Here is a 57,144-nt window from a genome sequence, read left to right on the forward strand (position 1 = left end):
TTCTTAATTTAGGATAGAATATTGTATTTTTTATATTAAAGATTTCCGATATAGTTCTAAATTAGCGTTTGGATAGATGAAATAATTAACACTATATAATAGATTATTTCTCTATATCACGCCTTTTCACTTGGTTAAATGGATTTGCTTTCTTTAGACATATGCGTTAGCAATAGATTTCGATTCACATTAAATTATGTGCATGGAATAAAGGCTTTTCTGTTTACAGTTGCATCGAAAACACAACTAAACTTACTGATTCATCAGCAGCTTGATTTTTTAAATGATTTCATATATTTGTAAATCAATATAATTAATTGTATTATATTACAAATAAGTGGAGCACAAATGAATAATAAATAGTTCATTTATGCTCCACTTTTAGCTAACCCATCTTAGTTTAAATGTTATTATTTTTTATCTCCTCAAACCACTCATCCGCTATATCATCTGCTGTTTTAATATCGTCATGTGTATAAACTAAGTCATACTTGTACTCCGCTTTAAAATTACCAGTTTTAACATCGTATATTAACTTCATCTCAGTTGGCATATCCCTCTCATATTCTTCGCACAATTTCGCCGCTTTTTCTATATCTTCATTTATTATGCGTAATACCCTCAGCATTCGTTGAGGGGAAACATCATATTTTTCATTCCCGTCAGCCAAAGCGTCATTCACTTTATGACATTCTACATACTTATTATTAATTAAGTAAAAATAACTACTCGAAGTAACTCCTTCTTCACGTGAAGCGTAAACGTATACTTTTTCAGCTCTATCTTCCACATATTCCATACATATTGCTATCATATCTGCTTGTAATTCACTAAATCTCTCTTCAAATTTTTTCAAACTGCTATTTCACTCCTTTGATTAGTTTTGAAGCTCTTTGGAACCCGGCTTACCATCAATAAAGTAATTCACTATAAATTTGTCTGGTCGCATATCCTTCCCAGAATAAATTATTTCAACATCAACCGTTACTTTTTTAGGTGGTGTTTCTTTTAATGCTGCAGCCCATTTGTCTTCAATTTTTTTATATTGCTTTAGATTAACATCAGATAATTGAGAAACCAAATTATCAATTTTAGGTAATCCTCCAAATCGGTCACCTACTAAATGCCCTGCATGATCTTTACCTTTTATTTTACCTGGAGTATTTCTACTATGTGACAATCTTTCTTCTCTTTTAGTTAATTGTAAACTATCTGTTTCGAATTTAGAAATTCCACCTAAATTATCTGTTTCATAAAAATAATCATATTCGCCTGTTTTATATCTCACATTGGGCTTTAATCTATTTTTTCTACCATTTTTAAATTGTTGTCCTACATCTACAAATGTTTTAACTTCATTCAGCCTAGAATTATCTTTATTCTGCGCAGTTGAAGTCTTCTGTTTCTTATTACCTGCCGGCTCCTGCGTTGTATTAGGCTTTGGCTTATTTTCTTGTTTCTTCTAGCTCGGAGTGGTCGTGTCTTTCGGTTTTGAAGTCGCTGTTGTTTTTTTAGTAGACTTGCCGCTATTTTTAATGATGCCTGCCGCTGCTTTTCCGCCATGCTTGATGCCTTTGACGATTGGGCCGCCCAATATACTTGCGGCTGAGGCACCTCGTTCCCAGGCCTCTAATTTCCTGCCTGTAAACGGATCTTTTCCGACGGTGGCTTCATAGATCGCTTTGGCGTTGCTGACAACCAGTATAAAGACGGCCCCGATTTAATGTAATTAAAGTAAAAAAACCTTAAAAGGCGAATAGCCAATCAAGGTTTAATAATACAGGTAACTAAAAGAGCTACTACCTTTTATAATATGTCTCTACAAAAATAAAAGACGGTGACAACTTTCTAATGCCGCTCGACAAGAATACTCTATTTAATCCAAAGTTGAAGAAGAAAAGTTTCACCTATTTTCAAAATTATTATTCGAGGTCTAGGTAAATATTTTCGAATCTTATTTTTTTCTTTCCAGCCCATTCCTTTTTAATCTGTATCCGATAGTTACATTTTGGATAAGAATGACTACCATCTATTACTTCTTCATAAATACAAATATCATTTACACCTATAAAGCAATTTATAAAATCAACAAACAACATAAGTATTTCTTTATGTGTCAATGTCCTAAGAATACCTTCATACACAACATTATATTTTGTATCACTTGTTGTATAATTACCTTTTGCTTTTTCATCGATGAACATTATTTCTTCGTTTTTAATAAATATTGAAGTTTGGCAACCCATAAAACTAATATATAGTTCTTCTTTATCTCCATCCAGACAAACTATCTCAATTTTTTCGTCTTCAAATTCTGAAATTTCCTTGTCTTCCGATAAAATCTTAATCAGTACATTTGGGTTATCCTTTAGTGGTTGGATAAAATAATCCAAAATTTCCTGGTTACTGAATTCCATGCAACATTCTGACTCTTTATATAACTCTTCTATATTCATTAATCACACTCCGTCCCCTCAATAAATTATTTTTCCGGAAGTTTGGTTTGCCATCTTTTACATACTGGAATACTGCTTCCCTTTCTCGGTCTAATAGCATCTGTCATAATAATATTTTGATGGTTCCCTCCTAATTGCTCAACAACTAAATCCTCAGCATAAATAGGTTTTCCAGAATATTGCTTACTACTTTTTGTACCCACTGCAACTTTCCCTGTATTGAGGTCAACCCCTCCTACTACAGTGGTGATATCATTCTTTTTAGTATTACTCCAAGTCCCAATTTCCGCCAATTTAGCATCTCTTGCCTTTGTCGCTTTATCTACACCCAAATTATACCAATATTTATCGTATCGTGTAGTTTCTTCTAAGGACATTAAATCTCTAAAACTAGAGTAAGAGCCTTTAGTTATATCATTACCCTTACCCTGCTGTTTCGCCGCTGCAGGCTTATTACCATTCTGCGGAGTTGAAGTTGTCTGTTTCTTATTACCAGCCGGCCCCGGCGTTGTATTAGGCTTTGGCTTATTCTCTTGTTTCTTCTGGCTCGGAGTGGTCGTGTCTTTTGGTTTTGTAGCCGCTGTTGTTTTTTTAGTAGACTTGCTGCCATTTTTAACGATGCCCACTACAGCTTTTCCGCCATGCTTGATGCCTTTGACGATTGGGCCGCCCAATATACTTGCGGCTGAGGCGCCTCGTTCCCAGGCCTCTAATTTCCTGCCTGTAAACGGATTTTTTCCGACGGTGGCTTCGTAGATTGCTTTGACGTTGCTGACGACTGGTATAAAGTCGGCGACGGTGTAGACAGCTTGCTTGATATCCATATTCTTGGCAGCAATGACCGCTTTCTTCGTGGCTTTTCTGACCGTTTTAGATACCAATATTGTCCAAAGGATTTTTGTTTAATCGCATTTTGTACGTTACGTGTTATGACAATTCAACAAAAATAAAACCCTAGATAAGCATGGGTACTCACCTAGGGAATTTACAAAATCGTTTTACTATCAGTCTTCATTTACAATAGCTAAAACCTCTAAAACATTCGCTTGTAGCTGTTTCTTTTCTTTACTTTCATACTGTTGATAACCATTTAATCCTCTGCGAATAATTGAAAACATTACTGGATGATAGCTTTCATCTGTCGAATTTATCAACTCCTGTGTAAAATCCTCGGCTTGCTCTTCACTATAATGGAACACAGTAGTCAATAAGGTAGAAGCAATAGAATGTGTCTGTAAATGATTGAGCTCTTTTTTAAATACAATAGCATTGATCATCCCAAAGCAAAACGTTGCTAATACTTGGCGTTCAAGCTCAGTAGTGTCCTCAAATTTCTTATCAATGAGCGTAAATATCTTGTTAGAGATAAAAATTACCTCATCTTTTGCTTCTTCGATTTTTAATTTGTCTGAATTACTTAATTCAAAAAATCCCGGCATAGCAATTCTCCATTCGTTCTATTATTCATATCAATTTATTTCAATAAACAATTAGTTTACCATTTGGCCAGCTTCCTCTCCATCCACACGGAAAGTTACCGGCTTCGTATACTTTAAGTAATTCTAAGAAAAAGAATGGCTCTTTCTCCATCCTATAAGTATGTTCCATTATAGCACTTATAATATCCCATTTTACATTATCTAAAATTGTATGAGATAACCCTTGCCGGTTAAGATATTCGGTTATTTCAGGAACTACAGATTTTTCTATTATTCCTTTACCTTCTCTAACTATTTTATTCCACTCTTTATATTTCGCGGGTGCATTTACAGCTAAAAATTCAGTTAGTTCATTGCTTGCTTCCAAGGTAATCTCTTCCCAATATCTACTTTGAGAATGCTTCATGGCTTTTTTCCAATTAACTTCCTCAACAATAGTAAGCTGAGTACTAATACCACATGAATTCCCGCAATTTGAAAACCAATCAATACTACAAATTCTATCAATAATTTCTTTTTCAATAATCATTAGTTTTCATCCTAACTATGGTATATTTTTAAATAAAAACTTCTTCAAACTATTCATAGGGCCAGGGATTCTAGGGACAGGCGTATCATATGTTAATCCATACTGCCGGCGTTGTTTGATTGCTTCTTTTGTTGCATAAAATGCATCCTCTTTTGATAAGCCAGCATCTTGTAACGACTTATATAATGCTTTTGTATATTCTCCACATGTCGGTGTTTCTCGGTACTTTTCTCCACCCTTCCTATATTGCGACCAAAATTCCTCCATTGTTTTATGAGCGTTAAAATGAGGAGTACCAACATCTTTAAGTGCGTTACCCTCTAATTTTACCGACATACCTTCTTTTTTCGGTATGACAGTTCTAAATGCAGCATCTTGATTTAGATGATGTGCTTGTCCTGATGTCGATTTATCATTTTTAAGTTTACCATATTTTTCAACTTCAATATTACTAGGCTTTGCCTTAGGTGGTACCGCATTACCCGCGCCTGTGTTCTGCTGTTTCGTAGTTACTGGCTTATTACCATTCTGTGAAGTTGAATTCGTCTGTTTCTTATTAACAACCGGCAACTGCAGTGTATCGGACTTTTTCTTTTCCTCTTGCTTCTTCTGCTTTGGAGTGTCTTTTGGTTTTGAAGCCGCTGTTGTTTTTTTAGTAGACTTGCTGCCATTTTTAACGATGCCCACTACAGCTTTTCCGCCATGCTTGATGCCTTTGACGATTGGGCCGCCCAATATACTTGCGGCCGAGGCGCCTCGTTCCCAGGCCTCTAATTTCCTGCCTGTAAACGGATCTTTTCCGACGGTGGCTTCGTAGATCGCTTTGGCGTTGCTGACGACCGGTATAGGGTCGGCTACCGATTTAATGTAATTAAAGGAAAAAACCCTGAAAAGCATTTAGCCAATCAGGGGAATTTTTTAGTTACTATGATGCAAACCTATCTATCTGATAACATACCGTCTTCTTTTGCTAGGCAAATTGCTAATCTTCAGGCAACCTTGTCATAATAAAAATTAGTTGGAAGTTATTATTTGAGATAATTTCTAATCCAGGAAATTTTCTAATAAATTTATCAAATTCAATTTTCCTCACATTATCTTTAGGAGATTCTAATCTCTATTAGTTTTTAATAATTATTTTATCGTTTAAGAGTACTAATTATAAGACTAATAATCGAGTTTTAATATTCGACATGTATGATAATGTCTAGAATTCCTCTTTTAAGCGTAAACTTCCTACCATAATATAAAGCTATTCTCTATTAGAGTAACCCCCATTAATTAACAATCATTTTAAAAAGTATAGTCACACAACTTTTATCCTCTGACAAATTCAGAGGTAATATTAATCTGATCTGAAAGGAAACTACTGAAACTATCCCAGGCTAACTTAGGTTCTCCCTCACCCTCTATATATTGATATACTGGAGGGTTATCTCCTTCACTAAATCTAAAATAATTAAATTCATAACCTTGATGCATAGAAAATACAAAAGCATCCTCTGGTAAATTGAAGGATTCTTGGTTTTCTTCTAGCAACCCCTTTGCTTCTTTCGTTAATTCCTTTATACTTCCTAAGAAGATATCTGTGCCTTGAAATAACAAACCTGCACGATGACCTATTTCTAACAAAAAGTTACGATACATGTTCGGAAAACGGTGTCCTATTTCTTTCTCGAATTCATTGATTTCATTTTCACTACATCTTTACCACAAATTTCATTCAGTTCTTCAGCTATTCGATCTATCAAGAAGAAAGGCTCTTCTTCAAATAGTAACTCTACATTATAAATTGTAGCGAAAACATTATTAAATTCTTCTTTTTCATTGCTTCTCAGGTCATCCCTAACCATAAATACCTCCTAGGATTTTTACCTACTTTCCATAATTGATAATTATACATATCCACTCATTACCTCATCTATTCCTATATTGTTTACTAATAAATCCCTAAGTGAAGGTGCGATTTTCACTGCATCAACCATATCTAAATTTCCAAATCCAACCATATAAAGGCCGAAGCCGCCTTTACCTTCCAAATATATCAAAACGTTCCCACCCTCGTCATCCCCAATTGCAAGTGAGTTTGGAATATATTTTTGAATATAATGAGCTTCATTCATTTCAATACAGTCTGATGGTCCCCAAATACGTATATACATTTCATTTTTCACATTAATTTCAATTTCCGTAGCAAGTTTTACAATTTCAATATAGTCAGCGGGAATCTCTATTGAAGAGAAATCAATAAGTTCCTTAATCTCCATCTCTGTTGCAGGTAACTCTTTAGCTTCTATTGAAAACAGGTTACTTATTTCATCAATAATACTCATTCAAATCAATCCTTTTATAAGGTACTTTAAGTTTATCTAGCATTTTATATTGCTGTTCCATTACTTTTTCTATCGTTTCTTTAGTGAATCCTGTAGCTTTAAAATCCTTCAAAGTGTTTTGAAGTTCTTCTTGTAGAGTCGAACTCCACTTGCCTTTCCCCTCAGAAACTCTACCATCTCTTCTAGCATTTTGTCGGTTAGTGATAATTGTATGTGGCAAGCCTTTTTTCGTCTCAATTGTTACTGTAGGTGCCTTTTTATAATCATATCCATACTGCTTTAAATTCTCTTTTGCCCATTCTCCTTGTAAACCGTGGTGTGATTCTAGTTTACCATCATTTGGACCTTTTCCTCGTGGCTTTGGTGCTGCATTTTTATGTGTTTTATTAAATATGATAAAATTCGTTTCTGTTGTTTCCTGAACAGCATTACCCGTACCCTATGTTGTAATCTTAAAATCCACTATTAAAAAACAATCTATCTTCAACCTTATTAAACTACTACTTTTTCCTCTTTTATTATCGGCAATTCATAGGCTGTTTTGTGTTTCATCATGCCGTATATAATGTTTACAAGCCGTCTCATTATACAAACCAATGCTTGTCCTTTTGTTTTGCCTTCTTTTAGTTTCCGTTGGTAGTATGCATGGAATACTGGATTCCTTGGCAGCTTACTTCCTTTTGCTACTTGTACTTGCTGTACGGCTAAGTTGTAAAATAAAGCGTGTAGCGCCCGATTTCCTTGCTTGCTTTTTTGTTCCCTTCCTTTCCCACCAGAACCAAAGTAAACAGGCGCAATGCCCGCAAATCGTGCTAATTTGTTGGCATTTGGAAAACGGCGTACATCACCTATTTCTGCAATTAAAGCCGAAGCTGTAACGAGATCTATGCCAGGCATTGTTTCTAGTTGAAAGTCTAGTAAACTCATTAACCCTTTTAATTCTCGCTCCACATAGCGCATTTCCTGTTTCTTTAATGAAATGTCTCGGACGATGCTCTTTACTAGAAAGTCTCGTGTTTCTTGGTGTTCTCTTATTGTGTTTCCATCCTCTTTCACCAATTTTAAAATTTCACTCGCTTTTTTCACCGAACATGTATTGCTTCTAGCTTCTAATAAAAATATGGTCAATTGCTTAACAGTTACTTCTTCTATACATGGTGGAGACGGGTATCGTTCCCAAAATGCCAATGCTGTTTTTCCATCTACCTCTGAAAAAAACTTTCTATAGCTCGGGTAATGGTGGCTCAATTGAATATGCAGTTGGTTCTTTAAAGCTCCTTGTGCCTTTACTAATGCATTTCTTCTAGTGACCAGTTGTTGTATCGACCAATATAAATCATGTGGTTTAGCGTCTGGTAACTGCTCTAGTTTGTTCACCAAAATTCTGGCTACACATTCTGCATCCCAACTATCGATTTTTTGTGTGGTCATATGGCTTTTTCGTTCAGCGTATGAAAGAGCTGGATTCACTTCTTTTACAATTTGTTCATGGTCTGCTAAATATTTAGCTAACGCTCTCCCATAACCTCCAACATCTTCTAAACCAAAAATGGGTGTCAAACCATCCTCCATATGTTTATAAATATCCAATAAAAAAGTTGAAAAAGCAGAAGGTTTATTTTCAAACTTTATTTCGTCTAGTTTTTCTTGCCAACAATTAATAATAACCGCCACATGGTGTTGCTTATGTAAATCTACCCCCACATAAAAATGCTTCTGTCTTTCGTGCATTAACTTATCCTCCTATTCAATGGAATGAAAATGCCGGCAACCTTAGTTCGAGCGTTCACCAACTGGTGCGCATTGGGACGAAAGCCTATCCATTTTCACCGTTATATGAAGATATATAAGTAAATGAGCACCTTTTTTAAGTAGCCCTTCAAATTATTGCAGGGTGTTGCCCATTTGCTTGAATTTGCCCATATGTATAAATTCCCCGATAAAAGCTTTCTCGGTCTAAAATGCGTTTCACTTGTACTTTTGTAAATCGTTTCCCTTTCTCTGTTCGATGGCCTTCCATGTTGAGCTGTTCTGCCAATTGAGATAGTGACCAATGTTTAAAAAAATGTCTTAATTCAAATAGCCTCCGTACAACGATCGCTTTCTCTGTATCCACTTCTAATACTTTTCGCCCTTTCTGTACTGTATAACCAAACATGACACCACCACCTGCATAGCCACCTTGTTCAGCTTTTTTCTTTCTGCCCCTACTTAGTTTCAATGCAATCTCTAATCGTTGACATTGGTCTAATAGCTCCAACATCCCATTCACTAAAAAATCATTTGGTTCATGTGTGTAGATGCTGTAATTTGGCTGCTCAATTGCTTTCACATCTGCGTTATATTTTTTCAACTCTCGTTGTATCAATACTTTTGCCATATCAGAGCGCCACAAACGAGACGTATTTAATACAATTACTTGACTTACTTGATGATATTCTATATCTGCCAATAGCTCTTGCAAGCCTTCTCGCTCCATAGTTAATCCATCTTCATCAACTGTCGCTCCGCTGAGTCCTCTATCTTCATATATGTGGAGCAATTGTAGCTTACTTTCGTCACAATACCTTTCAATCTCTTCTACTTGATACGCTAAACTATATCCTTCACGTACTTGCCCTTCTGTTGAAACTCGTACATAACCAACTACTTTCTCTTTCATAATGCCCCTCCCGTTACAGCAATTAAAGTCCCTGTAACGCTTACCCGTTTTTTGCGGATAACTTGTGTGTAACGTATATCCGTTACAACATACTGTACGACCTTACCCAAATTCTGCACAACCCTTTATTTTACAGTCGTTTTTTCTCTAGTATGGTCGTACACTATACATAACCTTACAATCTAACATAGAGGTGTTTTTATTATGTCTTCTACTATTCGTCTACGTCTCAATGAAATTTTAATTGAAAAACAAATGAGCCGTCGGCAACTGGCCAAGCAAACCTCATTGCGTCCTAATACCGTCAATGATTTATGTACACAACCCATACAACGTCTGCATATAAGTACCCTTTCAGCTTTGTGCGACACATTACATGTCTCGATCCAAGATCTACTTGTATTGGAGATAAACGATTAACTCACTCGCAGAACTATTGAACTTGGTTCTTCTATCAATCTTTTTCACTCCACCCTTGCTAATTCGTCGAAGTCCAATCGATACTAATTCGTAAGGGTCTTTTTTATTTCCCTTCGTATATACTGTGTATACATATCTCTTCCATCTCGCATGCTAGCTACCCGTTCTTGTTGTTTTTTCTTAAATTCTTCCCAATCTATGACCACCGCCGCAAAATAGTGTTCATTCTGTTTTGGTGGATGTTTCATGAGGTCTTTAAGCAGTACTTGCTCATTTACCTTGTACACCACTTCTATTCGGCTTAATTCATGTGCTAAATAAATTCCTTTATTCCTTGCTAGTTCTAGTCGTTTATCATAAATCCTACAGAAACCATTCCGTTTACGTTGGTCACTTCTACCAAAATACCGTGTTGTATCAAAGTGTGTCATATTCCTCCGTGCGTCTGTCGGTATCACCACTATATTTTCCAAGCCCGTTTGTATATCATACGCTACATCACAGCTTACAAATTCTACTCGGCTTGCTCGTATTCCTATCCTCTCTAGTATTTCTTTGAAATGTGAGTAATGCTCTGGCCTTGTCTCAATCCTTAGGGTATGTAAGTGACCTTCTGTTTCTCTAAAGTTTTTAAAATATAAATGAATGTATACATCGTCACTTTTCCGCATGTGCAGTTCATAGCTATATGTTCCACTATAAATCTTCATTTTCACTTTATATTTCTGCACCCCCACCATATAAACACGTAAAAATGCTGAATGTGGTACATCCTTATAATCTATAACAAACTTATCTATCGAAACCTCTATTTCCATTGCCTGCTCCTCCCCTTGTATGCTAGTACTTGTATAAAATTTAACACTTAGTACACTAATTAAATAATCATCATCTTCTCTATCTATGAATATAGAAATACGAAAAAGCACTTGTCGCCTGTTATAGACAATCAAGTGCTTTAAGTTTATAAATTTTCTAAATTTATTAATATATTTGAAAGTTTTATAAGTAATTTTATATCGACAGTATGACATCTTTTATACTACTTGGCAAGTGTAACGTTTAAACCCTTTAGCATGTTTAATCTCGTGTGTTGTTACTAATACCATCCATAAGTGGCCCTTGTAAGTAAAATGTCATCTCGCCTATTCTCGCTCTTATTGCTTTATTGTTAAAATAGGACTCCTTGATGGTCTAGCCTTCATGAGTTATTAATTCAAATTCAAGGAATCTTTAACCGTAAACAAGTTTTAAATGACTCTGTCATATTATACCTTGTATTTATCGCCACGAGCATTGGCAGTATCATTTGTTTGTTACTATTTCCTGGTCTTACTACCCTCACTGTGTAAAATGTCATATTGCTTACTTCTCACGCTTTTTATTGTTTAGTAATACTCACACTGCCTTCATGATATCATAATTTTAAACACCGCATTGTTTATTACCTCAACTAATTCTAATTTTTCCTTACTATAAAATTTTATTAACATCCTTAGATTTCTTTTTAAATATTTCGATGTCTAATAAAATTTGTTTTGTATTTTCAGAACCTACTTCCTCTTTAGTAGGTATTGATTCGAGTTCATTTATCATACTCATTAACTCAGCTTTAATATCTTCACGAAGATAATTTCTTTCAATACTCAAAAGTGCAATTCTTAAATATATAACTAATTTCTCAACCTTACTATTCACTATCCCCCTATAGTATTCTTCAAGAAGTTTTTCAGTTACTTGTGAAATAGATAAACCTTCATTTAAAAATTCATCAAAATCTTCTATGACATATTGATTAAGCTCTTCATAACTACTCAACATTGATTTTATACATTCCCTTCTAATCTTTAAATTCTCCCGAGTATACATTTAATTTGATATTCGGATATTCTTTTCTAAACTGCAAAATTATATCTGTACAACTTCCACAAGCAGGTAACTCCGTAAATAAATCAATTGTTCCCTTAACAGTCTTATCATCGCCTAATTGCCTTGATATATCTTCAAGGATTTTACATTCAGTATCATTAGCTCTTAAGAACGCATTTGGTGCATCTGTTTCTCCTTTATGGTTAACTGACTTAGCTGGAAATTTACCTTCACCAATGACATATGAAAAACCACCTTCATATTCTTTATGAATTCTACTATGCGCTTTAAATTCTGACTTAAGTCCAGAAATATTAACATCCGCTACTGCAACGTTACCATATTTCTTATATTTTGATGGTAAATTATCACGGATAGCCTGGGTCCTTTCTTGATATTTATCTACTTTTTGTGTATATGAAAGATTACCCGTACCCTTAATTGTATTTTTATCCGTACCCTGCTGTTTCGCCGCTGCAGGCTTATTACCATTCTGCGCAGTTGAATTCGTCTGTTTCTTATTACCAGCCGGCCCCGGCGTTGTATTCGGCTTTGGCTTATTCTCTTGTTTCTTCTGGCTCAGAGTGGTCGTGTCTTTTGGTTTTGTAGCCGCTGCTGGTTTTTTGGTCGATTTGCCGCTATTTTTAATGATGCCCACCACAGCTTTTCCGCCATGCTTGATGCCTTTGACGATTGGGCCGCCCAATATACTTGCGGCTGAGGCGCCTCGTTCCCAGGCCTCTAATTTCCTGCCTGTAAACGGATTTTTTCCGACGGTGGCTTCGTAGATTGCTTTGACGTTGCTGACGACTGGTATAAAGTCGGCGACGGTGGAGATAGCTTGTAATTTTACATATTTAAACAGGTAAAAAGCACTTGTCGTCTGTCAGAAACAATCAAGTGCTTTAAGGTTATTTATTTTCCTTTTTTAACGCTCGCTAGTTTTGTAAGTAATTTTTGATGTTGACAATGTGACATCATTTTTTATCACATGGCAAGTGTAACTTTTAAACTCTTTAGCTTGCTTAATCTTATTTATTTGTTATTTAAGCCTTCCCTAAAGTAGTCCTTGTAAGTAAAAAATCATCTCGCCTTTTCTCGATCTTATATCATTAGTATTGAAATAACATCTTTTGATGGCTTGCCTTCATGAGTTATTAATTCAATTTCAAGGATATCTTTAACTATACACAATTAAAAAACTATTTATATCCTTGTTTATGGCCACGAGCTTTGTTATGTTCGTTAGTTTGTTTGCCATTCAATGTAGTAAGTACCCCTGCCATGTACAATGTCATCTCACTTAATTATCGTACTTGTCACTCTATCCTACTTGAAAACCGAACTCTATAATGGTACTACCTTCATGAACTCTCGATTCTCAAACAAATCATTTGTTCTTGTTGTCTCACTCAAATATCAGCTGAATTAATATAAATTAAAGTAAGAAACCTTGAAAGGCATATAGCCAGTCAAGGTTTAACAACTCAATACTATCCTCGAAAAGATAATTAAATATTATAACTTCTTCCTCTTAAGAATCTTCATTCCTAATAGCCCAATTCTAAGGGGCCTTCCAAATTTAATTGTTTTGTCATGAGCAGCTCTGTCTGGAATAAAGTTACTACCTAGTGTAATTATATATTATTCTCATAGAGTATTATATTGTCTGTTTCAAATCTTAGATAACTTTGTACCTCCGAAGGAACTCCTTCAGTTTCAAGAAGTATGATACTGTCGCCTAAACGAACTACACAACAACTATCCTCTTCACTAAATGATTCAAGTTTCCCTTCAAAACAAACCCTGTTATCTAATATTTCTATTAAATAACAATGCGATTTTGTCTCCTGGATATCCTTATCCCATTTTAATAGGTTTGGAATTTCTAACTCAACATCGTAGGAGTTGCCCTCCTTTGGAATCGCGCCCTGCCACAAAGCTATACCCTCCCCAAAATTTGAGGAAAATGCCACCTTTATTTCCTCGTTACTTTCCTCGTAGCTTTTTATTACTACTTTCATTTCTTCACCTTCTTTGGACTTGGAACACGAACAACAGAATTGTCTACATTCATTACATCATCAATTGAGTCATACGTCCACGTTTCCTCATGATAATGGTGTTTTGTAGGACTACTGTTCATTTCATGGTTACCATATCGAATACTTCTTTTTCCATCTTCGGATACTATCCTTGTCAGGGTCAGGTTGACCAGTTCTAGAATGAATATTTGTATGTTCACCAGGCCCTAAGAACTCATCCCACTTACCCGTTGCATCTTGTGGTTTAACTGATCTTGGAGCATAAGTTTCATTATGATATCCTTGGCCAGGAGTGCTAGAATTACCCGTACCCTATGTTGTAATCTTAAAATCTAATAATAAAAATTCAGCCGTTTATTACCTTATTAAACTACTTCTTTCTCTTTTATTATCGGTAATTCATAGGCTGTTTTATGCTTCATCATGCCATAAATAATATTCATAAGCCTTCTCATAATGCAAACCAATGCTTGTCCCTTTGTTTTACCTTCTTTTAGTTTCTTTTGGTAGTAAGCATGAAACACCGGGTTTCTTGGAAGTTTACTCCCTTTTGCTACTTGCACTTGCTGTACGGCGAGGTTATAAAATAAAGCGTGCAGCGCCCGATTTCCCTGTTTGCTTTTATGTTCCTTGCCTTTCCCACCAGAGCCAAAGAAAACAGGCGCAATACCCGCAAATCGTGCTAATTTATTCGCATTAGGAAAGCGTCTTAAATGACCTATCTCTGCAATTAAAGCTGAAGCTGTTACGAGGTCAATGCCTGGCATGGAGTCTAGTTGAAAGTTTAATAAACTCATTAACTCTTTTAATTCTCTTTCCACCTTGCCTATTTCCTGCTTTCCAAATAAAATGTGGCGTACAATGCTTTCTACCAAAAAGTCTCGTGTTTCTTGATGTTCTTTTGTTGTATTCCCATCCTCTTTCACTAGCTTCAATATTTCATTCGCCTTTTTCACCGAACAAGTATTGTTGCTCACTTTTAATAAAAAGGTGGTCAACTGTTTTGCACTCACACCTTCTAAACAAGATGGTGAAGGGTATCGTTCCCAAAATGCCAATGCTGTTTTTCCATCTACTTCTGAAAAAAACTTTTTATAGCTTGGATAGTGGTGACTTAATTGAATATGCAGTTGGTTCTTTAAAGCACCTTGTGCCTTTACTAATGCATTTCTTCTAGTGACCAGTTGTTGTATCGACCAGTATATTATGGATGCTGTAAAATGGCTGTTCAATGCTTTTAATATCATAACCATATTTCTTCAACTCGCGTTGAATCAGTACCTTTACAATATCCGACCGCCATAATCGGCTTGTGTTGAGCACTACCACATAATCAACGTGGACAGACGAAAGGTGAGCCAACATTTCCTGTAAGCCCACCCTGTCTATCTCTAGTGCTTCTTCATTTAGTTTAGCGCCACTTATTCCTTCATATTTAAAAATATGAATCAAGTTCAAGTTATTTACTTCACAGTATGCTTTGATTTCATCTTCTTGATATTTCAAGCTGTATCCATCTCTTGCTTGTCCTTGAATCAAGACTCGTATATACCCAACAACATTCAACTTTTCACCCCCTTTTCCATAAATTGTAATTTTCGTAGAGCTTTTTAACGGATAGCGAGTATTATACGACCGTTCTAGTAAAAAACAACCCAAAACTTTAAGCCAAGGTAGCACAAGCAAACACTTTCACGTTATCCATTATTTATCGCCATGAGCTTTGTCAATCTCGTTAGTTTGTAAGCCGTTCCATATCATAACTATCCCTGTCATGCAAAATGTCATCTCGCCTAATTATCGAACTTGTCACACTATCCAAGTAATAAAACAATACTCATGATGGTACTACCATCATGAGCTATGAATTTCAGTAAAGCATCATTCTATATTTTCAACTTGTTACAAATAGTAAACAAGTTAACCAAAGTATACTTTATCAACAAATCAAGAGCATCAAGTATTAACAGACAAATTCCAAGGTATATTTATTTAAAAGCATTAATAAAATCTTCTCTTTTTTTTGGAGGTTCAGTATTTGTAATTCTATAATCATTAATAACTTTTTCCATTTTTTTGATTTCCTCTACTTTAACAAAGCTGGTTTCCACTGCACTATTTAAGAAAATAATAATACTATCGGTATTAATACTTTCTAATGACTGTGGCAAATATTTTACATTTTCATTTTTATAAGCTTCCCAAGAGGTATAAGCTACTGCATCAACTAATAGTGACCAAATTCTAGCAATGCTCAAGTTCTCTTCTTCCTCAGCATATTCTGAAATTCCTGTAAAATCCGCATTATCAATAAGTTCGTAAAGTTCATCCCCAGTAACAGCATGAGATTCAACCCATAACCAACATTTGTCCAAGGCTTCTCTTCCATCTGGATATCTTTCATCACCCTTACTAATTACAGAAAATACTCTTTCTGCTACTGTTAAAACAAGACCAACCCTAGCTTCTTTTTGTAAATTATCAATTAATATATTATGCATAATTACCTCCTTAAATTATTCAATAATTTTTCCATCTTTTAAACTGAAAGATAATAGTCCATTAGTTTTTACACTGTCATCAATCTCAGATGTTACTTCAATTGTTAGATTCGGATATTTTTTGCTAGCCTGATAAAATATACCACTATTTTCAATGGGATAAGGTTTTAGTAATCCCTTACTACACTTATTACATACACCTCTTGGATTAGATTGATGAACTTTAAGCACACCAGTTACTTTCAATGGCTCGATTCCTGCTTTCTTTACAGCAGAATCAAACTCATTTAACACTCCTTCTTCAGCATGTCTTGTGAACTGTGCTAACTTAGGATTTTTTATATGATCATACGGAGCCCTAATCTCCCTATTTGGTAAGATTTTATCCAATGAAGGTAATCCAGCTTCTTTTCTTACTTCTGGTGATCCACCTTCAAAAGTCAAATTTTCAAGTCCTTTTACATTGGATTTTCCAACTGCAATAGTATTAGTTTCCGGAACATTCCACTTATTCCGTAGTGCATCCAACTCTTCTTTACCTAATTGGATTTTTCCATTACCCGTACCCTTAATTGTATTTTTATCCGTACCATGCTGTTTCGCCGCTGCAGGCTTATTACCATTCTGCGGAGTTGAAGTCGTCTGTTTCTTATTACCAGCCGGCCCCGGCGTTGTATTAGGCTTTGGCTTATTTTCTTGTTTCTTCTGGCTCGGAGTGGTCGTGTCTTTTGGTTTTGTAGCCGCTGTTGTTTTTTTAGTAGACTTGCGGCCGAGGTGGCTTTGGTATTGCTGATTACTAGTTTAAAGTCAGCAGCCGATTTAAGGCAATTAAAGGAAAAACCTTAAAAAGCGAATAGCCAGTCGAGGTTAAATAAACAGGTAATTAAAAGAGCTACTACCTCCTATAAAATGTAGCTATAAGTATTCGTTTTCAATATCTATATATTTTTCATTATTCCACCACTTGATTTAGAATCACAATTTTAAATTCTTTCCCTTTCAATCCTTGTTAACAAGTCCCGTTGTTTAGATCGCAACATCCTGGTATCCTACCTCAAACACCTTTTCATCTAATAAACGAAGCCCCAGTCCATTTTCTTCATCCCATGTACAATTAAAAAGTATTCCGATATCACGCTCTTCGTAAATGTCTCCATATGAAACAACAATTCCACCCAACGTAATCATCTCAATAAGTCGGTCGATTGTTTCCACTAAAGGATAATCCTTATTAAATTCAATATCATAACCTACTTCATGTCGCTTTTGTTGATAGTAGTCTAAAATTGGTTTTAAAAAGCTTTGCTGCAATTGTTCCCAATCTTGCATTAATGATTGATATGCCGCATATTGTTCTTCATCAAATTTACCATCCTCATCGCCTTTAATCATAAGTGCTATCTCGAATTCTTTTTCTAATAAATTAATTGTAGTGTCTTTAGACCAAGCATAATCATATTCAAGTTCACCAAAAACTGGATCGTTAATTGTCATTTTTTAAAACCCCTTTTCTCTTTTTAGGAAAATAATCCATGTCCAAACGCCACTACGTTTATCTATGCTGGTACAAGGTATATTGTCTTAACATCATTTAATTCATGTCATGTTAATTTTTTCACTTTGAATCAGGGGGGCCTTAAGGGAAACTAGTGATTCAAACCCTTGTACCTCCAAAACGGACATTTAGGTTTACTCTTTCCTTTATTCATCATTTTCTAAAAAGTTTTGAAAGTTACTCCTCTTCAAACATACAATTTTATTTGATTTTCACTCTTCCAATTGCTCTTCTTCCTCATCTTCAACTAATTTGGTAAAAAAATCAAAAAATGTTTCCCATAGAGTAGGTGGTGAAATGAAAGTCATTGTGCTTATTCTTTTGGTATCTGTTGCATCACACCATATAATCGATGGAGGATTTTGAGTATCCATAATAATTAAACTATTGGGCGGTTCAGCCAATACTACAAAATTCGATGGCAAATTTATAGAAGTTCTAAGTCTAAGTGTTTCATCTACAATGTTTGGCGTAATATGTTCATGCGTAAACGCAAAGCAACTTATTCCTCCTAATAATCCCCCACTGTAAAATTTCGCTATATTTCGAAAATCTGTGGGAAGTTTTAGTTGAAGAATATCTTCAATTCTTTCCAGAGTATTCTCCATAACCCCATCTTCAGGATACAACTGATTATATCTCTCACGTATATCATCTACATTTAACATTGATAAAGCCTCCTGGAAATTAATTTATCTATTTTTTTACCCTATTTCTACAGTATTGGTATTTTCAGAATAAAGTTTGATTAAAAACAACCCGCTGACCTATATTTTTAGTTAAATTAAAAGACCCCGTTTTGAAAAAGTTTGTTCAAAACGGGTTAATTCTTTGTGAAACACTGTGCAATTTTCATAAAAAAGTTTGATCATTTCCTACTGTTGAATATCATTGTTGAAGTAAATACTTATTAATTTAGAGATGTTAAGCATCCATTTTTAAACCATTAAATTCTATTCAAGCACTTTGCCGGTTGTTAAGTCGAAGTTCATTGAAAATGATCTATTTTTTGATTCACCAGTATCATAATTTGTACTTTTATAATTGAATTCCATTATTAAACGATTGTCTCTATTCTCTAATACAACAATATTAATATCAGATACTTCTAATGTATTTGCAAATACGTGGAAAACCAATTTAATATGCTCATTTATTTTATTCTTCGCATCTTCGCTTACGATTCATCCCTTTTAAAATCATTTAATTCAATCGATTAAGTTGCCAGTAGTTAAATCATATTTTAACCGGAACGATTCAGTAACTGCCTCTGATTCCATTGGTGTGACTATATATTTCACTTCTAACAAGAATCGATTATTCTGATTTTCTAGTACAGTAATTTGATATCCAGATACATGTGTGTCACTTGTAAGTGAAACAAAAGCATTTTCTATACTCTGATTGATTTTATTCTTCACATCTTCGTTTCCAAGTTTATGAATCTTCGGTAGATCAAAGTAACCTGTAAAACTACCTTTTTTCTCCCATACAAGGAACGCTCCATTGTTGTTCTGCTTTACTTGCTTCGCAACCAAATCCTTTGGAGCTACTTCATACTTCGAAAGGTTTGACTGTTGTACTCGAACGCCTGCGCCTAGATCATAGATCTTTTTGCCACCTTCATTCGTGATTTTGTACACTCGCCACATAGAATCCTTTTTTGCATTCATATGGAACTGCGCTACACCCGTAGCATCTCTCTTATAAACCTTTACGTCTTTTGTAAAGATAAGTCGACCAATTTGATAGTCGTATAATTCGTTTGTGCCCCACATTACCTTTTCTTTTTGAGTCGAACCATTTGCCAAAGCAGATGCATCAACGAGGTTTCCTGCGATTGGTGAAAATAGCATCATTGCTGTTAGGATACCTGCGCCTATAATACGTTCCTTCATATTTATCTCTCCCTGGAGTTGAATTGAATATAAGTTCAGAAAATCTCTCTTATTGAAAATAGTAAAACCTTTAATAAATGGTTGTTTCCACTTTTTTCTACTATTATATAAAAAGCACATGTAAATGTATATTTCACAAGAAATCTCTTCACAATATGCCCCGTTTGTGGAATAGAAAATATCTTGCCTATCTACACATGAATTGGATCAAACTTTTTTATAAATGATCAGACTTTATTATAAATTAGCGAACTTTATTTCAAAGCCACAATATTCTCGAGTGTCTACACCAAATTTGGAACAATCAATTGGAAATTTAGGATTAGGTTTACTTCTATTATATTGACTGTGCAGTATATCTTGACCATATTGACCAACCCTATGATATCTTGTACTTGCTTCAACCAAAGGCTTCTTGAATCTTGTCCTAATAGATGAAGAGTTGCAAAACTTCCATTGTTTAATTGAGGAGCAAGTCCTTTTTCAGCTGCTTCGGCATTTGTTTTACCAATAAATCTGTTTATCACCAGTAACACGACTAAAATCCCAATCAATATCATTTCGTTCATATATAATATAAGTTTGTTTAGTTCATTTAGGTCTAATTTGAAATTAATTCAACTAACTCTGGATTTAATATAACTTTATGGTATCTCCAGCAATCAGAGTATTCGGTGCCAATTTCGTGGTCATGCAAGCAGACCCTGTTCATTCCATCACAGCCATCAAGACCGCAGCAACCATTTAATCTACTGCCATCTGAATGGTGTTTAGAATTGATTAAATCCTTGATGTTTATAATGATGGAACCTTTTAATATTTGGTAAGCTGTTTCCTGTTGAATTAAATAAAAGCCTCTCGGAATATAATCTTGGCCATCGTTTTTATTAATCAAACTCAGATTTTTTAACTCTGTTAATGGTTCTGAAATTTCTAAATTACATGCTTTACAAATTAGCTTCAACTTGTCGTTTCCTCCTTTTATATAAGTAGTGTTCTAGCCAATGCTGCTAATCTGTTTTCGTTCAACTAAAGCACCTGTCCCATGTTCCACCCCATCGCCCATGGGCCTCTATAAGACAGATTTCAGTAAATCTACGAAGTTCAATTTACTCTCCTTTTTCCATCTTTCAGAAAAAAGGAAAATGCTTTCTCGCTTCTATTATAAAATAAAAGGCAAAAATAAACATATTTCAGTTTACTTTCTCCTTTTTATTATGCGTCCGTGGAATATCACCCAGGTATATTTAAACCATTTATACAGCCGATGCATGTAGATTTATCCGAAGATCCGAATGAACGACCTACACCAATTCGGTTAGGTTACCGTACAGGACGGAATGCACTGATTGAATTGTTGGATTTATACCGAAGCATTGGTGTTAATCACTTATTTCTTGCTCTATTTGATGGCAAGCGTCCAGCCGACGAAGTATTAGATGAACTCGGAGAAGAGGTACTTCCTCATTTCCCAGCATTGTAAAAGAGGAAAATCCGGTACTGTCTGGACAGGCCCGTGCAGACAGCTGCCCTCCTCACATAGCTTGTAATTTTCATAGCAGGCACTCTGTTCATTTTTTATCTTCTTCAAGTCCCATATTTTAGTATACTAAAATAAAAGGAGGAGAAATCATGATTCCTAGAGATAAATTTGATGAACTGGCCATGCTCCGCCTCCAGATGTCCACAAGAGAGGAAATCATCCCGATACTTCCGGAGCTGCTTGTCTGGATTCAAGATATGAATTGGCCGATTGCTGCAAAGATGGCAGAGCTTTTACGGGCCTATCCAGAGGAAACGGTGCCGCATATTAAAGAAATTTTAAAAGGCACCGATTCCATATGGAAATACTGGTGCCTGCTAGAGTTAGTAAAGCCGATGAATCGAGATCATCAGCTAGTATTGAAAGAAGACCTGCTGCAGCTGATCCACCATCCAAGCGACGATGACCGGCTTGAAGAAGTGGATGTGTTAGCTGCAGAAATTCTTAAAATGGTAGTACTGTGAAATAATATAAAGCGGTATTAGAAGATCAGGATTTCAGTTTGACTTTCCTGGCCTTCTTCTACTTTATTCATATAAATAATCGTTTTGCCGTTTTCCTCTAATTTTCCAAATGAAAATTCGACAATTTTAGTTGGGTTTTGCTCTTCCTTCACGAAGGCATGTCCGTTCCATTTGCCTGTCACCTTTTGATCTTCGGAAGCAACGATCTTTGTATTATATGGCAGCTCCCCTGCATCGCTTTGAATTACGCTGCCATCTGCATTGATTGTCAGCTCTTTCATTAACTTGGAAGATGGAATTTCAATTTTCAGCCCCTCATCCGTTTTCGTAATCTTTACATCACTAGCGCCGACTTTGCCAAGCGTCATATGCTCATCTGCGCTAAGTAAAAGATCATATTGTTCTTTTGTAATGCCCAGTTTTTCATCGTAAGGAAGAGGCTCTCCATCCTCCAGGCCGGCAAGTGTTTCCATATACCATTCCTGGTTTTCCTGTAGTGCTGCCTGCATCACTGTAGAAATCGCATTTAATTTTAAATTCATATCCGGCGGTAGACCAACTGCCATCACATCTGCTTTATATGTGCCCTCTTTAAATACGGACGAAGGGTTATCCTCATCAACAGTTGTTGTTTCATTTTCTGCACTCGCTTCTGCAGCCGGTGCTTCCTTTTCTTTTTCCTTGTCAGCTTCTTCCCCGTTGCAGGCTGCTAACAGCATCCCAGCAAAAAGGACTGCCATCCATTTGTTTTTCATGTTGTTCTCTCCTTATGAATCTGTTTACTGCTAAAAGACCCTATTCTTGGCACTTCTATTGCAATACTTCAACCATAACATATTTTCCCTTTTATTTTATGACCGAGATTACCCGCGACTTTTTCCTTACAAAAAAAGGATGTTTTTTTAATATATCGCTATAATAGAATGAATACGGCTGGATTAATAGTTTATATCGCCTATTTAGATTAACTATTGGGTTATACGCAATCGCTATATATGTTTAATATTGGTAACTGTTTAGGTATATATTATTTTATAGAGCAGTTCGATCGCCGGGAAGAGCAATTTATTCCCCGTTTTTGTATTCTTCCCCGTATATTATCAGTACTCTACGCAAAAAACAGCCATTTCAATTACGAGATGGCTGTCCTATTATTTAATGGAATATTAAAGCATCAAGCCTAAAGCAACAACCAGTCCCATGCAGAGAATTACTGGTGCTACAAAAATAACTTTTAGTCTCTTCATAGAGCTGTACCACTGCTCATCCTGCAGTTTCAGCACATTGAAGACCGCATGCCCCTTTACTTCGTACATAACCGACTCAAGCCAGCCTGTCAGCATAAAATAGGAAAATCCAAGCAGCAGCACATCAGCCCAAAACGGTAGTGCAAGATACAGCGGAACCGTTACAAGTACTAACCGCACATAGGCCCACCGATAGCGTTTATTCCGGATAAGCGTTTTGACAAGAAGCTCAGCAGCCGCATCATCTGCATGCTGAAACAGGCGGCCTTTTAGCAGACGCGGTGCTTTTACGTTGTGCTTTTCCTTTATCATGCTTTTTAACTCATTGTTAAAGAAGAAAAGACGGCCAATCCAGCGGGTATGTGCCTTCAAGTCATGCTCCAGCTGCTTTTCGAAATAAGTGCCTGAGCGTATATGGCGCATTTCGATGAACAAAAGCACAAGCAATAGTAACGCTACGAGCAGAAGTGTCCCGAATGCCGCTAGATATAAAATCATTACGCTTAAGCAAGCTGCAACAAACAAACCAAAGGGCCCTTTCAGCCATTTATGTAGATGGCTCCACTCAATACAGGGATTCACGCAGAAATACAACAGCATAGCTAAACCAATCTGCAATACGTCCCCTGCTAAAAGCCCGTAATAACCGAACAGCACTGGCGTTAACAGAAGCAATATCCCCGTGATAAAGACCGACTGCCAGAGGACCGAGTAATAAATTGAAAATCTTTTCAGCCTGCTGAACACTTGCTTATGCTGAATAATGAACAGCCTGTCTGCTGGTTCGATAAATGTCCGCATATAACCGATACTGCCAAATAAAATAAGGACAAAGACAAACAATTCAATCGGTATGTAAACGAAAAAACCAAACTCCCCGCGCAGCACAGTTTCTCTATAGAGAAAATACAGGAACGCACCTGCCGGAATCATTGCATATAGAAGAATCGTCCAGTCGATGATATCCTTCAATAGTTTTAAATGAAATCGCCATTCTCTTTTTAGGCGCTCCTTAAACAGCTGCATTGGCTGCACCCTCAATCAATTCATCAAATAGCTCAAGGAGAGACTGCCCCTCATATCGCTGCATCTCACCCAGTGTCCCCTGCTTCAATACATGCCCGTTATGCATACAAATATAGCTATCACAAATCTTTTCGGCCGTATCTAGTGCGTGAGTGGACATCAAAATAGCCGCACCTCTTTCTTTTTCCTCAGCGACCAGTTGAATAAGTCTTCTCATTGCCTGAGGGTCGAGGCCCATAAAAGGCTCATCCAGAATATAAAAATCATATGTAGGGGTAAACGCCAAAATCAGCATCACCTTCTGCTGCATCCCTTTGGAAAAATGAACGGGATAAAGATGCAGCTTATCATCAAGACGAAATGTTTTGCACAGCTCCGTTGCCCGATTCTTCAGTTCATTTTCATCCTGTCCCACTGTCCGGATCAATAAATCAATATGTTCCGATAATGTAAGGTACTCATATAAAATTGGCCGCTCCGGTACATAACCGTATGTCCCAAGCTGCACCTCCCCGTCAAAAAACGGAAGCGTCTCCATCATCGCCTGGATTGTCGTGCTTTTGCCGGCACCATTCGCCCCGATCAGCCCGATTAATTTCCCTTGTGGAACCGTAAACTGAACATTGCTTAAAATAGACGATGACTCACTATATCCAGCTTTCCTTATGTAAATTGAAACCATACTTATCATCCTTCCTTCCATATATTTACGATTGAGTTTTTGAATAGTTTCATTTTTTTAGTAAGGGTTTTGAGAGAGAATTGCAGAAGAATCTATTAGTTTCTTTACATTTATAGAGATCTTTTTTGCGTTATTTCGTATCAACAAATAAAACAAGCTTGTAGCGCTATAAAAGCAGGAAATTTCTTACCTTTGATAACTCTTCACTTAACAATAATTCCGGTACTGTCAGAAAGCTGCCTGAATTCGCTGCCGTTCGCTTAAGAGCGGCTGGTATTTTGTTATGCCGGCTATAAAAAATAGGAATACATAGACGCCACATACAGACCAAATAAAACAACAGCTGGTAAACCTCATTTTTTCGTCATTCCTTCTACAACCCCTTTCATTCGTTACCCTATCCTCTTATTGAAGGCCCGAAATCATTTCTCTCAAGTTTATCAATCTTCTTTTCTGGCGTTCTATATACGCTGACACCATCATAAATTGGAGAAAATTCACTCAACCTTTTTTGAGGTTACAAGGAGCGCATAAACATGTTATTTGCCATTCATTATTTAGAAAAAAACACGTCTGTACTAAGTCAGTGTTTACAACGTATCCCCCAAGTCAATGAAGATCTTAAAATTAAAGGCCGTAAAGGAAAAGTTGTAGATGTCATTCAAATTGAAGATAATAAATACCACGTCCATGTAGTGTTAGAAAAAATAAATAAGAAGCAACCATTACTCGTAGACGATAAAAAGAAGAAACGTTAATGCGGGGAGTACGGCGCGGATCGTTTACTTTGCGGTAAATAATATAAGAAGGAAAACTATAAAGATTGTCTATGCCTCTCTCCCACCTAAAACGCTATGGCGATATGTAAAAACATTGGTATTTTTGTATCTTACAAAAGGCTTGCAGCTCAGGTGGGAGAGTATCGTCTCGATACAGCTTGTGCATGTATATTTGATATTTGTGAATTCCAAAACCAAGCATAGACTAACCTTGGAATTTTTCCAGATAGGCACGACCTATTAGAGACATATATAATATGATAAAAAGACATCCTCGCGATGTCTTTTTTCTATTTCCCCTTACTTTATTCTTCGTATTTTCATATCCCATTGGACCTTCAATATATAATTTTCGATCGTATCACCTTTCAGTCTGATTCAAATGACATCAAACTTCCACAAGAAAATGATATTCTCAACTAAACATATTCGAAGACACAGCCCCGAGTAAAACACAACACCGCTGGACACAATAACGAAAAAAGGGGCTGATAACGATTATAAAAAAAGCAAAACGGCCGAAGAAAGATGAAAATTCTGCCCTAGTAGTATTCCTCTTCATTCTTGTCTTTGTCGGGCCGTTGATGTGGGGATTCTTTGTCAACCACCCCGTCCTCACTTTCCTTGCAGGTGCCCTAATCACCGGCCTGATCTTTTTTATCCGGCAGGAAGGCAGGAAACAAGCAGAAATGCGGCGGCAGGAGCTGCTCCGCTATAATTCAACCGTGCAGAAGAAGGTTGTCGGGAAGATGCGGGACTGCTTGAACAAGGTCCTACGTCTGGAAAAGCACCATTTATCGAAGGCTGATCGGGACCGCAAGAAGCGGTTGAAGGAGTTGTTCTACGAGTTATATGGCGAAATGGATGCAAGGTATGTGTATATCATTGAGGAGGGCAGTAATGGCTACGTGAAGATTGGCAAGGCCAACGATCCGATGAAACGTGTGGTAAGCGGCCTTGGGGCGAAATCCCCCTATGCCATCGAAGTGCTGCACCTCATCCCTACGCAGGTACCACTGGACGTCGAAAAGTGGTTTCACACGGCCTACCACAAGGAGCGGCTCAACGGTGAATGGTTCCGACTTTCCGATGCCCAGAAAGCGGAAATCCAGGCGGGAGACTATCCAATAGAGCTGCTGGAACTCATCAACAGCAGACCGGACACCGCACCACTGCATCAGCATCTGGGCAATGTCCGGGAATCGTAATTGTAAATATATTAAAAAACCTCAGAATAGAGGTTTTTTTCGTTTCTTTTTACAAAAATATTAGGAGTCACATCGTTTGAAGATTACTACTAGTTGAAGCTTAATACGTCCCAGGTGGGATTATTGGTAATATCATCGGTGCATGGATTGGTGGTATGCTTCTTGGAAGTTGGGGTCCTAAAATTTCTGATTTCTATATCTCCCCTGCTCTCATTGGAGCAACTATACTAGTTTGCATTGTGAAAGGCTGCTAAATAGCAGCCCGAGCTTATCGTAAATCATTAAAAAATGAAGGACTTTGTAGCTAGCAAAATCCTTCACCTTTAATTTATTATTCCATAACATTTCTAACAAACAATTGCTTATTTTTATGAGCAATTGTACTTACTACCGCCAGTAACAACCCTGAAATAACGAATACAATTCTAATTCCTAACAAATCTGCTAATACGCCCATAACAAGAGAGCCGACGCCAAAAATCCCGGTTCCGATAGCACCTAAGGAGGTATAAACAGTTGACAACTGTTCTTTTGACACACTCGTTTGTATAACCGTTTGTTGAGGAATTTTCTTTATTTGTCCAAAAAGCCCTACACAGAGCGACAAAAATAAGGAAATCATTGGAATGCTGTTTAGACTAAATAATATTGTGAATAAGAAACTTAAGAATGAACCGACAAAAATAAAGGTTCCTATTTTCTTTTCAACAAAAGAAGAATATTTAATACAATAAGCACTTCCTAAAATCAAACCTAAAAAGTTAGCTCCATTGATAAATCCCCACCATTTTTCATCAACGTTCAATGCATCGTTGACAAACACATATAAAATAGCGGCTATCCAAACTGTTGCTGCAATGGTTTCCAAAAATTCTATCCAAGCAATTCTTCTTAACACTGGCGTGTTGGATAAAGTTTTCCAACCTTCTTTAATCTTTTCAAATTTCCCCTTTAGCTCGGTTGTTTCATGATTATTCACACTTTCTAAAAGGCAAAGTAATAGGCTGGCCAGTAGAAATAAACCTCCAACTAACCAAATAAGCTGTTGAGAGCTCATAATAATCAGCAATGAACTTCCTACGAACCACATACCTGCTTGTATGACTTGCGTAATAGTTTCCGAAATTCCATTCGCTTGAATGAGATGCTCAGGTTTAACATAGTAAGGAGTCAATGTCTGTCTTATTGGATTTGCACATCCGTCAAAAAAAGCAATCCATCCTATTATTAGAAAGATAAAATAATAATTATCTCCTGTTAAACCAATTAACATAAACCCAAGTATAAGGAGTAAGATCGTTTTTGCAATCTGTGACCCGGCAAGTAGCCATTTAAGATTTAATTTCTCCACCAAGAGAGGTGTCAACAGACTGGATATAAACATAGAAGAAGCAATCGTAAACGGCACAAACGATGCTGCAATGGCAGAACCTGATAATACAAAAATTGTACTTATAACACTGACTATATATAATACATCGCCTATATTAGCGAGTGATTGACCCAATAGTAATAAAGAAAAATTTCTATTCAATTTCATTATATATCCCCCGATATTTCATTTGAATTATGGCTTACCAGGGGAATATTAGATTGGACTATTCATTAAACTTTGACCCCTTTCATATACGGGACAAATCTGGGGGATTTAGATTTATCACAGGTTTTTCATCTCCAATAAACATTTATATAAACACTAATATAATTCAAACATATAAAATAACAATATATATAAAATTAACTATAAACTAATCTCTTTGTTAAAGTAACTTACTTACGTTAGTTGAGTCAAAAAGTTCCTCAAAGCGTCGTTTGGTAAAATTTTATAAAAATTTTCCATTCAATAATCTGGCCTGATTCTTCTTACCACACAAAATACTTCATTTTCCATAATGGCTCCGACCACATGCAGTGATTTTTTCATATTGATTACCTTTACGTTCTTATCATTCCAAGCATTACGAAAATTTAGCCTGCGCGTCCTTCTCCTGTATCATCCATGTAATCAATTCGTCCCGGTCGATTAAACGGACTTGATTGGATTTAGCTAGATTCACCGCCTGCTGGGTAAAATAATTATTTGTAATGACCCAGCAGACCGAAGCTTGATAGTGCCCCTTTGCAGAAACGATTTCCTGCACTGCCCGAACGCCTACTTTCTTTTTATAGCGCTTCGCCTGCACGACTATTCTTTCATTATTTTTTGTTAAAATGAGATCTGCCCCGTAGTCTCCTGCTGCCGGCGTCATTTGTACCGCGAAACCCTGCATCTTTAATAAGCTCTTCAAGTAATTTTCAAAAGTAATACCGCTCATCTCATCCACTTCAAAAATGCCTGATCTTCTGAGTTTCTTCTCTTTTTGCTTTTCAGCGTAGATTTTAATGGCTTGAACAATGATTAAAATGAAAACGATGATGAAAATGTAATGTAGATTCGGCTTAATCCCCTGCCAAAATGATTCTATGATAACTATTAATAAATCCATGCCTGCCTCCCGTAATTATTCATTTGCATTAAAATGGTAAATTTTATATATTATAGAATAAACAATAGGTACAGACAAGTTTCAAAAGGATTTTATACCACCTGCAAACCCTATGCAGGAAGGAGTTCGTATGTCTATTTAACCCCTAGGAGGAAACGATGAAGAAATGGAAAACGCTAAAAACTGAGTATATACATAAGTCGCCGTTTGGGCATATTCGAAAAGATATATGTGAACATCCTAATGGAATAGTAATTGATGATTATTATGTAAATGAATATGCAGATTGGGTGAATGCTGTTGTGCTGACAAAGGATAATCAAATGGTCCTTGTTGAACAGTATAGATATGCAGGAGCGGACTTTTTCGTTGAAGTACCTGCCGGAAAGACAGAAGGAAATGAAACTCCTGAAGAAGGTTTACTACGAGAGATCAGAGAAGAGACAGGCTTTATTTCTTCGAAGCCGCCTATTCTTTTGGGCGAATTCATGGTCAACCCAGCTATACAAAACAACAAAGTCAAAACTTACCTGCTGTTAGATGCCTATAAAGAATTTGAGCAAGCCCTTGATGAGACTGAAGAAATCTCCGTAAAATTGGTGAATTTTGAGGACTTCGCTGTACTTGTAAGAACTAACAAAATTAATACTCAGATGTTTACTATCTCTGCTTACTATATGGCCCGTCATTACTTAACGGAACAGCTAAAATAACGACTTATTAACTGAAACAATCCACTTAAGAGATACGGTCTTTGGACTCTCCAACGCAGACTTTTATAACCAGTCTTAACAAGAATGAAATTGAAAGAGATAATTCCTATTCCATTTAGAAATCATCTTCTAGTAGCTTATACTTATTTAAAAGTAAAAAACGCCCTCCACTCCAAAAGAGTGAAGGACGTCTGTCTATAGTGTGAGCTACCTGTAAGTGCCTGTCCGAACAATGCGTACTATTTTACCAAAGTCCAAGCACTTTCCACCATAGTCCGCCGATACCAAGCCAAATCACAATATGAACGATGGAGATAACAAATCCGATTCCCCACCATTTTTCTTGTGTTACATAGCCTGCACCGAAGAAGACAGGTGCTGGTCCGCTGCCGTAATTCGTTAAACAGCCGAATAAGTTACTGAAAAACGCAAGGATCAGGGCAGAAACCATCGGCGGGGCCCCAGCAGCGACAAGGACGGAAAGAAAGGCACCGTACATGGCACTTACATGGGCCGTATTACTTGCAAAAAAGTAATGGGAATAGAAGTACACAATCACAAGGATGACCAGCGCCAACATCCAGGACGTTCCACCGATGAATCCCTGCACCTTATCACTGAACCAAGGGATTAACCCTGTACTGTTCAAAAACATGGCCATCATGACAAGTACTGAAAACCATATTAACGTGTCCCAGGCGCCTTGTTCCTGCTTAATATCATTCCATGTTAACACTTGTGTAAGGAGTAATAAAGACAACCCTATAAAGGCTGTGACCGTTGCATCAAGATGGAAGTTCGAGCCGAATATCCATAAAACAAGCAGAAGAATGAAGATCCCGATCATATACCATTCATCTCTTTTTAACGGACCCATGGCATCAAGCTTTTTCTTCGCTTCCTCTGTCGCAGATGGCGTTTCTTTAATCTCCGGCGGATAAATTTTGTAAATGAGAAATGGTACGACGATTAAACTGATCAGACCGGGTACGATCGCCGCTGTAGCCCAGCCTACCCAGGAAATAGCTGTCCCCGAAATATCTTCTGCGAGCTTTGCTGCTAAAGGGTTCGCAGCCATTGCCGTTAAGAACATAGCCGAAGTAATCATATTGCCTTGGAATGAGGCGGTCATTAAGAAAGCACCTATTTTTCTTTCTGTACCGTCTCCGGATCTCGAACCATACGTTTCCGACAATGACCGGATAATCGGCAATAAAATCCCCCCGGCACGTGCTGTATTCGACGGCATCGCTGGAGAAAGAATCAAATCACTGGCAATGAGGGAATAGGACAGGCCTAAAGTCTTTTTTCCAAATAGACGAACAAAAATATATGCTACACGTGTACCAAGCCCTGTTTTAATAAACCCTCTTGAAATGAAGAAAGCAATGACTATCAGCCAAATAGTCGAGTTTTGAAACCCGCTTAATGCTTCCTCGAGCTCTAACGTATTGGTCACGATAATAATCGTTAAGGACAATATTGCGATACTTCCCATTGGAAGCGGTTTAAGAATAAGCCCGATAATGGTAGCGACAAAAACGGCAAACAAATGCCATGCCTGTACTTCTAAACCTTCTGGAGAAGGAATGAACCAGATGATTGCCCCTATCAGCACAATAATCAATAAAGGAATGAACTTGACTTCCTGTTTATGCTTCACCTTATAAGCCCCCTCTCAAATTAATGCATCAATATTATGTATAGCCATTATTTTTACTATACTACAATAGTTTAAGACTGATACAAATGAATGTCGAGAATACTGCTTTATACACTTCCAACTAATTGAAACAGAAAATAACTCATCTTCCAATTCTATATTTAGAATAATAAATAGCGGAAATGCAGGTGTAATATAGAGAAGGGATGTATGGAATAATCAGTACTAACTTATAGTTTGAACAAAAAAGAAGCTACTCATTCTCTTCTAAATATTTGAGCTGCGGGATGCCTTTCTACCTTTTTTCAGATTAAAAATTACCGCTCTATAATTTAAAACGCCCCCTTCTATTAGGAAGGAGGCGCAGACATGATGGGCAGCGCAACAAGAGCTACCCTGTATTAAATCTCTCCTTTTACGGGGAGGGATTTTAAATTATTATTTTTTCGCAGGACAACTACATTTTCAATCCACTCTCTCCATACAGTGGGAGACTACGAGATATAGTATTATTTCCATCTTACAAATTCGCTCTTTATATTTCTTATACCACTCTTTTTTCCCTTTATTTGAGCTGCTTTATGAGCTGCATTCTCCTTCCATCTCTTTATATTTTCTAGAGACTCCAATATGAAATAGTAATTCCTAACTCATTATCTCCTGCACTTTCAATTCCTAAGATGCTTTTACTTTTTTTGTGAACAGACATACTATGTATCCTCCTACTATTCTTACTTGGAGTGATTGGCTAGTTTAACTTATCGGATAAATCCTTAAAACAACACTGAAAACACTTATTTATAAAGCACCAATGCCTTAATTATTTCATAAAAATAATCTTTCCACGTTTTCTTTTCCATCTTCGGCTGCTCCTCCGTAAATTTTTTATTCATTTATTTTATTTAGAGAAGTACCGGTATTATTCACCTCTTCTTTTGTAAAATTGTTATTAACAAGATAGATACCGATGAAAATAAATAGTCCTCCAGCCATCAGCGAATAGGAAATCGGTTCGTTTAGCAATACACTCCCCGTCAACACGCCAAAAAATGGGGCTAGAAATAAATAAGAACTTGTTTTCCCCGGCTCGCCCTTTTGTAAAAGGAAATACCAAACGGCAAATTGAACAATGGAGGACATGATACTTAACCATAAGAGAATAAGGATCGAATGCTTATTCATATGAAAGAAAGGTTCTTCCAGCAATATACTCAATAATAGTAGAATGCCTCCGCCGGCCAGCATTTGATATGCAGAAAGTACCCATGTATCAAAATGTACTCCCCATTTATTAACTAATAACGTGGAAACTGCCCAAAAAACAGATGAAGCTGCGCCAAACACGATTCCTATTTTAAATTCATTTATGCCGCCTAACGTAATCCCTACACCTATAAAACCTAGGACAACGCCAGTCCACTGAAACCATTTATAACGATTCCCCATAAAAACGGTGCCTAAAATAATGACTAATAATGGGTTCATAAAAGTCAGAATAGAAGATTCACTCGCTGTTATCGTTCTGAGACTTAAAAATATACATCCCATTACTCCTGCTGTTTGCAGGGTTCCTATAACCGCTGCTCTTCCCCAATTTTTCATACTGCCAGGGTGGGGCCTTTTTAGCACCTTCACAATAATAGCCATGATCAATCCAGCTAGAAGAAAACGTAATCCAGCCAATAACAACGGAGAAGAATAGCCTAAACCTATCTTCCCTACCGCAAAAGACGATCCCATTAAAAAAGTAGTTAAGATAATTAGTGCAAAAAAGTAATGTTTTTTCATGAATACTGACCTCCCAATCAAATTTTTCTTGTTAAAAAAATCTCCCTTCCCTTGTGGAGAGATTCTTTAGTATGATTATAAAAGCTACATAATACGATATTCATCTAAGTATGGATTACAGAGGTGTTCAAAATGATTATACATCCGAATATTTCGGCACTAACGGCTCTTCTTGCTGAAAAGTCAAGAGCGGCCATACTGGCAGCTTTAATGGATGGGAAATTCCATACAGCCAGTGAACTGGCATATATGGCCTCCATAAAACCCCAGACAGCTAGCTTTCACCTTGCAAAGCTAGAAGAAAATAACATTATCATTTGTGAAAAGCATGGACGGTTTCGATATTTCCGATTGGCCAATGACGAGGTAGCAAATACCCTTGAGATCATTATGTCCTTATCTCCTCTACCTGAAGTTCGATCTTTAAATCAATCCAGTCAATTAAAAAAATTAGAACATGCAAGAACCTGTTACGACCATTTAGCTGGACGTGTAAGTGTGAATTTAACAAATACCATGCAACAGGCAGGATATATTGAGAGAAACAATAAAGAGTTTATTGTGACAGCTGCGGGAGAGCTCTTTTTTAAAGACTTTGGCATAGATTTAGTCGGCTTATCTAAAAAGCGCCGTTCCTTTTCTCATGCCTGTCTTGACTGGAGTGAACGTACGCATCACTTGGGGGGGGCGTTAGGAAATGGTTTGTTTGAAAAGTATATTGAATTGGGCTGGATAGAAACGAAAGCAAATTCCCGGGAAATCGTTATTACCTCTCAAGGGAAATCCGGTTTTAAAGACTTGTTTGGGCTAGAGATGCAGATTTAACCTTCCTTATTTAAGACAAATATTTTATAGACTATATTAAAAAACGGGTTCTTTATGGCAGGTGTTTTTGCTGTCCTTCCTTTCAAATATTCTAGTTAATCCTTATTACGCTAACGGGGCTGGTTAGTTGAAGAAGAAAATACCTAGTCTTTTGATGGAGGATATTATAAAAAGGTGGTTTATAGATGGAATTATATGGAAGAGTAGAAAATATAAAGAGTCGAGAAGATTTAATTAAATTTATTAATTACTTCAGAAAAGATTTACAATCTAATGGTGCTGAGTGGAAGAATGTAACACTCGCAGATTACTTAGAAGCTATGGAGGCTTGGGTTACTGATATGGATGGGTATTATGTAAATAATAATGAAATACCACCTAAACAACCATCTTGGAAAATTATCGCTGATATTTTAATTGCTTCGAGTATGTATGAATGATATTCAACTAACGGGCCGAATTCTTAAACAACTAGAAGGAGTGAAAATAATGTCCAATGAAGTAAGAACAAGAAAAGTAATTTTAGATTTAGCTGTTTCCTTAGACGGATTTATTGAAGGGAAAAACGGCGAAGTTGATTGGTGCATAATGGACCCTGAAATGGAGTTTACTAATTTCCTAAATCAAATTGATACAATTTTGTATGGAAGAAAAAGTTACGATTTATGGGGACAATATATTCCAACAACTGAGGCTTCTGATGATGAAAAAGAAATGTGGGAATTGGTTCACAACAAGGAAAAATATGTGTTTTCTAAAACGCAAAAAGGGTCTGGCAGTAAAGCAACATTTGTAAATAAAAATATTACCGAGGAAGTAAATAAATTAAAGAATAATCCCGGCAAAGACATATGGCTATACGGTGGGGCAAGTCTCATTACGACTTTTATTGATTTAGGACTCGTTGATGAGTTTAGATTATCTGTTCACCCTGTAGTATTAGGAGAAGGAAGACCGTTATTTGTTGATGTAAAACAAAGATTGAATCTAAATTTGATGAATACAAGGACTTTTTCCTCTGGCGTTGTTCAACTAATCTACAATTCAAACAAAATTTAAATACCATTTTAGAATACTAAACTATAAACTCCCTTACTACTGTAAAAAGGGTTCATTTATTGTATAAACTTAATTTTCTTCTTCAAATAATGGAGGATTTTGTTCAATAAGAACTAATAATGTATACAAAACAAACACAAATAACGTTCTCAAACGAAAGTTAGGGAATCAAACGCCTTATTCAATTGAATAGGGCGTTTTATTTTAAGCTGCTTATGTTCAAGATGTCCCCAAACGAAGCTTTCGGAATGTTCTATGGTATAATTTAACATTATGTGAATTCAGAGTGATGAGGTGAAGCAAGTATGGAAATATCCGAGTTTCAAAAAAATATATCCACTATAACGGTCAATTTAAGCACTCCTTATAATTACTAGATTAGGAACGTTAAGAAGCAGGTGTGCGGCCGAGCCTAGGTCATATCAGTATGGTGTACAAGCGATAATAAGCAAGGAAGCCAAATGCCAATGGAGGGAAGGTTGCTACCAAGTTATCACCCTTTCTAGTGAAACATTTACTACACACAGAGGTAGAGAGAATAAATGGAAACTAAACTATTTAGGAATGACTATTATCAAAGAGAACTGATTCAAAACTAATTGGAGCATTAAGTTCTAGGATTTCCAGGTTGTATAAAGATTTATTTGCTAATTCCACTTTTCAAAAGTTGAATTATTTACATTAAACATCCTTAACTATGTTTGGAAGGTGATATTTTTTGGTGGAGTTAAGAACAATTAATCAGGACAATTATGAAGAATGTTTAAACTTGCATACAGCTGATACCAATGCGGACTTTGTAGACTCTGTAGCATGGTCTTTAGCCGAAGCGTGGGTATTTTATGATGACTCACGCCCCTTTGCAATTTATGCCGATAATGTGATGGTCGGCTATGTTTTAATGTATATTGGCGAAAACAACCCTCAAATCATAAATTTTATGATAGATAGCCGTTTTCAAAAAAGAGGTTATGGATCAGCAGCGGCCAGGCTTTGTGTTGAATATTTGCGGAAAGAATACAATGCAAGTAGGATTTCCGTACCAGTTAATCTAGAAAATATAACCGCACAAAAATTTTGGAGCAACATAGGCTTTGAAATAACAGACGATCTGGAGGATGATTATCTTTATATGCGGTTGTACATACCAGAAAAATATGTATGAGTATATAAAAATGGAACCTCTTTCTTTAAACAGGTGCGATTGTTTCATAAGCGTTCTTATTTCACTAACGGGGAGCTTTAGCGCAGCACGGATTTATAAGCTATACAAAACAATCATAATAAACGTTCCCGAATGGAAGTTTCGTGACTGAAAGATAATAGTTTCCCAAACGACGGTTTGGTAACTTTGTTACAATAATAAAGAGTATAGAAAATTCATTTAAGGAGTTATTGAACAATGATAGGTAAAGAACTATATAACGCTGTAAAAAATTTAGTTGAAGAAAGATATCCTAGCGGTTGGGGTGGTGCAGCAGCCATTCGTGTAGAAGACGGTACGATTTATACAAGTGTAGCACCAGAAGTCATTAATGATTCAACCAATTTATGTATGGAAACTGGTGCTATATTAGAAGCTCATAAATACAATAAAAAAGTAACCCATAGTATTTGCTTAGCACGCGAAGACGAACATTCACCATTAAAAGTGCTTTCACCTTGTGGGGTGTGTCAAGAACGCTTGTTTTACTGGGGACCGCAAGTACAATGTGCTATTTCAAATGATACACAAGCAATTATTTTTAAAACATTAAAGGAACTGCAACCTTACCATTGGACAGATACATATTACGATGAGATAACTGAACATTGGCAAAAAATATAGTTCCCAAACATCGCTTTGGGACGGTTATAATCTAAATATGGGAACCTATACCAATTAATTTCGTTCCTCTTGATATAAGTAAATTATTGTATAATATGTGATTTATTTGACGGAGGGGAATTAAAAGTGTTTAAAAAAGCAACTATAATTTCAGGAATTGTAGTTATTTCAATTTTGTTAGTTGGGTGTAATGGAGAGTCCAAAGTGGAAGTATTAGATGATTCGAAAAATGATGTAAATTTATTGCCAGAATCAGAATTAAATATATTATCAGAATTAAAAAATGAAATAATAGCATCTATTGCAGAACCAATAGAAATTGATAGTGAGTCAATAATAATAATAGTAGGTGGTAATCTTGGTACAGGAACTATTGAATTATCAGTATGTTTCCCGGAGAATTTAAAAGTTGATGATACGAATCTTCAACAAATAGTTGAAGATTCTATTAAGAATGTTTCTGAAAAAGAAAACATAGCAGGCGAAGAAGCTATAACGATAAAAATTGAGAGATACTAACATAGAAGTTCTTAAGGATACAATCAACCTTAAAAGTACAGTTACTGTATAATCAACTGCATATTTTCTATTCATCTCGATAAAAAAACGTTCAAAAATCAAGCTTGGTAACATTTCAAACACCGCCACGCACTGTTAAAACAGTATTTGCCGCTGTCTTTATTAGCAAATAACGTTCTGAGACGCTGCGAGAAATTATTTTAAAGAGGACTGTTCGATACACTTGTTCTGAATGGCGATAAAATATAAATAGAATCTCAAGGAATGGCTACCAAAGGACGCTTTAGGAAGGTTATACTTCACCTAACTGGTGCAGTTGTTGAATAAGCGCTGTGCTTTAATCAGATCGGATTGAAAAAAGTGTATGTTAAAATTCGAACAAAATAAATTTATATGGAGGGAGATAACTACTTTATGAAAAAGAGAATTTCTATAGGATTAACAACGATAGCTATCATTACTTTTGGTGTTTTTGTTTATTATGGATCTTTGACCGAGGCTAATAAGGAAACCGACAGTATTGTAACAGATAAAGATGGAGAAATAGTAGAACCACTTAGGGGTAACAACGATAATCTTGGTCATTAATACACATTAATATCGGTAGACATTTTTCTTGACGTTCTATTTGTACCAATACTCTCTTAAGCCATCAGACGCTTTAGCGCAGCACGGATTTATAAGCTATTCAAAACAATCATAATAAACGTTCCCGAATGAAAGTTCTGTGACTGAAAGATAATAGCTTTCCAAACGATTAAAGAAACCTATTGACCTTTTAGAGAAATAATTAAAGTAAAACGTTAGGTGGTGTATTATGATATTCGGATTCAACTCAAAGTTTCATTTAACTATTCAATGTTTTTTAGTTTTTCTTGCATTATTTATTTATTTTTACGCCCCTACTATTGGGTTATTTTTACTTATAGGTGGATTAGCTATAACTAATCATGGATTAGATTTAAAAAATATTAACGAGAAGAAAGCCTACGTTTATATAGTTATTGGCTTTATTGTAATCCTTTTTTCTTTATATGAAATCTCAACTTAGGAACTTATCATCATCCTAAAACGGTATAACTTCACAACTTTTTCAGTAATACAAGCGTTTTAATCCATACAACTCCATACAAAATAACGTTCCCTAATGCAAGTTTGGAAACACATCAAAAAACTGCGAATGTTGTGATATCAACGTTCGTGGCCTTTTCTTATAAACATTATTTATACACTGTTTTATACACTTCTTAAGATTCAGGTGCAGCAATGGTTTGAATGAATTTGGCACAATGCTAGGTCATCAGTGTTACTGAATAAAATCGTGTATCTTCTTATCGTTGTAAATTTACTTTTTTAAAGGAATCCCTGCTGGTTCAAAATATGAAATAAAAAACCACTCAGAAATAATCTGAGCGGTTCTATTCGCCATTTATATAGTGAGTTTACTGGCTAAATATCATGCTAATTAGAGTGTTGGTTACATTGTTTTTAACATGTTTCTCCCCATCAACCGAACCAGTCACATTTAACTGGGAGGCTCTTGTTTTTTCCGTTAATAAGTGGTTACCTTGAGTGCTCTTTGAGCCGTGTAAATCCAGCGCTGCCACCAGGAGAAGTTATCCTGATATTCTTCCACATCAAGAGTGTAGAGGGCATCTTCATTCTTCCAAAGCCTTTCAAAATATCGTTCCATATCCAAGGCGAGCGCGCTATCATTGGGAGCGAGAATGCGTACGTTATCTTCCAGGTTGTAATTCTCCAATGTTCTTTCCGTATAGTTGGCAGAACCGCTTGAAATGATTGTTTGTTCCGCTGTTTGAATCCAGATGGCTTTTGTATGGTATTGGCCGACGACAGTGTTGTACCAGCGAATATTGATTTGTTCATTTGTATCCTCAAGCAGCTCGTTCACAACCGGTCGATTCGGCAGACCGGTCTTTTCCTGGCCGAATGAATTTTCATTTGGGTCTAGAATCATATTCACCTGCACGCCCCGGTTCGCTGCATCTGTTAAGGTGTTGACAATGTCGCGCTGGGCAACAAAGAACATGCCAATCCAAATTTTATCCCCTGCTTTTGTCGCCGCTAGATCTTCAATCAAGGCGTCTAAAATTTTCTTCTCGGTCAAATATTGTACAGCATACTGGCCGTCACCTTGCTGCGGTATATCAGCCCTCGGCAATTTCGGACCATCCGACATGAGCGATACCGCTTCTTCTGCCTCCAGAATATCGTTTATGACGGGCCCTGTTACTTTCAAACCAAGATTTCCGTGGAAGCCACTTGCATCATGCGGGTTTGATGATGTGATAATCGCTTCCTTTTCCGAAACGGCCGCTTTGCGGTGGTTGGCTTTCACGTTGAGCAGTTCCAAATAGGAAGATACGGTCATTTTCGGCGCTTTATTTGACATGGCGTTGGCAATCCATCCCTTGTCGTCATGGTCGAACCATTGAAAAAATAATCGGTATAAGCCTGAATAAACCGGCGTGGAATCCCGCAGCTGTTTTAAATCGGTGTAAACAATTTCTACCCCGGCTTCACGCATCTTCTTGAACCACGGAGTTTCATAGGAGCCATAGCCCTTATTGAGCGGATCGGTGATGAAAACAACCGGCATATCGGGATTGTTTTTCTTTTTCTCGGCAAGCTTGTCAGAGAGGATATTCGCGATTGGCGGGAAATCTTCTTTTTCATCGAAATACCCATCCATCAAAAAGAAATCCACCACTACAAACTGTTCGGCTTCATCAATCAACGTATAAACTTCATCAAATATATGATTCTCATGTTTCCGATTGGTCCCTTCCTGGTCTTGCGCATAAGTTAAATCCGTTAGCATTTCAATATTATCTGTTCTATGCAAGTCTCCTTCATAGGAAATGTCTTCCGGCAACGGTTTATATGTATGCCATACCATTTCTCCTATATATAGCAAAATCAAAAGAAGAATAAGAGCGCTTATAACTTTTTTTCCGCGACTCCAGCTGTTCCATTTCTTCTGAACTTTTTTCATTGAAATTCCTCCAATATCTTGTACTTTTAGTTCCCGTGAACAAGCAAAGTTAAACAGCGGTAGCTTGCATGGCAGCTGGAAATTTTCAAGAAAATGCTAGTGGCGCTAGGGTCTTTGCAAAATTTATATTCCAAATCTATATATGATAATCGTTAATTTAGCTGATTAATTAATATACGCTCATTATTCAACAGCAGGAAATGATCAAACTTTATTCTAAAGCTACAGCTGATTCAAAACCCGCCCCCATTCACCCTCCCACCTCTCCAAAATAATACGGCAGCTCCGGGAGTGTATATTTCAGCTCCTGAATCGTTTGCACCCGTCCGTTTACAACATATGTACGGCATTTTAACCGGTCATACACGTTAAAAGCACGGGCAGGACGAAAACCGTAGATTCCTTCAAATAAGTGCGCGGCCTGGTCAACATGCTCGGCGTAAATTAATGCATAGCTCCCCTCTCTGCACTCAAACGCATAGAGCTTTATCTTTTTGAGCCCGAGTACATCCCGTTTGATCCACTCGCGGATTGTTTCCTTTTCTGATTCTGTGAATACAACTGTATCCAGTGTAGCGCTCGGATCTGTCAGCTGCAGGCGGCCATCCTGGATGCACCAGTAGACAACCGTTGCTAAAAAGGCGTCTTCACAGCTAAGGGCAGCTGCGAAGATTTCATGCATTGTCTTGAATGCGGCCGGTTGTTTTGTCATAGAGCACCTTCACCTTTCCGATCGACCCATTGCGGTGTTTTGCGACAATGATTTCAAGTGGATCGAATCGGTTTGTTTTTTCTTTGCTGTAGTAGCTGTCCCGATATAGCAGCAGCACCACGTCCGCGTCCTGCTCAATATTGCCGGAGTCGCGTATATCGCTAAGCATCGGTCTTTTCTCTATACGGCTCTCACTATTTCGGTTCAGCTGGGAAAGACAGATGACAGGGCATTCGAAGTCCTTCGCCAGCGCCTTTAAACTGCGGCTGATCTTGCCGATTGCCTGCACATGCGGCAGGCTTTCATCCGTCTGCATAATTTGCAGGTAATCAATAAAGACGATGAGCGGTTTACCTGGATGGTTTTTCTTCGTTCTTCGGACCTGTACCCTCATTTTTTCTACGGTCAAAATAGAACGCTCGTCAATTTCAATGCTTCTTGTATAAATGCTGTTTAACACCTTGCTCCAGTGCAGCTTGTCCTGCTCGGACAAGCGTCCGTATGGATCATGCAGATGATGCCGGTTAAATCCGCCAATTTGCGCGATCATACGCTTCAGCAGTGCATCACGGCTCATTTCCAGGGAAAATATCAAAGCGGTATATTCCCGTCCAGCGGCTAATGCAAAATGGGTCATGACATCCGTCTTCCCCATCGATGGCCGAGCCGCTAAAATGGTCAGCTCCCCGGGCTTGAATCCTTCCAAAAGCCGGTTGAGTGAAGCCATACCGGTCGTGATCGAAGGTTCAATAACAGTGTGCAAAAACGGCCAGTCATGCATAACCATAAGGGCCGGTTTAATGCTTGTGTCCACTGGCATTACCGTGTCTTGGATTTGATCGAGATGCTCCAAAATCGTATCGACTTTCCAGTTTTCCTGCTGGGCCTGGTGGAGCAGCTGCAGTTTCCGGCGTTCCTTGTACTGCTCCTGCAGTAACTCGCAGTACGCTTCGAACTTTTCCTCGTTCGCGTATTGCTGCAGGCTTTGTAAGTAGCTGGCTCCTCCAAAATGTTCCGCCCCAAAACGTGCAATTAACGTGATAATATCGATCATCATATTTTCACTTTTCAGCTGCCGCATGCATTGCAGTAAATTCCGATGATGTACGACAGTAAACATGGACGGGTGTAATACTGTGTCATCCACGAAGTGTGAATCCTCCAGGACTACGCCGAGTATGCTTTGTTCGAGCATGTTAATATCATGCATACCCATTACCAAAGAGTTCATCCGGATATAGTGTAAGCTGCTGCTGGCATGCCTGCCGGACTTGCGTGAGCATGTTTACAACATCAGCCCCGTCATTCAGTGCATCATACACCGTTTGAAACACTCGTCCCTCATCTTCTCCCCACTGCCCGCCTATCGCTTTTGCATACAACAGTACATCGTTGCTTTCTTTAATTATTTTTTCTTTTATTCTTTCTTTACTTCTTAGGGGCTCGGCAGCCGTTGATATATCAGCGTTTTTGGCTATTTTCCTCCTTCTATATGAGGTGCTTTCTCCTTCTACTTGATGCGCGGTTGTACAGCAATTAGAAGCATAATTGCCATCAGATGGAAGCGCGCTTCTAGTTGATGCACTGTCTACAACTAACACTTTTTGCAATACTTCATAACAGATCCGGTAACATGTACCTTTGCCATTAAACGTCCTTCTTTCAACCAATTGCATGATACATAATGATCTGATTGTACGCTCTATTGTACTTTTCGATAAAAATGGCAGCTGCAGCAGCCAATTGTCCATTTTGCATTGATACCATTTATCACCCGCCATTACTGTTTTCGAAAACTGAAGCCTGTAGTGAAGCTGCTGAATAAATATGGCTTCATACAGGCCGATCTTCACAGCCAATCGCTTATAAACAGGCACGGATTCACAGTTCGCAAGCTTCCTCATTTACTCCCCTCCCAAAAGTACGGAAATACCCGCTCTATATAATTTCTCCTTACATAAGGAGCGCGGAATGTCTGCATTAAGTAATAGGCACCGTGCTCCGTCCAAACGATACAAACAGGAGGGTGCAGCTGCCCGCCATATATTCCTTTCCACTCGTCAAGCGCCATACCGGATAGCACGAAGTAATGCACCCCTTCTGTCAGCATGTGGCGATGCCTAGCAAAATTGCGCAGCAAATGCTGTCTGCTCACACCAAGCCTTTCTGCCAGATCATATGTCAACAGCACTTGTAGACCTTGCCAATTCATAATTGATTCCCCCTTTATATAAAACAATCGAAATGAGCCGGCTAAAAGGGGACATTTTCCACAAAATATTTATTCTACACAAAATAAAACGCCGGAAACACTGGATTTCCAGCGCTTCTCGGCGTTTCATGCTGTCTATTTATTTTCTTACCTATCTCTACTCTTCCCTTTAAGAAGCATTGAACTTGGAAACAACCCTTTGCAAATCTTCTGCTAAATGAGCTAAAGACGCGGCGGCTGCATTTACTTCTTCCATAGAAGCGAGCTGCTCCTCAGACGCAGAAGCAACCGAAACGGCATTTTCGGATGTTGTTTGGGACATGCTGGCGATTTGCAGTGACTGTGTCGACACAGCGTCCATTTTCGAGTGAATATTACCCGAAACAGCGGTAATCTGCTTTACCTGCCCCTGTACCTGCCCAATAATCGTTAAAATTTCATCAAACGTCGCTTTTGTATTATGGGAAATTGTGATACCTGTGTTTACCCGTTCCTTCACATCTTGAATGGAAGTTACCGTATTTACCGTATCCTTTTCAATTTCCGCCGCAATCCGTGAAATGTCTGATACAGAATGCTTTGTCTGTTCGGATAATTTTTTCACCTCATCGGCTACAACCGCAAATCCTTTCCCTGCCTCCCCTGCACGAGCTGCCTCAATCGCCGCATTTAAAGCTAATAGATTTGTCTGCTCGGAAATATCCTGGACAAGGTTGAGGATATGGACAATTTCCTTTGTACGGCCGGTAAGCAGCTTCAGAGAATGGTCCGTTTCTTCCACTGTTGAATGAATGAGATTCATTTGCGATACGGTATTATCAACAAAAACTGAACCTTTTTGTATTTTATCGTTCGTCGATCTGGACAGTTCCATCGTATGATCCGCCTGCTTCGCAATCTCTTTTGCATCGAGCAGCACTTCCTGGGCGAAAGCAGAAGAGTCCTCGGACATCTCTGTTTGTTGAGCAGCGGCATCTGATACATCCTGAATAGATGTGGAGATGAGCTCTGTTCCCCTCATCGTTTCATCCGCACTCGCCATCAGCTCCTCAGCTGATGCGGCAACCTGGTCAGCACTATGAGATACATGTGAAATAATATCCTTCAAATTGCCGGCCATCTGTTTGAAGGAAAGCTGCAAATCAGCGATTTCATCACGCGTATGGACTTCCTCAAATTGTACCTGTAAATTTCCGTCCGCAATTTGCTTTGCATTTTCAGTCATATTGCGGATTGGCATGACAATCCGATTTGTAAAGTAAAGAGCTGCCCCGATGCTTGCTACTAAAAGAATACTTGCCAGCAAAATAGATACCCAGACAATTGCTTTGATTTTGCTTTGCAGTTCCTGCTGCATCATAGCATATCCTGCACTTACATCTCTCTTCAGTTCAATCACATCATTGATGATTCCTCTTGTCCGCTGCGACTGCCGCTTTATTTCTGTACCATTGGCCGTTTTTAAGGAATCGGCAGCCACCGCAGCAACGTCAGCGAATTTCTGTTCGAAATGTTCGCCAAGTTTCCGCTGCCGTTCAGACGTATAGCCGGTTTTGAGCTTTTCATAGATTTCCGCTGTTTCGGCTATATCCTTCTCAATGTCGTGCTTATTACTCTCGGATATATTCAAGGAGTAGACGCTAAGCGATTTTTGCAGACTATGGACGGAGCTGTTTAACTCTTCCACTGTAACGAGAGATGCCACCACCTCCTCCGTAGATGAATTCAGACTCGTCAATTGAACAATATTATAGCCAATTACACCGACCGCGAGCAGTAAAGGTATAATGGAAAGCATTAAAATTTTCTGTTTTAATTTCATATTTTCACCTTATTTCTATTCAGTAATTGTCACGCTTCCATCGGAAAGCTCTTCCTGCAGTGTATCGATTTGTTTTTGCTCTTGAGCTGTGAGTGGTAAAACACGAATAGGTGCAAGGCTCACACCCTCTTCTTTAATGCCCAGCAATTTGTTTTTCTCCGACAGTTTCCCTGACTTCACCATTTCCTCAATCGATTGATAAACAGCTGTATCCACACGTTTTAACATCGAAGATACGACAGTATTTTCAGCCAGGAAAAACTGGTCACTATCTACACCGAATGCATAAACGCCTGCTTCCTGTGCGGCTAAAATGGATCCGATACCCGTAAAGCCGGCCGCTGGATATAAAAAGTCAGCACCTTGTGCAATCATATCCCGTGCAATAGAAGCGCCTAAGCTGTCATCTCCAAAACTGCCTGCATAAACGGACAATATTTTGGCCTCGGGATTTACATGCTTAACACCTGCAGTAAAACCCTGCTCAAATCGATGGATTACAGGACTATCGACCCCGCCTATAAACCCGACCGTACCGGTTTTTGATTTCATTGCGGCAAGAGCTCCTAATAAATAGGAACCCTCGTCCTCCTTAAATGTCACATTATGAATATTTGGAACCTCTGACACAGCATCAATTAATAAAAACTGCTGCTGTGGATGCTTCGAAGCGACAGCCTCCATCTCCTCCTGTATAGCAAATCCTAACCCGATAATGAGATCCTGTCCTTCTGCCACAAGCTCTTCCAAGCCTTGCTCATATGTACCTGACTCCTCCAGCTCCCGGTAATCAAAGGAAACATTCAGTTCATCACGTGCCTTTTCCATCCCTTCAAAGGCAATATCAGAAAACGATTGATCGCCGAGCCCCGCCTCTGACAGCATGATCCCCACTTTCAGGCTCTGTTCCTCAGTTGTTTTTTCCTTGTCACCGGAGCATCCGGAAAGCCCGACGATAACCAAAATACTCAACGATAAAATCCAGATCTTTTTCATATAATCAGTCCTTATTTTTTAGTACATCAGACATCTGACAATTTCCATCTGCCTGAAGATTCATAGTATAATGGTCTGTTATATAAATAAAGTTAAAATAGTCCTATTTTATTACCATATAATGTACTAACCCACTAATATGGATTTATTTAATTAGATTAGCAAATTATTTTAGCATATTTAGTAAACTCAGCTTTGTAATAGATTGCTGTACCAATGCCTTCGTTTATGTATTATGACTGTGTTAAAAGAATACGTGCTTAGTTTTTCATCTACAGCGGCTAGATAATCAGCAGGCTGAATCTTTGATGATAAGCTTCGTCGGCTTGAGAAGTAAAGAATAATGATGAAGTTTACTTCGCCGAAATATTCAGTAATTAATACCGATTTTCTATTCAAATGATTATTTTTATTTTATAATTTTAAAGACTTATATAGATTGGAGTGGATTTATATGATGTTTTCTCCATTATTTGAACATGATGTACCAGCAATCCTTCTTCCTTAACGGTTGAAGAGCTTTTCTCCGTTAAGGACATAGATTTCTATGATAAACGGAGGAAAAAAACATGAATCATAAAAACAAAATAGTAGGTGCCTTATTCTTATCACTTGCAGCGAGTATATGGGGCGCCATGTATGTTGTCGTAAAAGTGGTTGTCGAAGTTGTGCCGCCGCTTGAGCTTGTGTGGATGCGTTATTTGATTGCCGTCGTAACACTTGCTGTTATCGGTTTTTGTCTGAAACAATCCTGGCGTATTGCTAAAAAGGATTGGCTAATCATTTTTCTTGTAGGTCTTATCGGGAATACTATATCGATCGTCACGCAGGAAATGGGCACAATGTTGTCTACTGCTCAAATGGGTGCCATCATTACATCAACAACGCCTGCTTTTATGGTAATCTTTGCACGTTTTATTTTGAAAGAAAAAATTACGATGAAAAAATGTCTTTCTATTCTACTAGCCACAGCCGGTGTCTTCATGATCGTTGGTAACGGACAAGTAGATAAAACACAGCAGCTGGGCGGCTTCTTCCTACTGATAGCCGCATTAACATGGGCATTGATGTCAGTGCTAATCAAAAAAGTCCCTGCCCATTATTCCCAAATAGTCATCACTACTTACTCATCCTTGATAGCTGTTATCTTATTAACGCCGCTAGTGCTGCCACGGCTGAATAATCTAGATTTATCGAGTGTTTTACAGCCTACTATTTCAGGGGGCCTACTATATCTAGGCATTGTCTCTACAGCTGGCGGGTTTTTCCTATGGAACAAAGGTCTTCAATTGATGAATGCTTCCAGCGGAGGATTATTCTTTTTCTTCCAGCCGATTGTCGGCACATTTTTAGGCTGGTTATTATTAGGGGAAACAATCGGGGTTTCCTTCTGGATAGGTACCATTTTAATTTTCAGCGGCGTGTTTGTAGTTATAAAAGACGAATAATACGGAGGGAAAGCGCGCTCTTTTAAAAAGGAGGCGCGCTTTTTCCTTATTTTAATATATTACATAATTCACCATACACGATTGCTAATACCCTTCATCAAAAACATATCTAACTCTGTACTCCACATATTGAAGGACTGTTTGATACAGTATTTATCATAGAAAAAACCATCTACAATATCGTAAATGGTTTCATTGTGGCTTGAAGCAGCTAAACCCTTTCGTGATGATGTAACTACTGCTTCAAAGATATAGAGCCGCTCCGCCCTACCTCATATGGAACAAGGAATTTTCTAAGACAAATACCGTTTTATTATATCTATTACGTCCGCCTTATTTTTTACGTATTATTTATTTCTCAAATGAACATATTTTTTACTTTATCTCATTAAGTATTCTTGCTATTTTATATTCCCCTTTTATTTCTATAGCTATTACGCTATCAATATTATTCGTAATTTCCCTATTTTTTATTTTGTATAGATTAGTACCTTCACTAAGCCTGTAGCCCTCCTCGTGTTTAGTAGGTAATTCTTTTGTTTGCAGCATAATTTCCCCGATCTTTTCTTCCAATTCACTCTTATTTATTGGTTCATTTGTGACAAAATAATTATTTCCATTCCAATTGAAAACCGGATTTGATAATTTATCACTTTCATTACAACCATTTAATAATATTAGAGTAAAAAATAAAGAAAATACTATTACCTTCCTCATCAAATGTTTCCCTCCTTATAAAAAGGTTTTGTTAAATAACTCTGTGGACATTTGTATAAAAAGAAAAATCGTTCTACAATTTAAGGAAAAGTATGATTGTGAATGATACGAATGGCTTTGAGAGAGATTATTAAAGAGATTGACGGACTAAGCACAGCCGTCTTAAATGCTGGGTTGACCATTTTAATGGTATGGCGCCAAAATACCTCGACCATTATTTGAGTTGGTCTCGATTCTCAAACATAATTAAGCATCGTCATGACAATCCCACTATTAGTAAGATGAATGTTGATGGCTGTTTATTCTCAACTAAAACAATATATGAAGAACTTAGAACAAGCAGTTATAGTAAATAGAAATGAGGAGAAATAGAATGCAGGAAAAAAAAGTTCGAGGTGTTAAACGTAAATCTACTAATATGATTAAGCGTATTGAAGAAGACACATTGGCATTTCCAACAGAGTTTTACAATGGTTATTGGCATCTGCACCTGCCAGTTGCTCAAGACTTTATAAGTTCCGGCAAAACACCCCCAAAAATTAAACGACTCTGCATTCAAACACTATTGGATAGAGCTGAATATCTAATTGGTTTGAAGCCACATGACAAAGAAAAGTATCGGGTAGTAGTGGCAATAGATTTATCTGATTTATGGGGCTCGCAAATTATTGTATTTGAAGGGGACTCCCATTATAAAGGTTTCTTTAACAGGAACGACGAATACCAAAAGTGGCTTCAGCTAGCCGAAGATAGAAACATTCAAACCGAATGGGAATTATCTGTTCCTATCGATTTGCAAATAACAGGTTATAAAGAAGTAATTACTGATGAAGATGGATACTACCATGAAGGTGAGATATGGTTTATTGGGGAATTAAATTAAATGTAAATGGACAACAAAATTCAAGAGTTCCTTGCTATGGCAAGTACAAAGTAATAAATGCGAATCAAAAAAGCCATCCAGCAGCCTGACTACTAGCTGCCGAATGGCTCTTATTATTGCATTGAAATAAAGTTTAATAATTTCGATAATGGCTGTTATGCTTGTCCCTTGTCATGTTATTTAGTAGAGGGTATCTTTTATTTTGTACCTGCGAAGCTTTACTCCCCTTACTATGCCAGGCAATGTTTCACTTAAAATCATACTATGAATTATAGTAAAACTGGCGGATGAATTGGAATAGACATAATGACTACTGCAGCACTCAGTATTAAAAATGATAATCCAGCTTTTTTCTTCATGTTCATACACTCCTTTAGATTTCGATAAATTGCATTGCTTTTTCAAACTTCTTTTCTTGCCGGTAATACTCTCCCAATAAATAAGAAAATTGCTGATGCATTTCTTTTAATTCTTCATTATCTGCTGTGAACGGAATTAACCTCCCTTCTAAAAAATCCATTGCTTTCTTTTTTTCTTCTGTCAGTAAATAGAGATAAAAGGTAGCAAATAGATTAAAACTTAATTTTTTCTTGTTTTTTGCTTCTTCCTTCAGAACAGTAAAGGTTTTTATGCTCTTCTCTACTTGTTCTAAGCGGAATTGTGTAACACCTAAGTTATATAGGCAAAGCAGATAATGCTCACAGTTCTTTGACATCAACGAAGCGCTTTTCTCAAAGTAATTTAATGCATTATCATACTCCCCTCTCCTTTGGTATAAATCTCCCAAATTGTGATATATCGCAGGTAATAGCTGCTGCTGCTGTAAGAGCTCCACATTTCTTACTAGATGTTCATAGATTTCTATTGCTTCATGAAACACCTTCCCACGAGAGTAATTGAGTGCGAGAGACATTAATGTATAAACAATTCTTTTAAAATTGAATTGGTCCTTATAGAATTGAAGAGCTTTTTTTCCATAAATAATTGCTTGGCTTGGTTCTTCTAACCGCCCCTTTATTAAAGCAAAATGGTAGTAAAACTCTCCTTCTAGTGACCCTAGTTCTGGATGTGTTTGAAGTATTTGAGTTAGTTCTGTAGCCGCTTCCTCATATTTACCTTTTGTTATTAAAACTAATGCATCATAATATAAATGTAAATACCTTTCATGTTGGGAAAAATTTTGCCGGTGGGCATTTAGCCATCTTAATTGATTTTCTGCCAATTTAAGCTCGTTAACAAACACATAATAACGTAGTTTATAAAGCTCATATAAATATATAGATTCCGTAAAACCAATTATTTCTTCGTACTCTTTTAATCTGCCCATTGTCTCTTCTACTTTCTCGTTCTCTAAGTAATTGATATGTCTTTGTAAATCATTTAATAGCCGAACAATCTGTTGTTCGCTATTCTCAACATCGTGGATATCAATGTTTAACCGTTCCAGCAATAGACGTATCGTCTCGCTATTTGCTTCTTTATTATTATTTTCAATTTTACTTAAATGAGGAATTGAACAAATCCCCATCGCCACTGAATTCTGTGTCATTCCTCGTTTTGTACGGTAATACTTAATTAATGATCCCATTTTCATCCTGATCCCCTCCTCTCTCAAATGTCTATTTTTTACATTCATTATACTCAAATTTTTCCCAATAATCAAAAAACTGAAAGTATGATAGATTCAAATTGTAGTACAAAAACTAATTTGAAAAGGGGTTAGGTCGAATGAAGAAAATGAAAAGTACGTTGCTTAGTCTTTTGATTGCAGGGGCAGTAATAAATCCGGTGCATGCGACAACTATGAATGGCGATAGCAGCTCGAGAAACGACGATAGCCTGGAAACATTCCGTGTTTATGTGGAGGCAAACAACCCATCCTCAAAGTCCACATTACAAGCTCAATATTCACCTCGTTGGGAATTAACAGAGAACGGCTTTTCAACTGATATGAATGAAAAGCAATTCGAAGCATTGCAGAATAATAAAAACTTCACGGTTACAAAGGTTCCTATTGTCACATTAGACACGGTAGACTTAGAAAATGATAATATGATAGAAAATGAAGTAACAGATTCGACTATTGCTGCGAGAGCCTCTCAACAATTACCTTGGGGAATAAAAGCCATTTATAACAATAACAATTTAACGTCTACTTCTGGAGGAAGCGGCATTAATATTGCTGTACTCGATACGGGTGTCAACACTTCTCATGCTGACCTTGTCAATAACGTAGAGCAATGTAAAGACTTTACAGGTGCGACAACGCCTATTAACAACAGCTGTACAGACAGAAACGGTCATGGCACGCACGTTGCCGGTACAGCATTAGCTGATGGAGGAAGCGATAAAGGCGGCGTTTACGGTGTTGCGCCAGATGCAGATCTTTGGGCTTACAAAGTGCTAACAGATAGCGGCTCTGGATACTCAGATGATATTGCTGCTGCTATCCGACACGCAGCTGATCAAGCAACAGCTACAGGTACGAAAACAATCATCAGTATGTCACTAGGTTCTTCAGCGAATAACAGCCTCATTTCAAGCGCTGTCAATTATGCATACAGCAAAGGTGTGCTAGTAATTGCTGCAGCCGGTAATTCGGGCTATGCGCAAGGAACAATTGGTTACCCTGGGGCATTACCAAATGCTATCGCCGTTGCTGCTCTAGAAAATGTACAGCAAAATGGGACGTACCGTGTAGCTGACTACTCTTCACGCGGCTATGCATCGACAGCTGGGGATTATGTAATCCAGCAAGGGGATATTGAAATCTCAGCTCCTGGTTCATCCGTTTATTCTACATGGTATAACGGCGGTTATAATACAATTAGCGGCACATCAATGGCTACTCCTCACGTTTCAGGTTTAGCTGCAAAAATCTGGGCTGAAAATCCGTCCTGGTCACATACGCAATTGCGCTCTAATCTACAAGCGAGAGCAAAAGCGGTAGATATTAAAGGTGGTTATGGTGCTGCTACTGGCGATGACTACGCTTCAGGATTTGGATTTGCCCGCGTTCAATAATTAATATAATCAGCTCACACTAATAATAGCAGTACAAACCATAGACTTGGTTTGTACTGCTATTTCTGGTAACCTACTGTTTCGGTTCGGATACCTGCAGGTAAGTTTCCCATAAATAAAATCCAAGCTTTATTAAATGGAGCTTGGATTTTGACCTTCCACTTAGTAAACTTCCCGTTATTTTCTTACGGTCTCTCAAGTTCATTCAAAGTGTCTATCTTATAGCGTACACTTTACATCAGGATCAGACCTTTCCCCTCCTGCCTATTGTGCAAACAAGCTGCCAACCGCTGTAATCGTTGTGGCTAGATCTTCACGATAGTCAGGGTGCTGTTTGTCTAGACTATTAATACTCACTTCATTCCCACCGAGAGAAGAATGCACATACTTGTTATCACCGATGTACATGGCGATATGCCCCGGGAAATACAGCAGGTCCCCTCGCTGTATTTGTTCAATAGAAATCTCCTTGATCGGGAAACCATCCTCAATGCGCGCATCCCGGTAAATATACACACCGTTTAACATATAAGCCATCGAACATAGACCGGAGCAGTCAATACCAAGGGGTGATTTCCCTCCCCAGCGATATGGTGTTTTTATATAGCTAAGAGCTGTTTGAACAACTCCTTCTCGCAATTGTTTTTCAGATAGTTGATGGTCATTTATTTTATGGCGAATCCACATTCTGCGCGTATAACCGATTTCCCCCGTCGCTAGTTGAACTGCTGCCCACTCTTTGTCAATATCATCATTTGGTATGTAACGAATGAGAGAACCTTTAACGAGTGTTGTTATTTTTGAACTTTGAATACGAGGTTCGTGTAGTACATCTGCAAAGCTTTGATGAACGACATAAGCGGCTTCATTTGCCCACATATTTACTTGCGATTCATCTATTAATAAATGCATCTTTTGACAATACCCTTCATACTGGTAAGCTGTTCGGACAAGTACCCAATCGCTATCAGGCTCATCTATTATGTGTACAGCCATCCCATAAAGTACCTCATCTATTAATTCAGCTGATAGATGAGGTTCAGCGTGTAAATTGGCAATCATCGCTTTCACAATCGCTTTCATTCCAGCACTCCTTTCTGTGTAACGACCTGCTCATAAACAGCTTTCGATAGACGGCCAATGAATTGCCTTGCTTCGTCATTATTCGTTACCTCCGTGACGAAAACACCAATAATATAATCATTCACATGATTGAAAACAATGCCTACATCATGATCTACCGAATCGAGACCGCCTGTTTTATGGGCTATATGAATATCCTCTACTAAATAACGTGTAAGTGATTCATGTACACGCTGGCGGCTTAAAATATCAATGGCTAATGTACTGAAAGGCACTGACAATAAGTCCTGCCTATAAATACGGGTGAAAAGATGAGCCATATCCCGCGCAGTGGTCACATTATCAAATCCGCTTTCCAGTCGGACAAAGTCCATCATTTTCCGCTGCAATGTTGTATGCGTGAGACCGATTTTCCCGAAATACGTATTCAGCGCATCCATCCCGAGATAATCAATTAACACATTTGTTGCCGTATTATCACTCGTAATAATCATCCATACTAACAGTTCATATAATGTGCTCTCGTTTAGCTGCTGCTCCGTGATGACACTAAAGTCAACACGGTTTTCACTTTGTATTTGAATGACCTCATCAAGTGATCGTTCATGGCGTTCCACATGATCCAATACGGCTATTAAAATGGGAACCTTGATTAAACTAGCACTGGAAAACACTTCGTCAATCAGCAGACTATGAAAATAGCCTTTTGCTTTTGCATCTTTCACAAAAAGGTGTACTTTATAAGGACAAGTTTGCAGCAGCTGCTCAATCATTCTGTTCATTATCATTTACTCCACAACTTTAATGATCTGTGAGTCTGCGTTCAAGTGAATCGTGCGCCCTAATGGCAGAGACATAGTCGGTAAACAATGACCACACGTAACATCCATTACAGCCGGTTTGTTCAGCGGTACAATAATTTCATTAAAAATGGTTGGTAATGATAAGCTGCGCTCAGGATGTTCCGGATTTTCAGGCCCGCAATTTGTCCAAGCACCTAACAAAAACCCTGCTGCATCATCAAGTTTGCCTGCTAATTGTAATTGCGTCAGCATACGATCTACACGCTGCTCGTTTTCATCGATATCCTCTAAAAATAGTATTTTCCCCTTTGTATCAATCTCATATGGTGTACCGAGCGAGGCTGTAATTAATGTCAAATTCCCTCCAATAAGCTGACCTGTTGTCTCACCGCCTACTAATGTTGTCATTGGCCGCTCTGGTGGATTTGCAAGAAGATGCCCGCTCCAGTCTGTATTTGTTACATTATGAATAAAATAATTCCACGTATAGTCATCCATTTTGGATTGAATAAATTCAGTAGAAGGCATAGGCGTATGATACGTCACGAAATTGCCTATTTGATTAAAGACAATATGCAGAGCAGTGACATCGCTATATCCCGCAAATACTTTCGGATTTTTTTTAATCATGTCTAAATCGAGAAGCGGCAAAATTTTTGTCGCGCCATAGCCCCCCCGAATACAAAAAATACCGTCGATTGCAGGATCACTAAACATTTGATTGACTTCTTTTGCACGCAGTTCGTCTGAGCCCGCCAAATAGCCATGTCTTTCGCGGCAAGTTTCCCCAACGACTACTTTAAACCCCAGTTTTTCAACGCTTTCAATCGCTTGCTGCAATTTTTCAGGCGGTGTAGCGCTTGAAGCACTAATGAGGCCAATTGTATCGCCTTGCTTTAACGGTTTAGGTATTTGCATTTAAGAAACCCCCATCTTTTTTGTTGTTCGATAACGTTCAATTTCCTCTTCATTTGCCAGCACAAAATGCCCTTTCTCTACTTCCATAAATGATGGAGGATGCGTATCATACTGATGCTGTGTCGGATCATAGATCTCGACTATTTTGCCGCGCTCCTTGTATGGATTCGGCTCCGGTACAGCAGACAGTAATGTGCGTGTATATGGATGAATCGGGTTGGAGAATAGCTTTTCTGTTTCGGCCAATTCCACAATATTCCCTTTATAAATAACAGCTGTGCGGTCAGAAATAAAGCGAACAATGGATAAGTCATGCGCGATAAATAAATACGTTAAATTATTTTCCTCTTGCAGGCTCGAGAGCAAGTTTAATACTTGTGCACGAATCGAAACGTCCAGTGCGGATATCGGTTCATCTGCAATAATAAACTCGGGCTCCATCACGAGCGCTCGGGCGATTCCGATGCGCTGACGCTGCCCCCCTGAAAACTCATGAGGGAAGCGGCTGGCAAACTCAGGCAATAGCCCTACGTTCAACAGGGCATTACGTATTTTTTGCTGGCGATCAGCCTCATTTTTATAGTTTTTTGTATTAGCAAGACCTTCTGAAATAATATAATCTACTTTCGCTCGCTCATTAAGAGATGCCATTGGATCTTGGAAAATCATTTGAATTTTTTGCGTGATTTCACGGTCCCATACTTTTGGGATACGACCATTAATTGGTTTGCCATGGAACAGAATCTGACCGTCCGACACTTCATTAATCCGCATAATCGCTCTGCCAATCGTTGTTTTCCCAGAGCCCGATTCACCGACTAAACTAAATGTTTCGCCTTTATAAATATCGAAGCTCACATCATTAATAGCAACGAACTTATTTTTTCCTTTTCCAAACACTACTTTTAAGTTTTTCACTTCAATTAATTTTTCTCTACTGTTCATTCGCGTAACTTCTCCCTTCCTCAAAAAATGCCAGCAATGCTTCCGGAAGCTCTACTTTTGGCGAGCGAGGATCGAGCAGCCATGTACGCGCATAATGTGTATCACTTACTTTAAAGAAAGGAGGACGTTCAACAAAATCTATTTTCAGCGCGTATTGATTACGTGGCGCAAATGCGTCTCCCTTTATTTCTTTAAATAGGTTAGGAGGCGTCCCTTTTATCGAAAAAAGCTGTTCTCCCTTCGAGCCAAGCTGCGGCAATGACGAAATAAGCGCCCATGTATAAGGATGTTTCCCATCAAAAAATACTTCATGAGCCTTCCCTACTTCAATAATGTCCCCGGCATACATAACGGCAATACGATCGGCAACTTTCGCAACCACGCCTAAATCATGCGTAATATACACAGTCGTTAAGCCGTATTTCTTTTGGAGATTTTTTAACAGCTGTAAAATCTGTGCCTGAATCGTTACGTCCAATGCTGTCGTTGGCTCATCACAGATTAATATTTTCGGGTTGCAAGCAAGCGCAATGGCAATGACGATACGCTGGCGCATGCCCCCGGAAAATTCATGAGGGTACTGCTTGTAGCGTTTTTCTACATCGTATATACCGACATCCGTTAGTAATTTTAGTGTTACATGATAAGCTTCTTTCCCTTTTAGGCCCTGATGCAGCACGACACATTCTTCAATTTGTTTGCCGATCGTTTTCAATGGATTTAATGATGTCATTGGGTCTTGGGTAACCATCGCGATTTCTTTCCCGCGAATTTTCAGCCAGTCTTCTTCGGTTTTAAATCCGGCTAAATCCATATCGTTGTAAAGTATTTGGCCTTGGTCTATATAGCCGTTTTTATCAAGTAAGCCCATTATGGATTTAACTAGCACCGATTTACCCGAGCCGGATTCACCAACGATAGCAAGGCTTTCCCCTTTATAAAGGTCGAGAGATATATCACGAATAGCCTTTAATACTTGACCACGTAATGTGAATTGTATGACTAGATTTTGTATGGATAATATACGT

64 protein-coding genes and 5 pseudogenes (1 of these 69 only partly in view) are annotated in these 57,144 nt (G+C 37.8%); 18 read left to right on the forward strand and 51 right to left on the reverse strand.

All coding sequences use genetic code 11. From position 1 onward, the window contains the following. Positions 1–400: 400 nt before the first annotated feature. The 15 genes from BOD01S_RS00900 to BOD01S_RS23780 all read right to left on the reverse strand — a co-directional run bounded on the left by BOD01S_RS00900 (position 401) and on the right by BOD01S_RS23780 (position 9,538). Positions 401–856: an immunity protein YezG family protein gene (locus BOD01S_RS00900; RefSeq protein ID WP_036159582.1), complete on the reverse strand. Its 456-nt coding sequence runs from the start codon at positions 854–856 to the stop codon at positions 401–403. A 21-nt stretch (positions 857–877) separates the two neighbouring features. Beyond that, complete coding sequence (locus tag BOD01S_RS00905) at positions 878–1,288, reverse strand: DNA/RNA non-specific endonuclease (RefSeq protein ID WP_233153063.1); 411 nt, start codon at positions 1,286–1,288, stop codon at positions 878–880. Between the two features lie 174 nt (positions 1,289–1,462). Further along, positions 1,463–1,720: a pre-toxin TG domain-containing protein gene (locus tag BOD01S_RS22385; RefSeq protein ID WP_081978077.1), complete on the reverse strand. Its 258-nt coding sequence runs from the start codon at positions 1,718–1,720 to the stop codon at positions 1,463–1,465. Between the two features lie 202 nt (positions 1,721–1,922). Beyond that, on the reverse strand, positions 1,923–2,456 hold the full coding sequence (locus tag BOD01S_RS00915; protein ID WP_036159588.1) for a hypothetical protein: 534 nt from the start codon (positions 2,454–2,456) through the stop codon (positions 1,923–1,925). Between the two features lie 26 nt (positions 2,457–2,482). Further along, positions 2,483–3,280 carry a pre-toxin TG domain-containing protein gene (locus BOD01S_RS00920; protein ID WP_156475388.1) on the reverse strand — a complete coding sequence of 266 codons (798 nt, stop codon included), beginning with the start codon at positions 3,278–3,280 and terminating at the stop codon, positions 2,483–2,485. Between the two features lie 180 nt (positions 3,281–3,460). Next, positions 3,461–3,895, reverse strand: coding sequence for an Imm48 family immunity protein (gene imm48 / locus BOD01S_RS00925; protein WP_052124648.1), 435 nt, complete (start codon positions 3,893–3,895; stop codon positions 3,461–3,463). Between the two features lie 40 nt (positions 3,896–3,935). Further along, on the reverse strand, positions 3,936–4,424 hold the full coding sequence (locus BOD01S_RS00930; RefSeq protein ID WP_036150111.1) for a hypothetical protein: 489 nt from the start codon (positions 4,422–4,424) through the stop codon (positions 3,936–3,938). Positions 4,425–4,439: 15 nt separating this feature from the next. After that, entirely contained in the window at positions 4,440–5,321 is an 882-nt protein-coding gene (locus tag BOD01S_RS00935) for a pre-toxin TG domain-containing protein (protein WP_063180262.1), read from the reverse strand. A gap of 420 nt (positions 5,322–5,741) precedes the next feature. Then, the gene (locus tag BOD01S_RS00940; protein ID WP_233153104.1) at positions 5,742–6,071 is read right to left on the reverse strand and encodes an SMI1/KNR4 family protein; all 330 of its coding nucleotides are present in this window, start codon (positions 6,069–6,071) and stop codon (positions 5,742–5,744) included. Positions 6,072–6,088: 17 nt separating this feature from the next. After that, positions 6,089–6,277, reverse strand: coding sequence for a hypothetical protein (locus BOD01S_RS00945; protein ID WP_036154773.1), 189 nt, complete (start codon positions 6,275–6,277; stop codon positions 6,089–6,091). 42 nt (positions 6,278–6,319) lie between these two features. Then, complete coding sequence (locus BOD01S_RS00950) at positions 6,320–6,757, reverse strand: SMI1/KNR4 family protein (protein ID WP_036154775.1); 438 nt, start codon at positions 6,755–6,757, stop codon at positions 6,320–6,322. Further along, positions 6,744–7,154 (reverse strand): hypothetical protein, encoded by a 411-nt coding sequence (locus BOD01S_RS00955; RefSeq protein WP_036154777.1) that lies wholly within the window; start codon positions 7,152–7,154, stop codon positions 6,744–6,746. The genes BOD01S_RS00950 and BOD01S_RS00955 overlap by 14 nt, the downstream gene beginning before the upstream one ends. A 95-nt stretch (positions 7,155–7,249) precedes the next feature. Beyond that, positions 7,250–8,488, reverse strand: a complete 1,239-nt coding sequence (locus BOD01S_RS00960; RefSeq protein WP_036154779.1) for an IS110 family RNA-guided transposase — start codon at positions 8,486–8,488, stop codon at positions 7,250–7,252. Between the two features lie 148 nt (positions 8,489–8,636). Further along, the gene (locus BOD01S_RS00965) at positions 8,637–9,419 is read right to left on the reverse strand and encodes a recombinase family protein (RefSeq protein ID WP_036154781.1); all 783 of its coding nucleotides are present in this window, start codon (positions 9,417–9,419) and stop codon (positions 8,637–8,639) included. Further along, a complete protein-coding gene (locus BOD01S_RS23780) occupies positions 9,416–9,538 on the reverse strand; it encodes a hypothetical protein (protein WP_088321738.1) in 123 nt (40 codons plus the stop codon). Before BOD01S_RS23780 ends, BOD01S_RS00965 begins: the two co-directional genes overlap by 4 nt. Positions 9,539–9,623: 85 nt before the next feature. Between BOD01S_RS23780 and BOD01S_RS22390 the strand changes: the two genes are divergently transcribed. Further along, on the forward strand, positions 9,624–9,839 hold the full coding sequence (locus tag BOD01S_RS22390; RefSeq protein WP_081977956.1) for a helix-turn-helix domain-containing protein: 216 nt from the start codon (positions 9,624–9,626) through the stop codon (positions 9,837–9,839). A gap of 83 nt (positions 9,840–9,922) precedes the next feature. Here the strand turns inward: BOD01S_RS22390 and BOD01S_RS00970 are convergent, their stop codons facing one another. The 14 genes and pseudogenes from BOD01S_RS00970 to BOD01S_RS01035 form a co-directional block, all read right to left on the reverse strand. Beyond that, positions 9,923–10,657: a replication initiation protein gene (locus tag BOD01S_RS00970; RefSeq protein WP_233153105.1), complete on the reverse strand. Its 735-nt coding sequence runs from the start codon at positions 10,655–10,657 to the stop codon at positions 9,923–9,925. A 655-nt stretch (positions 10,658–11,312) separates the two neighbouring features. Then, complete coding sequence (locus BOD01S_RS00975) at positions 11,313–11,657, reverse strand: hypothetical protein (protein ID WP_169804307.1); 345 nt, start codon at positions 11,655–11,657, stop codon at positions 11,313–11,315. Positions 11,658–11,679: 22 nt separating this feature from the next. Next, a complete protein-coding gene (locus tag BOD01S_RS00980) occupies positions 11,680–12,573 on the reverse strand; it encodes a deaminase domain-containing protein (protein WP_322786780.1) in 894 nt (297 codons plus the stop codon). Positions 12,574–13,345: 772 nt separating this feature from the next. Next, positions 13,346–13,732 (reverse strand): hypothetical protein, encoded by a 387-nt coding sequence (locus BOD01S_RS00985; protein WP_036154785.1) that lies wholly within the window; start codon positions 13,730–13,732, stop codon positions 13,346–13,348. Then, on the reverse strand, positions 13,729–13,854 hold the full coding sequence (locus BOD01S_RS23785) for a hypothetical protein (protein ID WP_280520953.1): 126 nt from the start codon (positions 13,852–13,854) through the stop codon (positions 13,729–13,731). Before BOD01S_RS23785 ends, BOD01S_RS00985 begins: the two co-directional genes overlap by 4 nt. A gap of 264 nt (positions 13,855–14,118) precedes the next feature. Further along, a pseudogene (locus BOD01S_RS22395) lies at positions 14,119–14,958 on the reverse strand (IS110 family RNA-guided transposase); the annotation flags it as partial. Between the two features lies 1 nt (position 14,959). Then, a pseudogene (locus BOD01S_RS00995) lies at positions 14,960–15,319 on the reverse strand (recombinase family protein); the annotation flags it as partial. Between the two features lie 422 nt (positions 15,320–15,741). Further along, entirely contained in the window at positions 15,742–16,254 is a 513-nt protein-coding gene (locus BOD01S_RS01000; protein ID WP_036154787.1) for an Imm6 family immunity protein, read from the reverse strand. A 15-nt stretch (positions 16,255–16,269) separates the two neighbouring features. Further along, a complete protein-coding gene (locus tag BOD01S_RS22400; protein ID WP_081977959.1) occupies positions 16,270–16,782 on the reverse strand; it encodes a hypothetical protein in 513 nt (170 codons plus the stop codon). Positions 16,783–17,280: 498 nt separating this feature from the next. Next, positions 17,281–17,748 (reverse strand): DUF6985 domain-containing protein, encoded by a 468-nt coding sequence (locus BOD01S_RS01010; RefSeq protein WP_036154789.1) that lies wholly within the window; start codon positions 17,746–17,748, stop codon positions 17,281–17,283. Between the two features lie 273 nt (positions 17,749–18,021). After that, positions 18,022–18,477 (reverse strand): SMI1/KNR4 family protein, encoded by a 456-nt coding sequence (locus BOD01S_RS01015; protein WP_036154792.1) that lies wholly within the window; start codon positions 18,475–18,477, stop codon positions 18,022–18,024. Positions 18,478–19,017: 540 nt separating this feature from the next. Next, positions 19,018–19,707, reverse strand: a complete 690-nt coding sequence (locus BOD01S_RS01025) for a hypothetical protein (protein ID WP_143815049.1) — start codon at positions 19,705–19,707, stop codon at positions 19,018–19,020. 284 nt (positions 19,708–19,991) lie between these two features. After that, on the reverse strand, positions 19,992–20,276 hold the full coding sequence (locus BOD01S_RS23155; RefSeq protein ID WP_156117034.1) for a hypothetical protein: 285 nt from the start codon (positions 20,274–20,276) through the stop codon (positions 19,992–19,994). A 32-nt stretch (positions 20,277–20,308) separates the two neighbouring features. Next, on the reverse strand, positions 20,309–20,671 hold the full coding sequence (locus tag BOD01S_RS01035; RefSeq protein WP_036154801.1) for a hypothetical protein: 363 nt from the start codon (positions 20,669–20,671) through the stop codon (positions 20,309–20,311). 264 nt (positions 20,672–20,935) lie between these two features. On the opposite strand from BOD01S_RS01035, the pseudogene BOD01S_RS01040 reads away from it, so the two are divergent. Together BOD01S_RS01040 and BOD01S_RS01045 are read left to right on the forward strand one after the other, a co-directional pair. Then, positions 20,936–21,190: pseudogene (locus BOD01S_RS01040) on the forward strand (LLM class flavin-dependent oxidoreductase); the annotation flags it as partial. A 149-nt stretch (positions 21,191–21,339) separates the two neighbouring features. After that, positions 21,340–21,714, forward strand: a complete 375-nt coding sequence (locus tag BOD01S_RS01045) for a DUF5071 domain-containing protein (RefSeq protein WP_036154805.1) — start codon at positions 21,340–21,342, stop codon at positions 21,712–21,714. 17 nt (positions 21,715–21,731) lie between these two features. Here BOD01S_RS01045 and BOD01S_RS01050 read toward each other — a convergent pair whose 3' ends face one another. The 4 genes from BOD01S_RS01050 to BOD01S_RS23500 form a co-directional block, all read right to left on the reverse strand. Beyond that, positions 21,732–22,469 (reverse strand): hypothetical protein, encoded by a 738-nt coding sequence (locus BOD01S_RS01050; RefSeq protein WP_036154807.1) that lies wholly within the window; start codon positions 22,467–22,469, stop codon positions 21,732–21,734. A gap of 411 nt (positions 22,470–22,880) precedes the next feature. Next, entirely contained in the window at positions 22,881–23,987 is a 1,107-nt protein-coding gene (locus tag BOD01S_RS01055) for an ABC transporter permease (RefSeq protein ID WP_036154809.1), read from the reverse strand. After that, positions 23,974–24,669, reverse strand: coding sequence for an ABC transporter ATP-binding protein (locus tag BOD01S_RS01060; RefSeq protein ID WP_036154811.1), 696 nt, complete (start codon positions 24,667–24,669; stop codon positions 23,974–23,976). Before BOD01S_RS01060 ends, BOD01S_RS01055 begins: the two co-directional genes overlap by 14 nt. 166 nt (positions 24,670–24,835) lie before the next feature. Then, the gene (locus BOD01S_RS23500; RefSeq protein ID WP_218016437.1) at positions 24,836–24,991 is read right to left on the reverse strand and encodes a hypothetical protein; all 156 of its coding nucleotides are present in this window, start codon (positions 24,989–24,991) and stop codon (positions 24,836–24,838) included. A 214-nt stretch (positions 24,992–25,205) separates the two neighbouring features. On the opposite strand from BOD01S_RS23500, the gene BOD01S_RS01065 reads away from it, so the two are divergent. The 3 genes and pseudogenes from BOD01S_RS01065 to BOD01S_RS22405 all read left to right on the forward strand — a co-directional run. Next, complete coding sequence (locus tag BOD01S_RS01065; RefSeq protein ID WP_036154813.1) at positions 25,206–25,427, forward strand: hypothetical protein; 222 nt, start codon at positions 25,206–25,208, stop codon at positions 25,425–25,427. A gap of 605 nt (positions 25,428–26,032) precedes the next feature. Next, positions 26,033–26,656, forward strand: a complete 624-nt coding sequence (locus BOD01S_RS01070) for a GIY-YIG nuclease family protein (RefSeq protein WP_081977960.1) — start codon at positions 26,033–26,035, stop codon at positions 26,654–26,656. 107 nt (positions 26,657–26,763) lie between these two features. Next, positions 26,764–26,910 (forward strand): annotated as a pseudogene (locus tag BOD01S_RS22405) (GlsB/YeaQ/YmgE family stress response membrane protein); the annotation flags it as partial. 77 nt (positions 26,911–26,987) lie between these two features. Here the strand turns inward: BOD01S_RS22405 and BOD01S_RS01075 are convergent. After that, entirely contained in the window at positions 26,988–28,196 is a 1,209-nt protein-coding gene (locus BOD01S_RS01075) for an MFS transporter (protein WP_036154817.1), read from the reverse strand. 418 nt (positions 28,197–28,614) lie between these two features. Continuing rightward, the gene (locus BOD01S_RS01080; protein ID WP_036154819.1) at positions 28,615–29,142 is read right to left on the reverse strand and encodes a restriction endonuclease; all 528 of its coding nucleotides are present in this window, start codon (positions 29,140–29,142) and stop codon (positions 28,615–28,617) included. Positions 29,143–29,300: 158 nt separating this feature from the next. Here BOD01S_RS01080 and BOD01S_RS01085 point away from each other — a divergent pair, with 158 nt between their 5' ends. Further along, a complete protein-coding gene (locus BOD01S_RS01085; RefSeq protein ID WP_036154822.1) occupies positions 29,301–29,855 on the forward strand; it encodes an NUDIX hydrolase in 555 nt (184 codons plus the stop codon). A 244-nt stretch (positions 29,856–30,099) separates the two neighbouring features. Here the strand turns inward: BOD01S_RS01085 and BOD01S_RS01090 are convergent, their stop codons facing one another. Together BOD01S_RS01090 and BOD01S_RS01095 are read right to left on the reverse strand one after the other, a co-directional pair. Beyond that, entirely contained in the window at positions 30,100–31,518 is a 1,419-nt protein-coding gene (locus tag BOD01S_RS01090) for an anion permease (protein ID WP_036154823.1), read from the reverse strand. 885 nt (positions 31,519–32,403) lie between these two features. After that, positions 32,404–33,306 (reverse strand): DMT family transporter, encoded by a 903-nt coding sequence (locus BOD01S_RS01095; RefSeq protein WP_036154825.1) that lies wholly within the window; start codon positions 33,304–33,306, stop codon positions 32,404–32,406. A gap of 132 nt (positions 33,307–33,438) precedes the next feature. Here BOD01S_RS01095 and BOD01S_RS01100 point away from each other — a divergent pair, with 132 nt between their 5' ends. From BOD01S_RS01100 to BOD01S_RS23160, 7 genes are all read left to right on the forward strand, one after another. Further along, positions 33,439–34,131, forward strand: coding sequence for an ArsR/SmtB family transcription factor (locus tag BOD01S_RS01100; protein WP_036154828.1), 693 nt, complete (start codon positions 33,439–33,441; stop codon positions 34,129–34,131). Positions 34,132–34,316: 185 nt separating this feature from the next. Further along, on the forward strand, positions 34,317–34,571 hold the full coding sequence (locus BOD01S_RS01105; RefSeq protein ID WP_036154830.1) for a DUF7660 family protein: 255 nt from the start codon (positions 34,317–34,319) through the stop codon (positions 34,569–34,571). Between the two features lie 49 nt (positions 34,572–34,620). Beyond that, a complete protein-coding gene (locus BOD01S_RS01110) occupies positions 34,621–35,190 on the forward strand; it encodes a dihydrofolate reductase family protein (RefSeq protein ID WP_036154832.1) in 570 nt (189 codons plus the stop codon). A 721-nt stretch (positions 35,191–35,911) separates the two neighbouring features. Continuing rightward, complete coding sequence (locus BOD01S_RS01115) at positions 35,912–36,355, forward strand: GNAT family N-acetyltransferase (RefSeq protein WP_233153123.1); 444 nt, start codon at positions 35,912–35,914, stop codon at positions 36,353–36,355. Positions 36,356–36,592: 237 nt separating this feature from the next. Next, positions 36,593–37,018, forward strand: coding sequence for a cytidine deaminase (locus BOD01S_RS01120; RefSeq protein WP_036154836.1), 426 nt, complete (start codon positions 36,593–36,595; stop codon positions 37,016–37,018). Positions 37,019–37,144: 126 nt separating this feature from the next. Beyond that, positions 37,145–37,537, forward strand: coding sequence for a hypothetical protein (locus BOD01S_RS01125; RefSeq protein ID WP_036154837.1), 393 nt, complete (start codon positions 37,145–37,147; stop codon positions 37,535–37,537). A 393-nt stretch (positions 37,538–37,930) separates the two neighbouring features. After that, the gene (locus BOD01S_RS23160) at positions 37,931–38,125 is read left to right on the forward strand and encodes a hypothetical protein (RefSeq protein WP_169745613.1); all 195 of its coding nucleotides are present in this window, start codon (positions 37,931–37,933) and stop codon (positions 38,123–38,125) included. A gap of 964 nt (positions 38,126–39,089) precedes the next feature. On the opposite strand, the gene BOD01S_RS01135 is transcribed toward BOD01S_RS23160, so the two are convergent. The 7 genes from BOD01S_RS01135 to BOD01S_RS01165 all read right to left on the reverse strand — a co-directional run bounded on the left by BOD01S_RS01135 (position 39,090) and on the right by BOD01S_RS01165 (position 46,295). Next, positions 39,090–40,553: a phospholipase D family protein gene (locus BOD01S_RS01135; protein WP_036154841.1), complete on the reverse strand. Its 1,464-nt coding sequence runs from the start codon at positions 40,551–40,553 to the stop codon at positions 39,090–39,092. A 250-nt stretch (positions 40,554–40,803) separates the two neighbouring features. Then, positions 40,804–41,265 carry a hypothetical protein gene (locus tag BOD01S_RS01140; protein WP_036154843.1) on the reverse strand — a complete coding sequence of 154 codons (462 nt, stop codon included), beginning with the start codon at positions 41,263–41,265 and terminating at the stop codon, positions 40,804–40,806. Next, positions 41,228–42,496, reverse strand: coding sequence for a replicative DNA helicase (locus BOD01S_RS01145; RefSeq protein WP_081977962.1), 1,269 nt, complete (start codon positions 42,494–42,496; stop codon positions 41,228–41,230). The genes BOD01S_RS01140 and BOD01S_RS01145 overlap by 38 nt, the downstream gene beginning before the upstream one ends. After that, the gene (locus BOD01S_RS01150) at positions 42,468–43,169 is read right to left on the reverse strand and encodes a hypothetical protein (protein ID WP_036154845.1); all 702 of its coding nucleotides are present in this window, start codon (positions 43,167–43,169) and stop codon (positions 42,468–42,470) included. Before BOD01S_RS01150 ends, BOD01S_RS01145 begins: the two co-directional genes overlap by 29 nt. Further along, positions 43,166–43,477, reverse strand: a complete 312-nt coding sequence (locus BOD01S_RS01155; RefSeq protein ID WP_036154847.1) for an ORF6N domain-containing protein — start codon at positions 43,475–43,477, stop codon at positions 43,166–43,168. Before BOD01S_RS01155 ends, BOD01S_RS01150 begins: the two co-directional genes overlap by 4 nt. A gap of 169 nt (positions 43,478–43,646) precedes the next feature. Continuing rightward, on the reverse strand, positions 43,647–45,299 hold the full coding sequence (locus BOD01S_RS01160) for a methyl-accepting chemotaxis protein (protein WP_036154849.1): 1,653 nt from the start codon (positions 45,297–45,299) through the stop codon (positions 43,647–43,649). 15 nt (positions 45,300–45,314) lie between these two features. After that, the gene (locus tag BOD01S_RS01165) at positions 45,315–46,295 is read right to left on the reverse strand and encodes a BMP family lipoprotein (protein WP_036154851.1); all 981 of its coding nucleotides are present in this window, start codon (positions 46,293–46,295) and stop codon (positions 45,315–45,317) included. Between the two features lie 569 nt (positions 46,296–46,864). Between BOD01S_RS01165 and BOD01S_RS01170 the strand changes: the two genes are divergently transcribed. Further along, on the forward strand, positions 46,865–47,743 hold the full coding sequence (locus BOD01S_RS01170) for a DMT family transporter (protein ID WP_036154853.1): 879 nt from the start codon (positions 46,865–46,867) through the stop codon (positions 47,741–47,743). A gap of 375 nt (positions 47,744–48,118) precedes the next feature. Here the strand turns inward: BOD01S_RS01170 and BOD01S_RS01175 are convergent, their stop codons facing one another. Continuing rightward, the gene (locus tag BOD01S_RS01175; protein ID WP_036154855.1) at positions 48,119–48,460 is read right to left on the reverse strand and encodes a hypothetical protein; all 342 of its coding nucleotides are present in this window, start codon (positions 48,458–48,460) and stop codon (positions 48,119–48,121) included. Between the two features lie 152 nt (positions 48,461–48,612). On the opposite strand from BOD01S_RS01175, the pseudogene BOD01S_RS23610 reads away from it, so the two are divergent. Together BOD01S_RS23610 and BOD01S_RS01180 are read left to right on the forward strand one after the other, a co-directional pair. After that, positions 48,613–48,816: pseudogene (locus BOD01S_RS23610) on the forward strand (IS1595 family transposase); the annotation flags it as partial. 17 nt (positions 48,817–48,833) lie between these two features. Further along, a complete protein-coding gene (locus tag BOD01S_RS01180) occupies positions 48,834–49,343 on the forward strand; it encodes a DUF3916 domain-containing protein (protein WP_036154857.1) in 510 nt (169 codons plus the stop codon). A 373-nt stretch (positions 49,344–49,716) separates the two neighbouring features. Here BOD01S_RS01180 and BOD01S_RS01185 read toward each other — a convergent pair whose 3' ends face one another. Beyond that, on the reverse strand, positions 49,717–50,979 hold the full coding sequence (locus tag BOD01S_RS01185; RefSeq protein WP_233153107.1) for a helix-turn-helix domain-containing protein: 1,263 nt from the start codon (positions 50,977–50,979) through the stop codon (positions 49,717–49,719). A 92-nt stretch (positions 50,980–51,071) separates the two neighbouring features. Here BOD01S_RS01185 and BOD01S_RS01190 point away from each other — a divergent pair, with 92 nt between their 5' ends. Beyond that, complete coding sequence (locus BOD01S_RS01190; protein ID WP_036154860.1) at positions 51,072–52,367, forward strand: S8 family peptidase; 1,296 nt, start codon at positions 51,072–51,074, stop codon at positions 52,365–52,367. 264 nt (positions 52,368–52,631) lie between these two features. Here the strand turns inward: BOD01S_RS01190 and BOD01S_RS01195 are convergent, their stop codons facing one another. The 5 genes in view from BOD01S_RS01195 to BOD01S_RS01215 are tightly spaced (at most 6 nt apart) and all read right to left on the reverse strand, a layout consistent with a single transcriptional unit that may run on beyond the window. After that, the gene (locus tag BOD01S_RS01195) at positions 52,632–53,450 is read right to left on the reverse strand and encodes an SH3 domain-containing C40 family peptidase (RefSeq protein WP_036154861.1); all 819 of its coding nucleotides are present in this window, start codon (positions 53,448–53,450) and stop codon (positions 52,632–52,634) included. Further along, complete coding sequence (locus BOD01S_RS01200; protein ID WP_036154863.1) at positions 53,447–54,232, reverse strand: serine hydrolase; 786 nt, start codon at positions 54,230–54,232, stop codon at positions 53,447–53,449. Before BOD01S_RS01200 ends, BOD01S_RS01195 begins: the two co-directional genes overlap by 4 nt. Before the next feature lie 6 nt (positions 54,233–54,238). After that, positions 54,239–55,171, reverse strand: a complete 933-nt coding sequence (locus BOD01S_RS01205) for a S66 peptidase family protein (protein WP_036154865.1) — start codon at positions 55,169–55,171, stop codon at positions 54,239–54,241. Further along, the gene (locus tag BOD01S_RS01210) at positions 55,172–56,116 is read right to left on the reverse strand and encodes an ATP-binding cassette domain-containing protein (protein WP_036154867.1); all 945 of its coding nucleotides are present in this window, start codon (positions 56,114–56,116) and stop codon (positions 55,172–55,174) included. It abuts the gene before it with no gap. After that, positions 56,106–57,144, reverse strand: partial view of an ABC transporter ATP-binding protein gene (locus BOD01S_RS01215; protein WP_198948692.1) — the 3' portion only. It continues 23 nt past the right edge of the window; 1,039 of the gene's 1,062 nt are visible here — the last part of the coding sequence; its start codon lies off the right edge, out of view — the gene reads right to left on this strand; the stop codon is at positions 56,106–56,108. The genes BOD01S_RS01210 and BOD01S_RS01215 overlap by 11 nt, the downstream gene beginning before the upstream one ends.

The organism is Lysinibacillus odysseyi 34hs-1 = NBRC 100172, from assembly GCF_001591965.1.
Taxonomy (GTDB): Bacteria; Bacillota; Bacilli; order Bacillales_A; family Planococcaceae; genus Lysinibacillus_B; species Lysinibacillus_B odysseyi.

What these genes read in the sequence shown, in the direction of transcription:
- BOD01S_RS00915 (WP_036159588.1), bottom strand. Translation starts at nt 2,456, where the DNA reads ATGAATATAGAAGAGTTATATAAAGAGTCAGAATGTTGCATGGAATTC.
- BOD01S_RS00920 (WP_156475388.1), bottom strand. Translation starts at nt 3,280, where the DNA reads ATGGATATCAAGCAAGCTGTCTACACCGTCGCCGACTTTATACCAGTC.
- imm48 (WP_052124648.1), bottom strand. Translation starts at nt 3,895, where the DNA reads ATGCCGGGATTTTTTGAATTAAGTAATTCAGACAAATTAAAAATCGAA.
- BOD01S_RS00930 (WP_036150111.1), bottom strand. Translation starts at nt 4,424, where the DNA reads ATGATTATTGAAAAAGAAATTATTGATAGAATTTGTAGTATTGATTGG.
- BOD01S_RS00935 (WP_063180262.1), bottom strand. Translation starts at nt 5,321, where the DNA reads ATGCTTTTCAGGGTTTTTTCCTTTAATTACATTAAATCGGTAGCCGAC.
- BOD01S_RS00940 (WP_233153104.1), bottom strand. Translation starts at nt 6,071, where the DNA reads ATGTATCGTAACTTTTTGTTAGAAATAGGTCATCGTGCAGGTTTGTTA.
- BOD01S_RS00945 (WP_036154773.1), bottom strand. Translation starts at nt 6,277, where the DNA reads ATGGTTAGGGATGACCTGAGAAGCAATGAAAAAGAAGAATTTAATAAT.
- BOD01S_RS00950 (WP_036154775.1), bottom strand. Translation starts at nt 6,757, where the DNA reads ATGAGTATTATTGATGAAATAAGTAACCTGTTTTCAATAGAAGCTAAA.
- BOD01S_RS00960 (WP_036154779.1), bottom strand. Translation starts at nt 8,488, where the DNA reads ATGCACGAAAGACAGAAGCATTTTTATGTGGGGGTAGATTTACATAAG.
- BOD01S_RS00965 (WP_036154781.1), bottom strand. Translation starts at nt 9,419, where the DNA reads ATGAAAGAGAAAGTAGTTGGTTATGTACGAGTTTCAACAGAAGGGCAA.
- BOD01S_RS22390 (WP_081977956.1), top strand. Translation starts at nt 9,624, where the DNA reads ATGTCTTCTACTATTCGTCTACGTCTCAATGAAATTTTAATTGAAAAA.
- BOD01S_RS00970 (WP_233153105.1), bottom strand. Translation starts at nt 10,657, where the DNA reads ATGGAAATAGAGGTTTCGATAGATAAGTTTGTTATAGATTATAAGGAT.
- BOD01S_RS00985 (WP_036154785.1), bottom strand. Translation starts at nt 13,732, where the DNA reads ATGAAAGTAGTAATAAAAAGCTACGAGGAAAGTAACGAGGAAATAAAG.
- BOD01S_RS23785 (WP_280520953.1), bottom strand. Translation starts at nt 13,854, where the DNA reads ATGAACAGTAGTCCTACAAAACACCATTATCATGAGGAAACGTGGACG.
- BOD01S_RS01000 (WP_036154787.1), bottom strand. Translation starts at nt 16,254, where the DNA reads ATGCATAATATATTAATTGATAATTTACAAAAAGAAGCTAGGGTTGGT.
- BOD01S_RS01010 (WP_036154789.1), bottom strand. Translation starts at nt 17,748, where the DNA reads ATGACAATTAACGATCCAGTTTTTGGTGAACTTGAATATGATTATGCT.
- BOD01S_RS01015 (WP_036154792.1), bottom strand. Translation starts at nt 18,477, where the DNA reads ATGTTAAATGTAGATGATATACGTGAGAGATATAATCAGTTGTATCCT.
- BOD01S_RS01025 (WP_143815049.1), bottom strand. Translation starts at nt 19,707, where the DNA reads ATGAAGGAACGTATTATAGGCGCAGGTATCCTAACAGCAATGATGCTA.
- BOD01S_RS23155 (WP_156117034.1), bottom strand. Translation starts at nt 20,276, where the DNA reads ATGAACGAAATGATATTGATTGGGATTTTAGTCGTGTTACTGGTGATA.
- BOD01S_RS01045 (WP_036154805.1), top strand. Translation starts at nt 21,340, where the DNA reads ATGATTCCTAGAGATAAATTTGATGAACTGGCCATGCTCCGCCTCCAG.
- BOD01S_RS01050 (WP_036154807.1), bottom strand. Translation starts at nt 22,469, where the DNA reads ATGAAAAACAAATGGATGGCAGTCCTTTTTGCTGGGATGCTGTTAGCA.
- BOD01S_RS01055 (WP_036154809.1), bottom strand. Translation starts at nt 23,987, where the DNA reads ATGCAGCTGTTTAAGGAGCGCCTAAAAAGAGAATGGCGATTTCATTTA.
- BOD01S_RS01060 (WP_036154811.1), bottom strand. Translation starts at nt 24,669, where the DNA reads ATGGTTTCAATTTACATAAGGAAAGCTGGATATAGTGAGTCATCGTCT.
- BOD01S_RS23500 (WP_218016437.1), bottom strand. Translation starts at nt 24,991, where the DNA reads ATGTGGCGTCTATGTATTCCTATTTTTTATAGCCGGCATAACAAAATA.
- BOD01S_RS01065 (WP_036154813.1), top strand. Translation starts at nt 25,206, where the DNA reads ATGTTATTTGCCATTCATTATTTAGAAAAAAACACGTCTGTACTAAGT.
- BOD01S_RS01070 (WP_081977960.1), top strand. Translation starts at nt 26,033, where the DNA reads ATGTGGGGATTCTTTGTCAACCACCCCGTCCTCACTTTCCTTGCAGGT.
- BOD01S_RS01075 (WP_036154817.1), bottom strand. Translation starts at nt 28,196, where the DNA reads ATGAAATTGAATAGAAATTTTTCTTTATTACTATTGGGTCAATCACTC.
- BOD01S_RS01080 (WP_036154819.1), bottom strand. Translation starts at nt 29,142, where the DNA reads ATGGATTTATTAATAGTTATCATAGAATCATTTTGGCAGGGGATTAAG.
- BOD01S_RS01085 (WP_036154822.1), top strand. Translation starts at nt 29,301, where the DNA reads ATGAAGAAATGGAAAACGCTAAAAACTGAGTATATACATAAGTCGCCG.
- BOD01S_RS01095 (WP_036154825.1), bottom strand. Translation starts at nt 33,306, where the DNA reads ATGAAAAAACATTACTTTTTTGCACTAATTATCTTAACTACTTTTTTA.
- BOD01S_RS01100 (WP_036154828.1), top strand. Translation starts at nt 33,439, where the DNA reads ATGATTATACATCCGAATATTTCGGCACTAACGGCTCTTCTTGCTGAA.
- BOD01S_RS01105 (WP_036154830.1), top strand. Translation starts at nt 34,317, where the DNA reads ATGGAATTATATGGAAGAGTAGAAAATATAAAGAGTCGAGAAGATTTA.
- BOD01S_RS01110 (WP_036154832.1), top strand. Translation starts at nt 34,621, where the DNA reads ATGTCCAATGAAGTAAGAACAAGAAAAGTAATTTTAGATTTAGCTGTT.
- BOD01S_RS01120 (WP_036154836.1), top strand. Translation starts at nt 36,593, where the DNA reads ATGATAGGTAAAGAACTATATAACGCTGTAAAAAATTTAGTTGAAGAA.
- BOD01S_RS23160 (WP_169745613.1), top strand. Translation starts at nt 37,931, where the DNA reads ATGGAGGGAGATAACTACTTTATGAAAAAGAGAATTTCTATAGGATTA.
- BOD01S_RS01135 (WP_036154841.1), bottom strand. Translation starts at nt 40,553, where the DNA reads ATGAAAAAAGTTCAGAAGAAATGGAACAGCTGGAGTCGCGGAAAAAAA.
- BOD01S_RS01140 (WP_036154843.1), bottom strand. Translation starts at nt 41,265, where the DNA reads ATGACAAAACAACCGGCCGCATTCAAGACAATGCATGAAATCTTCGCA.
- BOD01S_RS01145 (WP_081977962.1), bottom strand. Translation starts at nt 42,496, where the DNA reads ATGAACTCTTTGGTAATGGGTATGCATGATATTAACATGCTCGAACAA.
- BOD01S_RS01150 (WP_036154845.1), bottom strand. Translation starts at nt 43,169, where the DNA reads ATGAGGAAGCTTGCGAACTGTGAATCCGTGCCTGTTTATAAGCGATTG.
- BOD01S_RS01155 (WP_036154847.1), bottom strand. Translation starts at nt 43,477, where the DNA reads ATGAATTGGCAAGGTCTACAAGTGCTGTTGACATATGATCTGGCAGAA.
- BOD01S_RS01160 (WP_036154849.1), bottom strand. Translation starts at nt 45,299, where the DNA reads ATGAAATTAAAACAGAAAATTTTAATGCTTTCCATTATACCTTTACTG.
- BOD01S_RS01165 (WP_036154851.1), bottom strand. Translation starts at nt 46,295, where the DNA reads ATGAAAAAGATCTGGATTTTATCGTTGAGTATTTTGGTTATCGTCGGG.
- BOD01S_RS01170 (WP_036154853.1), top strand. Translation starts at nt 46,865, where the DNA reads ATGAATCATAAAAACAAAATAGTAGGTGCCTTATTCTTATCACTTGCA.
- BOD01S_RS01175 (WP_036154855.1), bottom strand. Translation starts at nt 48,460, where the DNA reads ATGAGGAAGGTAATAGTATTTTCTTTATTTTTTACTCTAATATTATTA.
- BOD01S_RS01180 (WP_036154857.1), top strand. Translation starts at nt 48,834, where the DNA reads ATGCAGGAAAAAAAAGTTCGAGGTGTTAAACGTAAATCTACTAATATG.
- BOD01S_RS01185 (WP_233153107.1), bottom strand. Translation starts at nt 50,979, where the DNA reads ATGAATGTAAAAAATAGACATTTGAGAGAGGAGGGGATCAGGATGAAA.
- BOD01S_RS01190 (WP_036154860.1), top strand. Translation starts at nt 51,072, where the DNA reads ATGAAGAAAATGAAAAGTACGTTGCTTAGTCTTTTGATTGCAGGGGCA.
- BOD01S_RS01195 (WP_036154861.1), bottom strand. Translation starts at nt 53,450, where the DNA reads ATGAAAGCGATTGTGAAAGCGATGATTGCCAATTTACACGCTGAACCT.
- BOD01S_RS01200 (WP_036154863.1), bottom strand. Translation starts at nt 54,232, where the DNA reads ATGAACAGAATGATTGAGCAGCTGCTGCAAACTTGTCCTTATAAAGTA.
- BOD01S_RS01205 (WP_036154865.1), bottom strand. Translation starts at nt 55,171, where the DNA reads ATGCAAATACCTAAACCGTTAAAGCAAGGCGATACAATTGGCCTCATT.
- BOD01S_RS01210 (WP_036154867.1), bottom strand. Translation starts at nt 56,116, where the DNA reads ATGAACAGTAGAGAAAAATTAATTGAAGTGAAAAACTTAAAAGTAGTG.